48 protein-coding genes, 2 tRNA genes and 1 pseudogene are annotated in these 56,594 nt (G+C 62.2%); 22 read left to right on the top strand and 29 right to left on the bottom strand.

All coding sequences use genetic code 11. The annotated features are described in order from the left end of the window. Window positions 1-398 precede the first annotated feature (398 nt). The 7 genes from G7Y51_RS02210 to hisD form a co-directional block, all read right to left on the bottom strand. Window positions 399-1,772 carry an NAD(P)/FAD-dependent oxidoreductase gene (locus tag G7Y51_RS02210; RefSeq protein WP_165174784.1) on the bottom strand — a complete coding sequence of 458 codons (1,374 nt, stop codon included), beginning with the start codon at window positions 1,770-1,772 and terminating at the stop codon, window positions 399-401. A gap of 492 nt (window positions 1,773-2,264) precedes the next feature. Then, window positions 2,265-2,432 (bottom strand): Arm DNA-binding domain-containing protein, encoded by a 168-nt coding sequence (locus tag G7Y51_RS02205; RefSeq protein ID WP_165174783.1) that lies wholly within the window; start codon window positions 2,430-2,432, stop codon window positions 2,265-2,267. 160 nt (window positions 2,433-2,592) lie between these two features. Next, a tRNA-Ser gene (locus tag G7Y51_RS02200) sits at window positions 2,593-2,684 on the bottom strand. A 296-nt stretch (window positions 2,685-2,980) separates the two neighbouring features. Then, window positions 2,981-3,115 carry a hypothetical protein gene (locus tag G7Y51_RS13865; protein ID WP_277424314.1) on the bottom strand — a complete coding sequence of 45 codons (135 nt, stop codon included), beginning with the start codon at window positions 3,113-3,115 and terminating at the stop codon, window positions 2,981-2,983. A 222-nt stretch (window positions 3,116-3,337) separates the two neighbouring features. After that, on the bottom strand, window positions 3,338-4,102 hold the full coding sequence (locus G7Y51_RS02195) for an enoyl-ACP reductase (protein WP_165174782.1): 765 nt from the start codon (window positions 4,100-4,102) through the stop codon (window positions 3,338-3,340). 72 nt (window positions 4,103-4,174) lie between these two features. Beyond that, entirely contained in the window at window positions 4,175-5,062 is an 888-nt protein-coding gene (locus G7Y51_RS02190) for a phosphoribosylaminoimidazolesuccinocarboxamide synthase (protein WP_165174781.1), read from the bottom strand. Between the two features lie 31 nt (window positions 5,063-5,093). Next, a complete protein-coding gene (hisD, locus tag G7Y51_RS02185) occupies window positions 5,094-6,398 on the bottom strand; it encodes a histidinol dehydrogenase (RefSeq protein WP_165174780.1) in 1,305 nt (434 codons plus the stop codon). 368 nt (window positions 6,399-6,766) lie between these two features. Here hisD and G7Y51_RS02180 point away from each other — a divergent pair, with 368 nt between their 5' ends. Then, window positions 6,767-7,369, top strand: a complete 603-nt coding sequence (locus G7Y51_RS02180) for a nucleotide exchange factor GrpE (protein ID WP_165174779.1) — start codon at window positions 6,767-6,769, stop codon at window positions 7,367-7,369. A gap of 87 nt (window positions 7,370-7,456) precedes the next feature. Here G7Y51_RS02180 and G7Y51_RS02175 read toward each other — a convergent pair whose 3' ends face one another. The 4 genes from G7Y51_RS02175 to G7Y51_RS02160 form a co-directional block, all read right to left on the bottom strand. Next, complete coding sequence (locus G7Y51_RS02175; RefSeq protein ID WP_165174778.1) at window positions 7,457-8,053, bottom strand: PqiC family protein; 597 nt, start codon at window positions 8,051-8,053, stop codon at window positions 7,457-7,459. Continuing rightward, window positions 8,053-9,021: an MlaD family protein gene (locus G7Y51_RS02170; RefSeq protein WP_165174777.1), complete on the bottom strand. Its 969-nt coding sequence runs from the start codon at window positions 9,019-9,021 to the stop codon at window positions 8,053-8,055. The genes G7Y51_RS02175 and G7Y51_RS02170 overlap by 1 nt, the downstream gene beginning before the upstream one ends. Continuing rightward, window positions 9,018-9,782 (bottom strand): ATP-binding cassette domain-containing protein, encoded by a 765-nt coding sequence (locus G7Y51_RS02165; protein ID WP_241160101.1) that lies wholly within the window; start codon window positions 9,780-9,782, stop codon window positions 9,018-9,020. Before G7Y51_RS02165 ends, G7Y51_RS02170 begins: the two co-directional genes overlap by 4 nt. Window positions 9,783-9,912: 130 nt before the next feature. Next, window positions 9,913-10,995, bottom strand: a complete 1,083-nt coding sequence (locus tag G7Y51_RS02160; RefSeq protein ID WP_346773691.1) for an ABC transporter permease — start codon at window positions 10,993-10,995, stop codon at window positions 9,913-9,915. A 112-nt stretch (window positions 10,996-11,107) separates the two neighbouring features. Here G7Y51_RS02160 and polA point away from each other — a divergent pair, with 112 nt between their 5' ends. Continuing rightward, window positions 11,108-13,852, top strand: coding sequence for a DNA polymerase I (gene polA, locus G7Y51_RS02155; protein WP_165174774.1), 2,745 nt, complete (start codon window positions 11,108-11,110; stop codon window positions 13,850-13,852). 66 nt (window positions 13,853-13,918) lie between these two features. On the opposite strand, the gene G7Y51_RS02150 is transcribed toward polA, so the two are convergent. Both G7Y51_RS02150 and G7Y51_RS02145 read right to left on the bottom strand, forming a co-directional pair. Next, complete coding sequence (locus G7Y51_RS02150) at window positions 13,919-14,653, bottom strand: translation initiation factor 2 (protein WP_165174773.1); 735 nt, start codon at window positions 14,651-14,653, stop codon at window positions 13,919-13,921. A gap of 58 nt (window positions 14,654-14,711) precedes the next feature. Beyond that, entirely contained in the window at window positions 14,712-15,950 is a 1,239-nt protein-coding gene (locus G7Y51_RS02145) for an HD domain-containing protein (RefSeq protein WP_165174772.1), read from the bottom strand. A 276-nt stretch (window positions 15,951-16,226) separates the two neighbouring features. Here G7Y51_RS02145 and rplM point away from each other — a divergent pair, with 276 nt between their 5' ends. Together rplM and rpsI are read left to right on the top strand one after the other, a co-directional pair. Further along, window positions 16,227-16,661, top strand: a complete 435-nt coding sequence (gene rplM / locus G7Y51_RS02140) for a 50S ribosomal protein L13 (protein WP_165174771.1) — start codon at window positions 16,227-16,229, stop codon at window positions 16,659-16,661. 13 nt (window positions 16,662-16,674) lie between these two features. Further along, window positions 16,675-17,067, top strand: a complete 393-nt coding sequence (gene rpsI, locus G7Y51_RS02135) for a 30S ribosomal protein S9 (protein ID WP_165072915.1) — start codon at window positions 16,675-16,677, stop codon at window positions 17,065-17,067. A gap of 136 nt (window positions 17,068-17,203) precedes the next feature. On the opposite strand, the gene G7Y51_RS02130 is transcribed toward rpsI, so the two are convergent. The 4 genes from G7Y51_RS02130 to G7Y51_RS02115 form a co-directional block, all read right to left on the bottom strand. Then, window positions 17,204-19,102 (bottom strand): hypothetical protein, encoded by a 1,899-nt coding sequence (locus G7Y51_RS02130; RefSeq protein WP_165174770.1) that lies wholly within the window; start codon window positions 19,100-19,102, stop codon window positions 17,204-17,206. 139 nt (window positions 19,103-19,241) lie between these two features. Then, a complete protein-coding gene (locus G7Y51_RS02125; RefSeq protein ID WP_206214227.1) occupies window positions 19,242-21,440 on the bottom strand; it encodes a hypothetical protein in 2,199 nt (732 codons plus the stop codon). A gap of 14 nt (window positions 21,441-21,454) precedes the next feature. Then, the gene (mazG, locus tag G7Y51_RS02120; RefSeq protein WP_165174769.1) at window positions 21,455-22,258 is read right to left on the bottom strand and encodes a nucleoside triphosphate pyrophosphohydrolase; all 804 of its coding nucleotides are present in this window, start codon (window positions 22,256-22,258) and stop codon (window positions 21,455-21,457) included. 31 nt (window positions 22,259-22,289) lie between these two features. Continuing rightward, on the bottom strand, window positions 22,290-22,778 hold the full coding sequence (locus G7Y51_RS02115) for a CvpA family protein (protein WP_165174841.1): 489 nt from the start codon (window positions 22,776-22,778) through the stop codon (window positions 22,290-22,292). A 107-nt stretch (window positions 22,779-22,885) separates the two neighbouring features. Between G7Y51_RS02115 and G7Y51_RS02110 the strand changes: the two genes are divergently transcribed. The 9 genes and pseudogenes from G7Y51_RS02110 (at window position 22,886) to G7Y51_RS02070 (ending at window position 29,084) form a co-directional block, all read left to right on the top strand. Next, window positions 22,886-23,599 carry a 50S ribosomal protein L11 methyltransferase gene (locus tag G7Y51_RS02110; protein WP_165174840.1) on the top strand — a complete coding sequence of 238 codons (714 nt, stop codon included), beginning with the start codon at window positions 22,886-22,888 and terminating at the stop codon, window positions 23,597-23,599. 44 nt (window positions 23,600-23,643) lie between these two features. Next, window positions 23,644-24,063, top strand: a complete 420-nt coding sequence (nikR, locus tag G7Y51_RS02105; RefSeq protein WP_165066720.1) for a nickel-responsive transcriptional regulator NikR — start codon at window positions 23,644-23,646, stop codon at window positions 24,061-24,063. Next, window positions 24,063-24,836, top strand: a pseudogene (gene folE2 / locus G7Y51_RS02100) (GTP cyclohydrolase FolE2); the annotation flags it as partial. The gene nikR and the pseudogene folE2, both read left to right, overlap by 1 nt. Before the next feature lie 303 nt (window positions 24,837-25,139). Further along, window positions 25,140-25,553 (top strand): flagellar basal body rod C-terminal domain-containing protein, encoded by a 414-nt coding sequence (locus G7Y51_RS02095; RefSeq protein ID WP_165174768.1) that lies wholly within the window; start codon window positions 25,140-25,142, stop codon window positions 25,551-25,553. A 153-nt stretch (window positions 25,554-25,706) separates the two neighbouring features. Beyond that, window positions 25,707-26,654 carry a C40 family peptidase gene (locus G7Y51_RS02090; RefSeq protein ID WP_241160098.1) on the top strand — a complete coding sequence of 316 codons (948 nt, stop codon included), beginning with the start codon at window positions 25,707-25,709 and terminating at the stop codon, window positions 26,652-26,654. A 9-nt stretch (window positions 26,655-26,663) separates the two neighbouring features. After that, window positions 26,664-27,176 (top strand): rhodanese family protein, encoded by a 513-nt coding sequence (locus G7Y51_RS02085; RefSeq protein WP_165174767.1) that lies wholly within the window; start codon window positions 26,664-26,666, stop codon window positions 27,174-27,176. 3 nt (window positions 27,177-27,179) lie between these two features. Further along, window positions 27,180-28,157: a tRNA glutamyl-Q(34) synthetase GluQRS gene (gene gluQRS, locus G7Y51_RS02080; RefSeq protein ID WP_165174766.1), complete on the top strand. Its 978-nt coding sequence runs from the start codon at window positions 27,180-27,182 to the stop codon at window positions 28,155-28,157. Between the two features lie 130 nt (window positions 28,158-28,287). Next, window positions 28,288-28,668 (top strand): hypothetical protein, encoded by a 381-nt coding sequence (locus G7Y51_RS02075; protein WP_165174765.1) that lies wholly within the window; start codon window positions 28,288-28,290, stop codon window positions 28,666-28,668. 340 nt (window positions 28,669-29,008) lie between these two features. Beyond that, window positions 29,009-29,084: transfer RNA gene (locus tag G7Y51_RS02070), tRNA-Thr, on the top strand. A 124-nt stretch (window positions 29,085-29,208) separates the two neighbouring features. Here G7Y51_RS02070 and katE read toward each other — a convergent pair. After that, window positions 29,209-31,458 (bottom strand): catalase HPII, encoded by a 2,250-nt coding sequence (katE, locus tag G7Y51_RS02065; protein ID WP_165174764.1) that lies wholly within the window; start codon window positions 31,456-31,458, stop codon window positions 29,209-29,211. 300 nt (window positions 31,459-31,758) lie between these two features. Then, the gene (locus G7Y51_RS02060) at window positions 31,759-32,982 is read right to left on the bottom strand and encodes a GGDEF domain-containing protein (RefSeq protein WP_165174763.1); all 1,224 of its coding nucleotides are present in this window, start codon (window positions 32,980-32,982) and stop codon (window positions 31,759-31,761) included. 540 nt (window positions 32,983-33,522) lie between these two features. Between G7Y51_RS02060 and G7Y51_RS02055 the strand changes: the two genes are divergently transcribed. Next, window positions 33,523-34,905 carry a sigma 54-interacting transcriptional regulator gene (locus tag G7Y51_RS02055; RefSeq protein ID WP_165174762.1) on the top strand — a complete coding sequence of 461 codons (1,383 nt, stop codon included), beginning with the start codon at window positions 33,523-33,525 and terminating at the stop codon, window positions 34,903-34,905. A 90-nt stretch (window positions 34,906-34,995) separates the two neighbouring features. Here G7Y51_RS02055 and phnX read toward each other — a convergent pair whose 3' ends face one another. The 5 genes from phnX to modA all read right to left on the bottom strand — a co-directional run bounded on the left by phnX (window position 34,996) and on the right by modA (window position 40,349). After that, a complete protein-coding gene (gene phnX, locus G7Y51_RS02050) occupies window positions 34,996-35,829 on the bottom strand; it encodes a phosphonoacetaldehyde hydrolase (protein WP_165174761.1) in 834 nt (277 codons plus the stop codon). Between the two features lie 126 nt (window positions 35,830-35,955). Further along, window positions 35,956-37,695, bottom strand: a complete 1,740-nt coding sequence (gene xsc / locus G7Y51_RS02045) for a sulfoacetaldehyde acetyltransferase (RefSeq protein ID WP_165174760.1) — start codon at window positions 37,693-37,695, stop codon at window positions 35,956-35,958. A gap of 392 nt (window positions 37,696-38,087) precedes the next feature. Beyond that, entirely contained in the window at window positions 38,088-38,873 is a 786-nt protein-coding gene (locus tag G7Y51_RS02040; protein ID WP_165174759.1) for an ATP-binding cassette domain-containing protein, read from the bottom strand. After that, window positions 38,870-39,550 (bottom strand): molybdate ABC transporter permease subunit, encoded by a 681-nt coding sequence (gene modB, locus G7Y51_RS02035; RefSeq protein WP_165174758.1) that lies wholly within the window; start codon window positions 39,548-39,550, stop codon window positions 38,870-38,872. Before modB ends, G7Y51_RS02040 begins: the two co-directional genes overlap by 4 nt. A gap of 46 nt (window positions 39,551-39,596) precedes the next feature. Continuing rightward, entirely contained in the window at window positions 39,597-40,349 is a 753-nt protein-coding gene (gene modA, locus G7Y51_RS02030) for a molybdate ABC transporter substrate-binding protein (RefSeq protein ID WP_165174837.1), read from the bottom strand. A gap of 158 nt (window positions 40,350-40,507) precedes the next feature. Here modA and G7Y51_RS02025 point away from each other — a divergent pair, with 158 nt between their 5' ends. Next, a complete protein-coding gene (locus G7Y51_RS02025) occupies window positions 40,508-41,638 on the top strand; it encodes a TOBE domain-containing protein (RefSeq protein WP_165174757.1) in 1,131 nt (376 codons plus the stop codon). A 39-nt stretch (window positions 41,639-41,677) separates the two neighbouring features. Here G7Y51_RS02025 and pstA read toward each other — a convergent pair whose 3' ends face one another. The 3 genes from pstA to G7Y51_RS02010 form a co-directional block, all read right to left on the bottom strand. Beyond that, a complete protein-coding gene (gene pstA / locus G7Y51_RS02020; RefSeq protein ID WP_165174836.1) occupies window positions 41,678-42,496 on the bottom strand; it encodes a phosphate ABC transporter permease PstA in 819 nt (272 codons plus the stop codon). 399 nt (window positions 42,497-42,895) lie between these two features. After that, the gene (gene pstC, locus G7Y51_RS02015; protein WP_165174835.1) at window positions 42,896-43,789 is read right to left on the bottom strand and encodes a phosphate ABC transporter permease subunit PstC; all 894 of its coding nucleotides are present in this window, start codon (window positions 43,787-43,789) and stop codon (window positions 42,896-42,898) included. A 296-nt stretch (window positions 43,790-44,085) separates the two neighbouring features. Further along, window positions 44,086-44,904, bottom strand: a complete 819-nt coding sequence (locus G7Y51_RS02010) for a phosphate ABC transporter substrate-binding protein (protein ID WP_165174756.1) — start codon at window positions 44,902-44,904, stop codon at window positions 44,086-44,088. A 333-nt stretch (window positions 44,905-45,237) separates the two neighbouring features. Here G7Y51_RS02010 and G7Y51_RS02005 point away from each other — a divergent pair, with 333 nt between their 5' ends. The 6 genes from G7Y51_RS02005 to G7Y51_RS01980 all read left to right on the top strand — a co-directional run bounded on the left by G7Y51_RS02005 (window position 45,238) and on the right by G7Y51_RS01980 (window position 50,878). Further along, window positions 45,238-45,918, top strand: coding sequence for a response regulator (locus G7Y51_RS02005; RefSeq protein ID WP_165174755.1), 681 nt, complete (start codon window positions 45,238-45,240; stop codon window positions 45,916-45,918). Window positions 45,919-46,071: 153 nt separating this feature from the next. Then, window positions 46,072-47,904 (top strand): ATP-binding protein, encoded by a 1,833-nt coding sequence (locus G7Y51_RS02000; protein ID WP_165174754.1) that lies wholly within the window; start codon window positions 46,072-46,074, stop codon window positions 47,902-47,904. After that, window positions 47,904-48,659 carry a phosphate ABC transporter ATP-binding protein PstB gene (gene pstB / locus G7Y51_RS01995; RefSeq protein ID WP_165174753.1) on the top strand — a complete coding sequence of 252 codons (756 nt, stop codon included), beginning with the start codon at window positions 47,904-47,906 and terminating at the stop codon, window positions 48,657-48,659. Before G7Y51_RS02000 ends, pstB begins: the two co-directional genes overlap by 1 nt. Before the next feature lie 106 nt (window positions 48,660-48,765). Continuing rightward, complete coding sequence (gene phoU, locus G7Y51_RS01990; protein ID WP_165174752.1) at window positions 48,766-49,494, top strand: phosphate signaling complex protein PhoU; 729 nt, start codon at window positions 48,766-48,768, stop codon at window positions 49,492-49,494. 464 nt (window positions 49,495-49,958) lie between these two features. Next, window positions 49,959-50,462 carry a rubrerythrin family protein gene (locus G7Y51_RS01985; protein ID WP_165174751.1) on the top strand — a complete coding sequence of 168 codons (504 nt, stop codon included), beginning with the start codon at window positions 49,959-49,961 and terminating at the stop codon, window positions 50,460-50,462. Window positions 50,463-50,644: 182 nt separating this feature from the next. Beyond that, on the top strand, window positions 50,645-50,878 hold the full coding sequence (locus G7Y51_RS01980; RefSeq protein WP_165174750.1) for a molecular chaperone DnaJ: 234 nt from the start codon (window positions 50,645-50,647) through the stop codon (window positions 50,876-50,878). 281 nt (window positions 50,879-51,159) lie between these two features. Here the strand turns inward: G7Y51_RS01980 and G7Y51_RS01975 are convergent, their stop codons facing one another. Together G7Y51_RS01975 and G7Y51_RS01970 are read right to left on the bottom strand one after the other, a co-directional pair. Then, a complete protein-coding gene (locus G7Y51_RS01975; RefSeq protein ID WP_165174749.1) occupies window positions 51,160-52,185 on the bottom strand; it encodes an FUSC family protein in 1,026 nt (341 codons plus the stop codon). A 197-nt stretch (window positions 52,186-52,382) separates the two neighbouring features. Further along, window positions 52,383-52,988, bottom strand: coding sequence for a potassium channel family protein (locus G7Y51_RS01970; protein WP_241160097.1), 606 nt, complete (start codon window positions 52,986-52,988; stop codon window positions 52,383-52,385). 757 nt (window positions 52,989-53,745) lie between these two features. Here G7Y51_RS01970 and cas3 point away from each other — a divergent pair. Further along, a complete protein-coding gene (gene cas3, locus G7Y51_RS01965) occupies window positions 53,746-56,292 on the top strand; it encodes a CRISPR-associated helicase Cas3' (RefSeq protein WP_165174747.1) in 2,547 nt (848 codons plus the stop codon). Window positions 56,293-56,594 lie beyond the last annotated feature (302 nt).

Here is a 56,594-nt window from a genome sequence, read left to right as displayed (position 1 = left end):
TTTTATCCAAGTTCCCGCTTTCTGACAAGCTGTTTCGGGCAACGCGCGGACCATGGACGGAACATGGGCCGTCAGCGTTGCCGCGGCAAGAACCTCAAAGCGGCACGGCCGCAGGGGCGTCCGATACTGCCCCCTGGGCCGTGCCGTTTTGTCGGGAAGTTGCGGGAAATAGCGCGATCTTAGAGCAGATTACCTTTGACTTTTTATGAAAGTCAAAGGTGGCATTCAGGCGAAAAACGCAGTTTTCGCCTGAATGTACGCCGCGTTGCGGCGGCTGCCGCTTTCGCGTCAGCAGAGCATTTTTAAAGTGAAAATGCTCTATTCCAACCTTCTCGTGACCCACATACCGCGCCGGGAGCACGACCTGCTGCAAACAGCGCGCCCGCGCGACGTGTTTTTCAGGCTGCCGGCTCTCGCGGAGCCTGGATGGCCACGGCCAGAGCTTCGTCCAATGTGGGATGGGCAAACATGAATTGGTGCAGTTTTTCGTCGCTGTAGTGTCCGAGCAAAAGCAACTGGGCAGCTGTAACAAGGTGCGAAACGCCGTGCCCCAGAGCCGCGATGCCAACCATGCGATTTTTTTGCCAGACCACTTTCACAAAACCGGAAGCATCGCCGCCGGCCTGGGCAATGGCATTGCCCGTGAGCAACGCGCGTGAAACCGCAACACCGTCGCCTTCTGCCTGAGCTTCTTTGGCGGTTTTGCCCACGCGCATGACCTCCAGCGCGCCGTAAATGCAGGATGGCACGGGGCCCGGCTCGTAGGCTCCCTCAGCAGCGCCCAGGATTTGCCGGGCCACATACGCCCCCTGATGCTCGGCGGCATGCGCCAGAAGGGTTTTGCCGTTCACGTCGCCGATGGCGTACACCGTCGGCGAGGCCCGCAAGCGCTCATCCACTGTGACAAAGCCGCGTTTATCCAATGCGCAGCCTGCCTTATCAACGTCAAGCCCGCTTGTATTCGGCGCGCGGCCGACGGCAACCAAGGCTTTATCCGCCGTCAGTTCCCGGCCGTCTTCCAGCCGCAAAACGGCCTTGCCCTCTCTGGTCAACAGCGAAGAAGCCTTGACGCCGGTCAGGCACACGCGCCCGGCTTTGCCGAGAAGTTTTTGCAATTCCCGGGCAATGTCCGCATCTTCAGTGGGAGCCAGTTGCGGCGCGGCTTCAACCAGTGTGACTGTGCAGCCCATGGCGCTGAAAAAATCAGCCATTTCAAGCCCGATGGCTCCCGCCCCCACAATAATCAGACTTTCCGGCACAGCCGGAATGGCCAGCAAGTCGGTGCTGTCCAGAATGGCGTCATGATCCGGAGCAAGTCCGGGAAAAGAGGCTGAACGGGAGCCGCAGGCAAGAATAATGGCGGTCGCGCTCAAAAACGCGGTTTCGCTGCCGTCAGGCCCCAGCACCCGGACGCTGTGAGGGTCGGCGCAAACCCCGCGGCCGTTGAACAGGGTCACGCCCGCGTCTTCCAGACCTTTGGCCAGAGTCTGGCTGGCGGCTCTCGTATAGCGTTGGATTCTTTTCTGCAAAGCCTCATACTCCACGCCAACGACGCCTTTGGCCACGCGTTGGCGTTCCAGGCCCCGCAGCAGGGCTTTGGGAGCCGTGGCGCCCAGAAGCATTTTCGTGGGTATGCAGCCGCAATTAAGGCAAACTCCGCCCCAATGCGCATTTTCCACCAGGGCCACGCTTTTGCCCCCCACGGCCAGAGTCCGGGCCGCTTTGGCCCCGCCGGGTCCGCCCCCGATGATGATCGCGTCAAATCGCTCCATATGCCACCTCCCGCTTATGCAAAATGTTATAGGCCCGCCGTGGCGCATTGCGCGTGCCGGGGTCAACCCTCATTACATTGTTTGCCGCAAAGCAGCCGCTTTCCGCGCGGCGGCGTTGCAAAGCGAAAACTGCCCTCGCGGCGGTTCAATACAGCTTCGCCCAATTTCCGTTTTGCGCCTTGCTGCGCAAAAAATTCAGCTTTTCGCGGGCGGCATGTTACTAAGGGACATCCGGCATATAATTTGCTTACGTAAGCTTTCTTAGAGCATTTTTTGATTGAACATATTCATTTTCAATCACTTTGCCGCCGTCATTTCGCGTCCAGGCTTCACCTAGGCAATGGCATACTGGCAAATCAGGGAACAGATGCCCCGTACCCGATGGGCCTGGTCAACAGCGCCGCGAATTTCAATTTTGCGAAGGACTGCCAGCAATTCAGGGGGGGGATTTCTGCAATGGGGCGATTGCCAAGGTAGGGGAAAATATTTTTGTCAATGCGCTCCATCGCGTCCTTGGCGTAATTTGCTGTCCAGACAAAAATCTGGTTGGCGTGCCATTCCCGTGCACAGCCTCAAAGGAAAGAGGCCATTGCCGTCAAAAAGTTTTTGCGGCTTCTCAAGGGGCTTAACCGCACGAATGGCGGTATCGGTAAGGGACATAGGGGTATTCTCCTGGCAAGGGATTTGTATACCCCTTGAAATACCCCTAAACTGGTGGATGTCTATGGCGTTTACTCCTCTCGGCCGGACAGTCCAACTCGTCTAATCTCTTGCCAGAAAAGACTTTTTGGACTGTACCGAACCAAGATGGAGTGAAATCTGGCGGAGAGGGGGAGATTCGAACTCCCGGTGCGCTGTTAACGCACACACGATTTCCAATCGTGCTCCTTAGACCAGCTCGGACACCTCTCCGGATGCGAACGCCGTACGCGCCGCTGAAAGTCGGACTTGTATATGCCAAAACCTCGGCCTCTGCAAGCAAAAAATACGCGCGATGCCGTTTACCACAAATTATCCGGCGGCTTGCCGCCCGGGGGCGTATCGCTTTTTTCCCTCCACCGGAGGTGCTCAATATGCGGCGCTCACGGGGCATGATTGCTGAACGGAGTGCCTTCGCAGCCTTTTTTGAGCAGCCGGGCCAGGGCCAGGACGATCAGAATGGTCAGAATGCTCCAGATCACAGGCGCGCCTTTTCAAAAATATGGGGCTCAGGATTCGGGTTTGTCGTCATCTTTTTTGCCGGGCGGGCGTTTTTTGGCGCTCGTGGCCGCGTGGTAAAACGCCCAGAGTCCGAATCCGGCCAGCAGAAGAATGCCGAGCGCATTAAGCGTCATATAGTCCATGCGTTTGATCCTGCACAGAGCCGGGCTGAATGTTTACAACCGCGCTTGCTCCCGCCGGCTCCGGCTCTGGAACGCGATCCTGCCGGGAGGCAGTGGCCGCCGGGCGATCTCTCGATCCGGCTCTGCGGCGGCGCGGCGCGGCCGTGGGCAGCGCCGCTTGCCTTTTCCAGCCGCCGCTGGACCTCGCGGCCACTGCAAGCGGCATGTTTCGAGCGCCGGCCTTTAAATCCCCAACTGACTGAAGCCGCTGTCCACATAGATCACTTCGCCGGTGACCGCATGCGCCAGCTCCGAAGCCAGAAAGACCGCCGCGCCGCCCACATCCGTGGTGCTGACGTTGCGGCGCAATGGCGCGTGATTTTCCACATGGTTGAAAATGTCCTTGAGGCTGGAGACGGCCGAAGCCGCCAGGGTTTTGATGGGCCCGGCGCTGATGGCGTTGACGCGCACCCCCTTGGGGCCCAGATCATAGGCCAGGTAGCGCACGGAAGCCTCCAGCGCGGCTTTGGCCACGCCCATGACGTTGTAGCCGGGAATTATTTTGGTAGAGCCGTGATAGGTCATGCTGATCACGGAGGCCCCATCCTGCAGCAAGGGCTCAAAGGCCCGGCAAACGCCGGTGAGCGAATAGGCGGAAACTTCCAGGGCCAGTCTGAAGCCCTCACGCGAGGTATCCACAAAGCGGCCGCAGAGATCCTCGCGATTGGCAAAAGCCACGGAATGCACCAGCACGTCCACGTTGCCCCATTTTTCTTTGACCAGATCCGCGGCGGCGGCAATCTGCGCGTCGTCGCAGACGTCGCATTGAAAGGTGAATTCGCCGCCGAGTTCCGCGCTCAGGGGCTCCACCCGCTTTTTGATGGCTTCGCCCACATAGTTGAAGGCCAGACGGGCCCCGTGGGCCTTGAGACATGAGGCAATGCCGTAGGCGATGCTTCTATTGTTGGCGAGACCCATGATCACGGCTTTTTTTCCTTGCAACAGCATGGCTTCTCCTTGAAAAATGCGCCGGTTTCCCGGTTGGCGGTTGACGGTAAGCAGGCGGAAGCGTTTTTTGCGTCAAATTCTGCTGGTCAGAATTTCATAGGCTTCCTGATAGCGTTCAGCAGTGGCCTTGATTACCTCTTCAGGCAGATGCGGCGGAGGCGGTTGCATGTTCCAGGGCTGTTTTTTCAGCCAGTCACGCAGATATTGCTTGTCAAAGCTGGGTTGGCTTTGGCCGGGCGTATACCGGGCCGCGTGCCAGAAGCGCGAGGAATCCGGCGTGAGCACTTCGTCGATAAGGTGCAGGCGGCCGTCGATAAAGCCGAATTCAAACTTGGTGTCGGCCACGATGATGCCGCGCCCGGCGGCATAGGCGCGCGCGGCCTCGTAAATCTCCAGGGCGGTCCGGGCAACCTGCCGGGCCGTGGCCTCGCCGATCAGGGCTTCGGCGTCGGCCACGCTGATGTTTTCGTCGTGTTTGCCGAGTTCGGCTTTGGTGGAGGGGGTAAACAGGGCGGGCTCAAGTTTGTCCGACTCCCGCAGGCCGGCAGGCAGATCGTAGCCGCAGAGCGTGCCCGTGGTCTGGTAATCCTTCCAGCCGGAGCCTGTGATATACCCGCGCACAATGCATTCCACCGGCAGGGGCCTGGCCTTGCGGGCCAGCACGGCGCGGCCCTCCAGCTCGTCCCGCCAGGGGGCGAGCGCCGCGGGAAAACGGTCCACATCGCTTTCCAGCAGATGATTGGGAATAATGTCCTTGAACCTGTTCATCCAGAAGAGGGTGAGCTTGTTGAGGATCACGCCTTTGTAAGGAATGGGCTCGCTCATGATCACGTCAAAGGCCGACATGCGGTCTGTCGTGACAATCAGGAGCGTGTTTTCATCCACGTCGTAAATATCGCGGACTTTGCCGCGCGAGAGCAGGGGATAGGCTGTAATGTCCGTTTTGACGACAACTTTCATGATGGCTCCTGAGTATGCCCGTTGGGCCGGGTCACTTGTTTTCGCGCGCTTCCACGGAGCGGGCATGGGCCTCAAGGCCCTCCAGGCGCGCCAGACCGGCAATGGCCTGGAGGTTTTGCCGCAGAAATTCCGGCGAGGCGGCCACGATGCTGGTCTTTTTGCAGAAGGTCTGCACGGAAAGCGCCGAGGAGAAACGCGCCGTGCCCAAGGTGGGGAGGACGTGATTGGGCCCGGCGTAATAATCCCCTGCGGCTTCGGGGCTGTGCTGCCCGAGAAAAACAGCGCCCGCGTGGCGGATATGCGGCAGCACGCTCCAGGGATCGCGGGTGCAGATTTCCAGATGTTCCGGCGCGACCCGGTTGGCCACGCCCACAGCTGTGGCGAGATTGGGCGTCACCACGATGGCGCCCCAATCCATGAGCGAACGGGCCGCGGTCTGGGCACGGGGCAGGGCTACGCACTGGCTTTCCAATTCCCGTTGCAGGCTTTCGGCCAGACGGGCGTCGTCCGTGACGCAGATGGCCGAAGCCAAAGGGTCGTGTTCGGCCTGTGAAAGCATATCCGCGGCCAGCCAGGCGGGATTGGCCGAAGCGTCGGCCAGAATCAGCACTTCGCTGGGCCCGGCGATCATGTCGATGCCCACCGTGCCCTGTACCAGCCGTTTGGCTGTGGTCACATAAATATTGCCCGGTCCGGCGATGACGTCCACAGGGCCGATGCTCTGTGTGCCGCAGGCCAGGGCTCCCACAGCCCAGGCCCCGCCCACGCGGTAAACCTCGTCGATGTCCAGCAGGTGCGCGGCGGCCAGAATATGAGGGCTGACGCTGCCGTCCTTGCGCGGCGGGGTGCAGACGGCCAGCCTGGGCACCCCGGCCACCTGAGCCGGGATGGCATTCATCAACAGACTTGAAACCAGGGGCGTATTGCCGCCCTGGCCGCCCGGCACATAGAGGCCTACGCTGTCCACAGGCAAGACCCTTTGCCCAAGGATGCTGCCGTCCGCCCGTGTCAGAAACCAGGATTTTTCAAGCTGGGCTTCATGGAAGGCACGGATATTGGCCGCGGCTCCGCTGATGTGCTCCCGGCTTTCAATGGAAACCGAAGCCGCGGCGCGGGCAATGTCCTGTTCGCTCACGCGCAGCGGCGGGGCAAACTCCGGGCAGTCAAAGCGCCGCGTATAGTCAACGAGCGCTTCATCGCCCTTGCTGCGCACCGCCGCGAGGATTTCGCGCACGGCGCTTTCAACCCCATCGCCGGGATCGCGGCGGCCTTGCAGCCACTGGGAGGCTTTGGGCCAGTCCTGCTCGCTTTGCAGGGTCAGGATTCTGCATGTCATAGGCATTTCCCTCACGTCAATCGTGGTAATATACCGAAGCGGCGCAGGAATGTCGAGGCTGGACGCTGGCATGGGCAGGGCTGACGCATAAGATGCGTCTGTCCTGGCCTTTTTGCTCCCCCGTCTTGACAGCCGGGCGCGGCGATCTTACTCCATAAAGATGTAGAGGCTGCCTTATAGAGCCTTGGCAGAGCGCAAAAAGGCCTTACCGGAGCAAACGGCCGCCCGGCTTGCACTATGAGCGGATTTCAGGCGCGGCCGTTGGCAAGGCGAAAGGCTGTACGCTCTTGTCTGCGGTTTTGCGGCCGGGACAGGCAGCGCCGCCCCGGTTTGCGCGGCTCCGGGGCGGCATATTTTCAGGAGGAAGCATGCAGCGTCACAAGATGCATTCATATAAGCGGGCGGCTCAGGCCGGCGAGGAGTTTGAGGACGGGGCCGAAGCGCAGACCCCAGAGGGCGAGCAAGCCCCTGAAAACGAAGCCTTGCGCGACGATGCGCGGCCGGCGGAAAATTTGGCGGAAAATCCCAAAGAGGATCCTGCGGAGCGCTGCCGGGCTGAATTGGAAGAAGTGCGCCTGCGCGCGGCCGCCGAAATGGATAATTTCAAAAAGCGCCTCAGCCGCGAGCATGAAGAGCAACTGCGGTATGCCGCTGAAAAAGTGCTGCGTGATCTGCTGCCCACCCTGGACAACCTGGATCTGGCCCTGCAATACGGCAGCAAGAATGAGGCGTGCCGCGACATGCTTCAGGGCGTGGCCATGACGCACAAGCTTTTGCTGGAGGCCGTGACCAGGCACGGCTTGACACGCCTGGGCGAGGAGGGTGAGCCGTTCACCCCGGAAACGCAGGAAGCCGTGGGCTTTGAAGCGCGGCCGGATCTTGCGCCCGGCGTGGTGTCGCGCGTGTTGCAGCGCGGATACAAGCTCGGAGATCGCCTGTTGCGCCCGGCCAAGGTGATGATCAACCAGTAAGCGGCTTGCGCGTTTGCGCAGAGCCCGGCACAAGACGGCCGTCCACAATCAGCACGCGGCTTCGCGTTGGAGCAGCGTGCGCCGCGCTCATAATCGGCTCTTGATCAGCGGTGGCAACTTCTCGCTCAGATGCTCGGCCATGCGGCGCACCAGGCGACTTTCCGCATCGACCAGCTGCGTATAGGTCTTGCCCTGCACCATTTCCTCGGCTGCGTAAATGCCGCGGCCGAGAATCGCATCCCCCGCGCCCGTGAGAGTCCAGCGGGCCTCCAGCACGGCCTTGGCGTCGAAATTGGCGTCCAGACGCTGCACGTCCAGCAGCAGGGTATAGTCGCCGCGCGTGTCATCGCCTTCAGGCAGCACAGTGACGCCCGCTGCGAGCAGGGGCGGGGTGAGCGTCTCCCGCGTGACGCGGCGCACGCCCTGGCTCAGCGGTTCGGCCCAGAGATGGAATTCGGCCACAATGATTCTGCTTTCTCCCTGCACCCGGCTGACGATGCCGTTGCGATCCAGATACTCGGGCACATTGACCTGAGCCACCCGCAGGCTTTTGCCCGGCAGGGACTGGGCCTCAAGCGGGGGCTGCCCGCTCTCCAGAAGGTAATAATTGCTGGGCGTGCTGCGACCGCAGGCCGCAAGCAGGGCCAGCAGCGCGACAGCCAGGTAAAGAAGTGGGCGTGACATCAGCGTGTTCCTTTTTTGCCCCGCAGCAGGGCTTCGGGATTGCGTTCCAGCATGGTGGCCAGCTCGCGCAGGGAGCGCGCCGTCGCGATGCTCTCCTTGAGCAGCCGCCGCACGTCGTTCATGGTTGGCGAGTCGCGTCTCAGAACATTCTGGGCCGAAGTCGTGGCCAGGCGCAGTTGCTCGGCCGCCAGCCCCATATTTTGCATGGCCGTGCGGAAAGATGCAAGCGTGCCGGGCAGTTCGGTCTGTACGGCAGCGGCCGCGCTATCGATCCGTTTCAGCACGTTGTCCGCCGTGTCTCGCATTTCGGCGGCGTTCAGCAATATGTCGCGGGCTGCCTCAAAGGTTTCGTCAAAGGCGGCCAGGCCGCGTTCCAGCTTGCCGTCGCCCAGGGCCTTGGACACGCTTTCCAGAATGGTGCCCAGGGAATGCACCATCTGCTCCAGGGGCAGCCGCGCCAGGGTCCGTTGGATGGTGTCAATGGGCGAAGGAATGGTGGGGATTTCCCGATCCGGCGTGGAAGAGCGGAAATTGGCCGGCGTACCCGGATGAAAATCGAGCACCACGCGGTATTGCCCGGTGATCAGGCTTTGCAGCTGGAGCTGCGCGCGCAGGCCGCGCTGGACCATGCGCCGGATGATTTCCTGTTGCAAAGCTTCGGAAGGATTGCCGCCGTTGGCGCGCACAATGCTTTTCTCATCTATGCGGATAAGCACGGGGATGGTCACGTTGGAATCACGCGCATTGGCCACCAGACTGATCCGCGTGACGCTGCCCAGGGGCACGCCGCGAAAGACCACGGGCGCGCCGATGGAAAGACCGCTCACCGAGCCGTCGAAATAGAGCACATACTCAATGTCGCTGTTGAACAGGCGGCCGCCGCCGAGCACGATGATGCCCAGGGCAAGGAGGGCAAGCCCCCCCAGCACAAAGGCGCCCACCGTGGTTTTGTGTGCTTGCAGGTTCATAATGCCAAGTCCTTGTGCGCATCGTTTTGCCCGTCCGGCGCATGGCTGCGCGCGTCGTCTTTTCCGTCGCGGGGGCTGCCCCTGGTGAGGAAAAGCCGGGCGTGCTCTTCCGTATGCGGATCGCGGGCAAGCTCGCCGGGATTTCCCCGAGCCGTGACCGAACGGCTTTGGGCGTCCAGAAATATGCTGTTGTCGGCAATGGCGAAAATGCTGGCCAGATCGTGCGAGACAATCACAAAGGTGGTCTGCAGCGTTTGCTGCAATTCCAGAATCAGATCATCCAGCAGCCGCCCGCTCACCGGGTCAAGCCCGGCCGAGGGCTCGTCCAGAAAGAGTATCTGGGGATCCAGAGCCAGAGCGCGGGCCAGACCGGCCCGCTTGCGCATGCCGCCGCTGATCTCGGAGGGGTAATAGTCTTCAAAGCCCGCCAGCCCGGCCAGGGCCAGCTTGAGGGAGGCCTGCTCGCGAATTTCCCCGGCGTCCAGATCCGTGTATTGCTGCAGGGGCAGCCCCACGTTTTCAGCCAGAGTCATGGAACTCCACAGAGCCCCGCCCTGAAACAGCACCCCCGCATGACGCATGACCCGGCGGCGGGTCTGCTCGTCGCCGCCCCAGAAATCCGTCTCGCCGTAAAAGATCTGCCCGGCCTGGGGCGACTTGAGCCCCATAAGCACGCGCAACAGCGTGCTTTTGCCCGAACCAGATCCGCCCATGATCAAAAAGACCTCTCCGGCGCGCACGTCAAAGCTGACGTTGCGCATCAGCACAAATGAGCCGTAGCCCACAGTCAGATCCCGCACGCTGATCCGGATTTCGCGCGTATCGTCAGGCCTGGCGGCGGGCTTTTCTTCCGGCAGAGGGGTGCTGGTATGTTTTTCAACGCCGCTCATCTCACACTCCCAGCACGTTGCAGATCACGGTAATGACGGCAGTGGCCACAATGATCCCCACAATGGCGTGCACGACGGCCGTGGTGGTGGCAAGACCCACGGCCTGCGCGCTGCGGCCGCAGCGCATGCCTTGGTAGCAGCCGGCCACGGCAATGATCACCCCGAAGACCGTACCGTAAACCAGACCGATGATCACATGGTGGAAGGGCACCATGCGGGTAGTGGCGTTGAGGTATTCCAGGGGGTTCAGATCCAGCATCAGGGTGCCCACCAGATAGCCGCCCAGAACGCCCATGAGATCGGCGTAGAGAGTGAGCAGCGGCACCATCAGCGTGAGCGCCAGCACGCGCGGCAGCACCAGAAAGTCAACGGGCGATATGCCCAGGGTGGAAAGGGCATCCACCTCCTCATTGACCTGCATGGTGCCGATCAGGGCGGCGTATGCCGCGCCCACCCGGCCGGACATGACTACGCCCACCATGACCGCGCCCATGACCCGCAGCATGCCGATGCCCACCAGACCCGCCACATAGATTTGCGCGCCGAACTGGGTCAACTGCACCGCGCCCACAAAAGCCAGGATCAAACCGAAAAGCAGGCTGGTGACTGAAATGATCGGCAGGGCCTGCACGCCGCTTTCATACATGGCCGCCACAAAGTCCTGGCTGCGCATCTTGGCCCGCCCCAGGAAAAGATGCCAGACAGCGAGCGTGATCTCTCCGAGAAAGCTGAGAAAATCCGCCAACTTGGGCGGCAGTTTCAGCACGCTTTCGCCCAGGTTCGATAAAAATGAAGTTGTTGCGTCCTTGCGCGCGGCGCCTTCCTGCGGGGGCACGGCGAAAGCAAGTTGCAACAGACGGGCCAGGCCGTCGGGCAGGTCCGCGTGTACCGGCACTTTGCGGGAACGAGCCGCCGTGACGATCTGCACAAGAAAAACCAGCAGACTGGTGTCCCACGGGCCGAGATCCGCAGCTGCCAGGCGCACTTCGCGCACGCGTTGATCCGCAATGTCCGCCAGGGCGTCGTCGGCTTCCTCAGGCCAGGGGGTCTCCATGCGCCATTGGCCGCCCACGCTGATCTGCAAGAGCGATCCCTGGACTGAAGCTGTTACTTGCGGACTTGTTTCCATCACTATACTATACCCGCAGCCTGTCCACTGTGCAAGCCTGCCGCGCACCCTTAACCCCTCTGCAGCCATGTCACTGAAAGAACGCCTGCGCCTTGACACTGACCCCATATTTTTGATGGATGGTTCCGCCTTCATTTACCGGGGTTTTTTCGCCAACAAAAACATGCAGCGCACCGACGGTTTCCCGACCAATGCCCTGGTGGTGGTGACCCGCGTGCTGTTGCGTATTCTGCGCGAGGAGCGGCCCCGCTATTTCGCCTTTGTCAAGGACGGCAAAGGCAGGAACTTCCGGCACGAGATCTTCCCGCTCTACAAGGCCAATCGCGAGGCCATGCCCGAAGATCTCGCGCGTCAGATAGAGCCCATTCAGCGCATGGTCCGCGCTCTTGGCCTCAGGCTGGAGGTTTCCGAGGGCTGCGAGGCCGATGACTGCATCGCTTCCCTGGCGGCCCGTTTCTCGCCCGATCATCCGGTGATTATCGTCAGCGGCGACAAGGATCTGAAACAATGCCTGGGCCCCAATGTCTACATCTGGGATCCTGCGGCGCGCGAGGAAAAGCTGTTCGGCGAAGCCGAGTTCAGGGCCGAAAGCGGCGTCAGCCCTGCCCAGTGGCCGGACGTGCAGGCTCTGGTGGGCGACGCCAGCGACAATATACCGGGGGTGCCCGGCATCGGTCCCAAGACCGCGCGCCAGATATTCGAGATCTGCCCGAACCTGGAAGATATCCGGGAACATTTCGCTTTGCTGCCGCCCAAAATTCAGGACAAGCTGCGCGACCATCTGGAAGCCATGTTCGTGTGGCGAAAGCTGACCACGCTTTGGCGCAAGGCCTGCGAGAGCCTGACGCTGGAGGATCTGGCGGTGGGGCCCCTTGACGCGCCGGAGTGCGCGGCTCTGGCTGAAGAGTTTGAACTCCATGCCGTGCGCAGGGAAATGGCGGCCCTCGTGCGCCGTCAGAGCGAAACCGCGCCCCTGGCGGGCTCTGCGGCAGGGGACGGCGGCGCAGGCGATTCTGCAACGCAGGCCGCACCCGCGCCGCAGTCGGGCCGGGCCGTCGCGGGCCCTGCGCCAGCCCGGCCTGGCGCGGCGTCGCGGCCGTCCGCGCGCGCGGGGGAGCAGATGAGCCTTTTGGAAAGCCCGCAGGCGCCTGCGGCCCCTGAGCTGCGGGATCGCGAAGCCCTGCCGGACTGCGCGGGCCGCGCAGCGGCCCTGATCTGGCCGCAGGGAATGTCCCGGCCCCCGCATCTGGCCGTGGAAGGCGGTGAGGAATATCTCTGGGCCGGGAGCCCGGATGCCCTCTGTGCCTGGCTGGAGCCCGCGCGTCATCTGGTGACGGCCGATCTCAAGGGGCTCATCAGGTCGGGCCACTGCCGGAAGGATCTGCCGTTGGGCAAGACGCCGCCGCGCTGTTTTGATCTCGGTCTGGCCGCCTATCTGATTAATCCGGAGGAAAGCGATTACGGTTGGCCCCGACTGGCCGCGCGCTGGGGCGGGGCGCTGAAGATCGAAGGCCAGGGCCCGGCCCGTCAGGCTCTGGTCATGGCCCGTGCCCTGGAAGCCCGGATGGCGCAGGACGGGCTTCTGGAGCTTTACAATACGCTGGAACTTCCTCTGACGCCGGTGCTGGCCGATATGGAGGAGCGCGGCGTGGCCATTGACGCCGCTGCCTTTGAAGCCTTTCTTTCCGATGTGCAGGGCGAGCTGGACAGGCTCACGGCCGAAGTTTACGCGGCCGCGGGCACGACTTTCAATATTCGCTCCGCGCAGCAGCTCGGAGACGTGCTTTTCAACATTCTGCGCCTTCCCTCGCCGCGCAGGACAAAAGGCGGCCAGGCTTCCACCAGCCAGCAGACCCTGGAAAAACTGGCAGGACGCCACGCAGTGGTGGACAGTATTCTGCACTACCGCAAACTGGAAAAAATGCGTTCCACCTATCTGGATCCCCTGCCGCGTCTGGTGGACGCGCAGGGCCGCATCCACACCACCTTTAATCAAAAGGCCACGGCCACGGGCCGGCTTTCCTCCAGCAATCCCAATCTGCAGAATATCCCGGTGCGCGGCCCGCTGGGCAAACGCATGCGGGCCTGTTTCATTGCCGGGCCGGGCCAATGCCTGGTTTCCGCGGATTATTCGCAGGTGGAGTTGCGCGTGCTGGCGCATATATCCCAGGATGCGGCTCTGCTGGACGCCTTCCGCCAGGGGGAGGATATTCACGCCCGCACGGCTGCCCTGATTTTTGATCTGCCGCCCGAACAGGTCAGCCCGGATCAGCGCCGCAACGCCAAGACCATCAATTTTGGCCTGATCTACGGCATGGGCGCGCAAAAACTGGCCCAGGAACTCAAGATCAGCACTGCCGAGGCCAAGGATTTCATTGGCCGCTACTTTGCGCGGCTCACGGGCCTGAAGGCTTTTTACGAAGATGTGGAAGCCGCGGCAAAACGACAGGGTTTTGTGACCACCCTGGGCGGCCGCCGCCGTCTTTTGCCGGAGATCCTCTCAGCCAACGGCCAGGCCTTTGCCCTGGCGCGCCGTCAGGCCATAAACACGGTTATTCAGGGTTCTGCCGCGGACATCATCAAACTGGCCATGCTGGCCGTGGCGCATGATCCCCAGTTGCGCGAGATGAACGCGCGTTTGCTCTTGCAGGTGCACGACGAATTGCTGCTGGAGGCCCCGGAAGACACGGCCAGAGCCGCGGGCGCGCGCGTGGCCGAACTGATGAGCGCGGTGGCCCCGGGCGGCGAGCGGCTTTCCGTGCCTTTGGCCGTGGACTGGGGCATCGGGCATGACTGGGGCACGGCCCATTAGAGCGTTGAGTTGATTTCATTAGAGCATTTTGCTTTTGAAATTGAATAATTTCAAAAGCAAAATGCTCTATTGCTGCTGCCGGAGAATAAGACGCAGGGTTTCGGCTTCCGGGCCGGAAAGATTTTTGAGAGCCTGCTCCAGGCGCGCGCGCACCGCCCGGTGACGCGGCGCCAGCTCATAGAGAGAGGCGGCGGCAGAAGCGCAGACCGGAAAACCGGCTTCGTTCTGGCGGCCTCCGGCCTTGAGCCGGGCATAGCGCAGGGCCGCGTTGATGATCGCGTCCAGGTAGGCAGTGTCGCCAAAAGCCAGAAAAGCCGCCCAATACATTTGCAGGACGGTTTTTTCGGCATATATGTCCCAGCGCAGCAGCGGCGCGGGGCTGCTGCGGATCTGGCGCAGCAGGACAGCGTCCTCCGGGCCGAGGAGAGCTGCCAGCAGGGCGGCTTCGTCGCCCAATTGGGCCAGATGCGCCACCCAGGCCAGGGTGCGCCTGCCGTCGCGGCTCAAGGTCTTTGAAGGCGGCAGGATGCGTTGCCGGGCCGCGGGATCGCGCCGCAGCACCTCGGCCAGAAAGGCAGCCGCCATGAGCCGTTTCTCGCCCTGCGCCAGCGCGCCCTGGGCGTCGAAAGAGCGCAGAAGGCCGGGCAGCACGTCCGGATTCTTGTTTTGATAATAAAATTCCATGTCCCGCGCATACAGCGATACGGACTTGGAGATGTCCAGCGCGCCTGCCTGACGCGGCTCAAGGCAGCAAAGCCCGGCCAAAAGCAGGATCGGAATCCAAACAAGCGTCTTTGCCATGCGGCATCCTTAAAGCATTTTTTGATGCGGGCTCCGGCGTGTCCGGGGCAAGCCGGTCTCAGTCAAAATCGGCCAGCAACGCGCCGAGTTTCAGACATTCCAGGGGGCTTTCGCACAGCGTGGCCTTGAGCCGGGCCTGGGCCTCCTGCAAATGCGGCGAGGAAACCCCGTTGCGGATGGAACTGTGCGCTTCGAGAAAGGCGGCCAGCCAATCGCAGACCTTGATCATCTGTCCGTCCTTGGGATCCAGGGCGTCTGCATTGCAACTCTGCTGCAAGGCCTCAAATCCTGCCACTTTGACGATGTTCTCGCCGTCGCGGCGGCATTCCTGAAATTCCGAACCCACGCTCAGGCCCAGATAATAAGAAATACGCTCCACCAGCGCGGCAAAACCCTCTTCGCGCAGAGGGCGGAAAATACGCCGCTCCAGCTCGGCTTCCTCGTACTCCTTGAGAATCCCGGGCAGGCTGGCCACGGATTGCTTGACCGGCGAAATGATGTCCCGGGTCAAAAGTTCGGGCAGATCGTGGAACAGGCCGCAGAAAAAATTGTTATTGGCCCTGGCCGTGCAGGCATCTACCGAAAGGCTGAAAAAATAGGCGAAGGCCGCCACAATGAACATATGCCCGAGCACCGAGGTGGCCGGGATGCGCGGGGCCTGGGTCCAGCGGATCTGGAAGCGCAACTGCCCGCAGAGATTGGCCAGGCGGGCCAGCGCCGTATTGGGCGTGAGCATGGCCTCCATGCCCGCCAGCGAGCGGAAAGCGTCGAGACGTTCCGCAAAGGAGCGGGCAATGTCATCCATTTCATCGTCAAAGCCGTTCAAGGGCTTGAGAAGATGAAATTCCCACTGGGAAGCGAAAAGGTGGGCTGCGGTCAGAATACGCCGGACCAGGCCGCTTTCATCCGTGCTCCGGTGCCAGGCGCGCATGCGATCCCAAAACGGGCCCAGAGGGGAAAGCACAGGCTCAAGCCTGGCAAGCACATGTTCGGTAAGTTGGCGGTAATGATCCGGGTTTTCCTTGATCTTGTAAAAAACCGGCGGCTTGATGTCCGTGATGATCAGCCGGTAAAAATAGTCGAACAGGCCGCCCTCAATAATGTCGCGCGCCAGGGCCAAACGCTCCGCCGCGGGCAGATGCCGGGCATTCTCGTGCCAGAGCACGCAGGCCAGGAGCATTTTATGGGCCTGCTTGTCGATTTCCAGCAGTTCCACGGGGCGCAGTTTGTCGTTCCAGCGCAATAAATAGGCGCCGGAAAAAATCAGTTGCAGCAGGCTCTTGCGGATGACAGGCATGGAACGTCCTTGGGAAAGGGCAGAAAAACGAGGGAAGAAGCAGGGACAGGAAGGCCGCAGATCTTAACAGAACTCTGGCAAACATATATGTCAGCGGGCTGAAAAGTTCAAGTCTCTCTGTCGTTACGGTCTCTTGCTTGACACTCCCGGCCCTTTGGCGTATTTAAACCGCCTTTGCTGCGATATGCGCCGTCACCCCCGTTAGACCGCGCGTCGCCGACGAATTTTTTTCAGCCTGACGGCTGCCGCATATTTGCCTGCGAGGAGTTCAGTTTCATGAAGACGTTCAGCCCTACCCCCAAAGACATCAACCGCCAGTGGTTTGTGGTTGACGCTCAGGATCAGGTTCTCGGCCGTCTGGCCAGCCAGATTGCCCATCGCCTGCGCGGCAAGCACAAGCCCGAGTTCGCTCCCCATATGGATAATGGGGACTTTATCGTGGTGATCAACTGCGAAAAGGTCAAAGTGACCGGCACCAAGATGACCGACAAAAAATATTACCGGCACTCCGGCTGGGTGGGCGGCCTCAAAACCACCACCCTGGGCGACGTGCTGGCCGACAAGCCCTCGCGCGTGCTCATGTCCGCGGTGCGCGGCATGCTGCCCAAGAATCGTCTGGGCCGCGCCATGTTGAAAAAGCTCAAGATTTATGCCGGGGCCGAGCATCCGCACGCGGCCCAGAACCCGCAGCCGCTGAGCCTGCCTCACTAAGGAGCCATGAGCCATGAGCGAGAAATTTGAATACGGCACCGGCCGCCGCAAGACCGCCACGGCCCGTACCCGCGTTTACGCCGGGGCGGGAGGCATCACGATCAACGGGCGCTCCTTTGAGGAGTATTTCCCCCGCAAGACCCTCCAGATGATCATCCGTCAGCCCCTGGTGCTGGCGAAGCTGGCCGAAAAACTGGACGTGCGCGTCAATGTGTCCGGCGGCGGCGTCGCCGGGCAGGCCGAGGCCGTGCGCCACGGGATTTCCCGCGCGCTTTTGCTGGTGGATCCGGGCCTGCGCGCGGTACTCAAAAAAGCCGGTTTTCTGACCCGCGACGCCCGCAAGAAGGAACGTAAAAAATACGGCCTGCGCGCCGCTCGCGCCCGGTACCAGTACTCCAAGCGTTAATCTCTTGCCTTTTGCGAACCTCTTTGCAACAAGGGGTTTGTCATCGCGGGGCGAGTCGCGGCAGCGGCTCGCCCCTGCTTGTTATATGAAGAAAACCTCCCGCTAGAGCGGTTGCCGCTTTCAACAGCAAACCGCTCTAGTACAAGGGCTCACGTTCATCGTGCGGCGCTCTTGGGGACGGCTCTGTCGGCAAGGGCTGCGAAGGCTCCGCAGGCACGCCCTTTGCTTCGGGTTCTGAAACCTTTGGCCTGGCCTGGTTCAGCAGGGGCTCTTCTTTCTGTTGTCCGGGGACCACAGCAGGTTGCGCCGGGGCCGTTTGCTCTCTAGCGTCATCTGGGCGCGGTTCCGTAAGCTCCTCAGTATTGTTCGGTTCGGTCGGCGCAGCGGGTTGCGCCGGGGCGGGCTGGGGCGCGGCTTGCTGCGCAGGCGGCACGGCCGGGATGGTCAGGGCCTCGTCAGCCCGCGCGGGTCCGGCTTTCACAATATCACCGGCGCGGCGCAAATGGGACTGAGGCGCGGCAGCCAGTTCGGGCGTGAGGAGCAGGGCCGCCGGCTGGGCCAGAACGGCCGCAAACAACGCGCAGACCATAAGCGCGCCGCCCGGCTGATCGCGCCGGGTGAAGCGGGTCAGGGCAAGGGCCGCGACAAGGCAGATGGCCCCCAGAATCGGCAGGGCAGTGAGCCCCAGGATCATCTCGCGTTGCTCAGGCGTGAGGGGATGGGAGAAAAAGCGCGCCAGCCAGTCCAGGCTGGGGCCAAAGCCCGCGGCTGCCAGGGCCATGCCCGCGTGCAGCAGGCAAAGAGCCGCGAACAGATAAAAGATACGGCTGCCCAGCCTGGAGAGCCGCAACAGCGCCCTGCCCAGAAGCGGCGCGGCCAGACAGACCAAGGCCACAACCGAACCGGGCAGATCCGGCGTGATCAGGCTCAACAGGCAGCCCGAAACCAGGGCGATCCAGAGAAAAGCACTGCCCCCGTTGTGCGAACGTCTGTTTTTGCAGTAGCTCCAGGCTTCAGGCAGGGCGCGTTTCCAGGACACGCACAGCACAATGGCGAGCCAGGGAATCAGCCCGGCCGCGGCTGCGGCCAGGGGCAGCCACCAGCGCGCGTCGCTGGCCCAGGGGTTGAAAAAGAAGTGTGCGCTCAAATGCCGGAGATAGCCTTCGGCCTGGACCAGAAGGATCACGCTGCCGAGCCAGCCTGCCAGCATCAGCAGCATAAGCACAAAGCCCGCCAGCGCATCCGGGCCTTGAGCCCGGCGCAGATTGCCGCGCCAGATCAGAAAGGCGAAACTCGCCAGCAAGGGCAACAGCAGATGGAAAAGGCCGCCTGCCAGGCCTGCCAGGCCCGCCAGCACAAAGCCCGCGGGCAGGCTGAGCCAGGCGCGCTCTTTTTGCCAGCCGAAGCAGAAGCAGGTCAGAGAAAAAAGCAGGAGCGCGGCCGCCAGAGGCTCTGGGCCGGTATACTGCGGCAGCGGCGCGAACAGCGGCGCGCAGAGCAGCAGCAGGCCCGCGGCCAGGGCCGCGGGCGCGTCGAAACCGGCGACACGGCTCAGAGTCCAGACGCCCAGCAGGGCCAGCAATGCGCTCAGAGCCGCCGCGAGAGAAAAGAGCAGGTCCGTCTGCGGCACGGCAAAGAGGTCAAAAGTCTTGGCGATCCCGGCCAGAAAGCAGGAAAAAACCGGCCATTGCGCCAGATCTCCGGCCGCCGGGGCCAGCCATTGCCCGCTCTGGGCGGTCTGGCTGAAGATCAGAATGCTCCGGGCTTCGTGCGGGCAATAGAAATTGTTGCCCAAAAATGCCGGCCAGACCTGGGCTGCCAGCAAGATCAGCAAGAGGAGCGGCCCCATGCGGGCTGCGCCCCGAAAGAAACGCGCGGCCGGGCTGTCGGGCGATCCTCCGGGAGCTGCGCCGGACTTCTGCGCTTCGGGTATTTGCGTCGTATCCCGGGCCTGCGCGTCGAGCGTGGACGATGCCTGTTGCTGCGCGTCGGACTGCTGTGGGGCGAAATGCCCTGCGAACGTGTCGTGGGTCATGCTACGGCCTCCTCGCTAAAATCGTTGTCGCAGAGGCCTGTTTGAGCCGTGCTGCGGTGAAGTTCTCCAGGGTCAGCCCTCAGTACACTGCCGTCTGCTGCAAAGCTGTCTTTTTCCGTGCGGCGGCGTTGCAACGTGGTTAACCGTCGCCGCCGCGCGCCGGGCCCGCAAGCAGCACATGTCTGGCCTCGCGGGCGTCAAGTTCGATCTCAAGCGTACGCCCGCTGAGCGTCACGGCTGTGCCGTCGCCCATGTCGCGGGCCGCGCGCGCCTGAATTCCCGCGGGCAAAGAAAGCGGAACGGCGCGTTTCTGCGCGGAAAAGTTGGCCGCCAGCAGCCACCAGCCACCATCGGGCAGGGAGCTGAGCACAGCCAGGCAGCCCGGCGGCCCGGGCAGCACGGCCAGCAATGTGCCCTGGGCCAGACCTGCCTGATGCCGGGCCCGCAGCAGGCGCGCCGCTTCCTGCAAAAAACTGCGGCTGTCGGTCCATTGTTCTTCCAGCGTGCCGAAGGCCAGGGGCGCTGGCGGTGCGCCCGCCGTGCCGCTGCTCAGGCTCTCGCCCCAGAGCGGCACGCTGCCCGGACCGGTCGGCAGTCCGGCCGGGGGCTGCGGCAGATTGAGCGCGCCGGTCAGCTCCTGCGGGCCGATAAAGGCCAGGCCCGGCAAACCCATGCGCCAGCCGAGCAGCAGCAGGCAGGCCCTGCGCAGCGCCGGCGCGTTTTCCGGCCGGGCTGCCGCAGCGGCATCCAGGCCAAGGCTTGCGGCGGCCAGTGAGGCGGGCGTGATCCGGAGGCGCAGTTCTTCCGGCCGGGCTTTGGCAAGCGTTTGCGCGTTTCGCGCCAGTTCCCGGCCCTGAGGCAGATCCAGCAAAGGCCGCCAATCCACAACCTGCCAGTCATGCAGACCGCGCGCCAGGCGGCTGTGATCCACATGGGCGGCCAGCGAGGCGCGCAGCAGGGCGTTGAGCGGGCCAACATCCCCGCTGAGCAGCGCATAGGCCGTTGCCGGAGCGGTGATCGTGTCGCGCGTGAAATCCACGGCCGTGGCCAGCACGGCCGGAGTGAGCGAGGGCGGCAGCACGTCGTCCTGCATGGCCCAGCCGCCGTAGCGGTGCACTTCGCGCGCGGCGTCGTCCAGGGCTTCCAGGCCGGGCGTCAGGTGGGGGAGCCGGGCTGTCCATAAAGCGTGCAAAGCCGTTTTATCAAAAGCCGTTGGCGCGGATTCCGCAGGTACGGGCGGCACATCCAGGCCCATGAGCGCCTCAAGCCTGAGACCCGCCAGGGTTTGCCGTTGCAGGCCGGTATGCCGGATCACGGCGGCGGAGAAAATGCGCCGGGCCTGGCCCGAAGGATCCTGCCAGAGCAGCACCGGCCGCAACACGCTGCCGTTGTAGCGGTAGACCCAGCGGCGGATCTGCCCGTCCGCGCCGCGCACTTCGCCCGTGGCGGCCCAGCCGCCGGGCGTGGCCCAGGGCAGATTGTCCCTGCTCATGGCCGGGGGCAGAATGCCGCGCTCTGCCAGCGCGTGGGCTGCCTGGGGCCGCAACGGCAGGCATTCCCATTCGTCCGGCGCTTTGGGCAACAGTTCCCAGTCTTTCCGGGGCACGGCAATCATGGCGTACAGGCCGTCAAAACGTGAGGCCCGCCGGGCCTGGAGAAAGAAGTCCGGCCCCAGGCCGGTGGCTGCCGGAGGCAGCTCGCCGCCCAGCTGGATTTGCGCCTGCTCCAGCCGCCCGGCCAATTTCTCAAAATCCGCGTCATCTCCCAGGGCCGGATCAAAATTCAGGGAAGTGACGTTTTCCCCTCTGGCAGAGGGCGGAGTGTTCCTGATCCAGATGTCGCCGCGCTCTCCGGTGGGGGCCAGAAAGAGGCCGTTCAGACCCGCCTGGTTCAGAAATTCCGTGAAATGTCGCGCGTCCAGGGCCCGGAACATGGGCTGCGCGGCGTTCACCAGATGGGGATTGACGGCCAGCCAGTTGGGCGCGGCCCGCAGCAGCAGCGGCATTCGCCGGGCCGCGGCGCTGTTGCGCCAGATTCGTTCCGTGCCGGAAACTTGGGCAGTGAATCCGGGCGCCGCGCCCAGCATGGATTGCCGTTCAAGCCATTGCAGATAGCCGGGGTCGGCCCTGGGCAATGCGCTGCCCGTCCCGGCGTTTGCGTGCTCTTCCGTCTGCACATGCTGGCCTGCCTGTCCGGAAAGAGAACCTTGTTGCGTTGCCCGGCGCGCTGAGGCGCAGCCCGTGAACAGACACAAGGCGAGCAGAAGGACGAGCAGGGCGAAGGGCGGTCTGCGCAGGAGCGCAAGGCCGCGCTTGCGTCGCAGTGCGTGGGGCGGCATGGGCGTTATCTCCGTCAGACGGTGGAGGCGGGCTTTTCCTCCGCCTTGGCCAGATTCCACAGCTCATCTTTTTCATCCAGGGAAAGGGCCGTAAAATCCCGTCCCTGCTCGCGGGCCAGTTCCTCCATGCGTGCAAAACGGCGCAAAAACCGCCGGGCGGCAAGGTCCAGGGCCTCGCTGGCCTTGATGCCCTTGCGGCGACCCAGCTCCGTGATGCTGAAGAGCAGATCGCCCAGTTCGTGTTTCTGGGCCTCCGGATCGCCGTTGGCCGAGGCGTCGAGCCATTCCAGCCACTCGGCCTCCACCTGTTGTTCCACTTCCTCGTCCTCAGGCCAGGTAAAGCCGACCCGCGCGGCCTTGGAATGGATGCGGTAGGCCTTGAGCAGCGACGGCAGGCTGGCAGGCAGGCTGTCATAGAGACCGCGCGGCGCATCCGGCCCCCCGGCGTGCTCCGCGCGCTTGATCTGCTCCCAGGTTTGGAGTTGCTCGTCCAGATTCTTGAAGACCGTGTCCCCGAAAACGTGCGGATGACGGCGAATCATCTTGGCCCGGTTCCGGTTCAAGGCGTCGTCAAAACTGAAATTGCCGCGTTTTTGGTACAAACGGGCGACAAAGAGCAGCAAAAACGCCACATCGCCCAGTTCTTCACAGATTTCGGCCACGTTGCCGGAGCGGATGGCGCTGACCAGCTCGTGACTTTCCTCAATAATATAGTCGGCCAGGCTTTCCGGCGTCTGCTCCTTGTCCCAGGGGCAGCCGTCAGGGGCTGTAAGCGTGTCGATAACGTTCTGCAGTTCCTCAAGGGCGGTTTTTTCCATGATCAAGCTTTCCTGTGCTGATGTTCCGTGATTACAAGCCAAGCCGGGCGAGCAGATCCGGCGGCAGCCAGCCGCGCACCTGCTGGATCAGGGCGTTGAAATAAGGCAGGGTGCGGGAGTTCTGCATGAACGGCGCAGCGTGAAAGAACTTTTGCAGAATCAACAGCACCAGGGCGCAGAGCAACACGCCTTTGGCCAGGCCCAGCAGGCCGCCCGCCAGCCTGTCCGCCCAGGAGACAAAGGAAAAAGAGAGAATTTTTTGCAGCAGGCGGGCCAGCACGGCCACCCCGAGGATCACTGCCAGAAAAATGAGCACATAGGCGGCAATGGTCCGCCAGGCGGGATCGGCGATAGCCGTGAGATGCGGGGAGAGCAGAGGGTGATAGGCGCGCGCGGCCCAGAATCCTCCCACCAGGGAGACAATGCCGGCCACCTCGCCCACAAATCCGTGAATAAAGCCCCGCCCCGCGAAATAGACCAGCGCCAGAATGATGATCAGATCGAAAATATCCTGCCCCATGCGCTCTCCCTGCCGTGGAATGCGTCCCACCATAGCAGAAGCCATGCCGCGAGACAATCCGGCCGCTGCTGTACAGCCCGCGGGCATTGGTCTATATTCCGGGCGTGATGCGCACGCTCCCGGATCAAAAAAACAGTGCCGGAGGTTCCGGCCTCGACGCGTATGCGCCGCGCATTTGCGTGCGCGCCTGCGGGCGATCCTGGGAATTGGCGCGGGCCGCGGATCTGGAACAGTTGTGGGACGCCATGACCGACGACCCCCGCAATTTTGAAGATGAGCGCCTGCCCTACTGGACGGAACTCTGGCCCTCCAGCGTGGCCCTGGCCGAATGGCTTGCCCTGCGGCGGGAGGAAATTGCGGGCCGCGCCTGCCTTGACTTGGGCTGCGGCCTGGGCCTTACCGCCCTGGTGGGCCAGTGGCTCGGGGCGCGGGTCACGGCCGTGGATTATGAGGAAGCGGCCCTGGGCTTTGCCCGGCAGAATGCCCGGCTCAATCAGGTGCCGCAGCCGCTCTGGACGCTCATGGATTGGCGCCGGCCCGCGGTCAGGGCCGGGAGCATGGCCAGGATCTGGGGCGGCGACATCATGTATGAAACGCGTTTCGTGACGCCGGTGCTGCGTTTTTTGCAGCACGCTCTGGCCCCGGACGGCGCGGCCTGGGTGGCCGAACCGGGCCGCGCGGTGTACGAGGCTTTTCTGCATGCCCTGCACCACGGCGGCTGGCAGGGGCGTCGTGTTCATGCCGCGCAGGTGGAGCCTCTCTATGCCCAGCCTGTGCCTGTGACCGTGCAGGTCTGGGAAATCCGGCGTCGGGTCCGTTGAGTCCCGGCGCGGGCCGACTTTTTTTAACTGCCAAGGGCTGTGTTATGGGCAAACTGGCGCGCTTCGGCGTCTCTCTGGATGAGGCATTGCTTGAGCCGTTCGATAAACTCTGCAAATCCAAAGGCTACTCCAATCGTTCGGAAGCCATCCGGGATCTGATCCGCAAGGCTCTGGTGCAGGAGGCATGGCAGACGTCAGAGGGGCAGGGCGCGGGCACGCTGACCCTGGTCTACGATCACCACAAAAACGATCTGGCCCGGCGGCTGATGCGCATGCAGCATGACGACCACGAGATTATTGTGACCACCCTGCATGTGCATCTGGATCATTACAACTGCCTGGAAGTGCTGGTGCTCAAGGGCGAGGCCGCGCGCGTGCGCGCCCTGGCCGAAAGGCTGATCTCCTGCCGGGGGGTCAAGCACGGCACGTTCAGCGTGACCACTACCGGACAGGATCTGGCATGATGGAAGACGTACAAAGCCATGCCCCCACCGTGCCCCTGAGCATTGACAGGGTCGGCGTGCGCGAGCTCAAGCTCCCGCTGCTGGTGCGGGATCGTTCCCAGGGCGGCCAGCACACCGTGGCCACGGTGGATTTGGGCGTGGATCTGCCTTCGTCCTTCAAAGGCACGCATATGAGCCGCTTTGTGGAGGCCCTTGAAGGGTGGAATGAGGAACTCGGCTATCAGTCCGTGCGGCGCTTTCTGGAAAACCTCAAGTCGCGCCTGGGCGCGCGGCGGGCCTGGGCGCGCTTTTGTTTTCCCTATTTCATGCGCAAAGCGGCCCCGGCTTCCGGCAGCAAAAGCGCGGTGGCCTATGAGTGCCGCATTACCGGCGAGCTGGACGAGCACGGCCAATCCTTCCTGCTGGATGTGGATGTGCCGGTGATGACGGTTTGCCCCTGCTCCAAGGCCATCAGCAAAGAAGGCGCGCACAGCCAGCGCGCCATTGTGCGCATGAGCGTGCGGATGACCGATTTCGCCTGGCTTGAGGAATTTATCGAGATAGCCGAGGAATCCGGCTCCTCGGCCGTATTTACCCTGCTCAAGCGCGAGGACGAGAAGCTTGTCACCGAACATGCCTTCGCCCATCCTGCCTTTGTGGAGGACGTGGTGCGCACTGTGGCCCAGAAACTTTCCGGCCACGAGCATGTGGAGTGGTTCCGCGTGGAAGTGGAAAGCATGGAATCCATTCACAACCACAATGCCTTTGCCCGCATTGAGCGCCGCTTGAAAGAGGCGCGGCAGCCCTCTGCACGGCAAGCCTCGTCCTGTCCGCCGGGTCGCAGACGCAACCCGCAGCGCGGACAGCCGAAGCAGAACTCATAGCACGCCTTTTTGAAGAGATTCCGGTGCGGGCCGGAGTAAATTTTTTTGCCGCAGCGTCTTTTTTTCTTGCAGAGAATGCTCTGTCACAGGGGCCGGGCAAAGCGTTGCAGTACATGAAAAGCCTGTCCGCAGTGTAGTGCCGGGCAAGGAGCGCAAAAAAAGCGTTTTGCACTCAGGTTTTTTTATGCTACAAACGCCCCCAAGGTATATGCGATGAGCAGCATTTCCGCAGGCATGAACATCGCCGCGTCGGCCATGAATGCCCATTCCCGGGGCATGGCCGTGACGGCGCATAATGTGGCCAACGTGAATACAGCGGGCTTTGAGCCCCAACGCGCGGCGTACGCCACCGGCCCGCAAGGCCGGGGCGTGCAGTTGGATGCTGTTTTTCAAGGCTCCGGGCTTGCCGGGGCGGTTGAGGGCCCGGATGCGCTGGGCCTTACGGATTCGGCATCACTGCGGGGCGCGGCTCTTGGCCTGTTGCCCGAAGCCGTGCAGCCGAGCGGAACGGATTTGGCTCGCGAAATGACGCAGATGATCGCCACGCAGCGGACCTATGAGGCCAATGCCCAGGTCATGCGCAGCGGGGACGCCATGCTGGGAACGCTTTTGGATATGAAAGCCTGACGCGGCTTTTCAGACTGATGGGCTGCTTTGCCCGTCTTTTGTTTGCCGGGACTTTGGTCCGGAATCCGGATGAAGCGGGAGCTCCGTCGCCCCCACGCGGCGCGGCGGCGTCACAAACGGAGCAGGGCGGGCCGGAGCGTGAAGGCAGCGATATTGATCTTTTCCTGCCTGCGCCGTCAGGGCGGTCAGGCAGTCACCACCAGGGATGGAGTGCGGATGGGCACGCGTTTGAAATTGTGCGCGTTGATTATAGGGTGCGGGCTGGCTTTCGGATGCGCGGCCAGGCAGAGTTCAACGGATGAAAGCCTGCGCGTCGAGCGCTTCCGCCACTCTTACGAGGTCGCGCTTGAAAAAGAGCAGGCCCGGGCCGGGCAGCAAGTGCTCAGCAAGGCCAGATCGGCCATCGGCACTCCGTATGTGCGCGGCGGCTCAGGTCCGGGCGGCTTTGACTGCTCTGGTTTTGTGAGCTGGGCGTACAAAAGTGTGGGCGTAACGTTGCCGCGCACCGCGCGCGAGCAGTCTGTGGTAGGAGAGCGCATCAATAAGGTGGAAGAGATGCGCGCGGGCGACATTGTGGCTTTTCGCCATCCCCGGCGCGGCTATCACACCGGCATTTATGTGGGCGAGGGCAAATTTATCCACAGCCCGCGCCGTCGCAGCTCGGTGAAGATCAGTTCCCTGGACGATCCCTATTTCAGCAAGACCTTTCTGAGCGCGCGCCGCGTCAAGCTTGAAGCCGACGAAAATCTTCTGGCCCAGGCCGAAAGCCGCCTCACCGATTATGCTGAGGAAAAGGCCGTGCGCGAGTTGTCCGTGCAGAAAAAAGCGGGCAAAACGCGGCGCAGCGTCACGACCCGCCGCGCCTCGCGCAGCAAGACCGTGCAGGTGGCCGGCAAGGAAAGGTCCCGGCGCGGCACGGCAGTCGTGAGCGGCAAGGCCGCTGTTTCCAAAACGGGCCAGACAAAAGCCGTGGCTGCTGCCAAGGGCAAAAAAGCCAAAGTTTCCGCCTCACGCAAAAGCACATCACGCAAAGTGGCAGCGCATACGGCCGGCAAAAGCAAAAAAAGTTCCGGCTCCAAAAGCCGGGCCAAAAGATCGTAGGTGCAGGCCATGCTGCCTCTTCTCAGTCCGGCTGACGCTTTTCAAAAGCTGCGGGAAGGAAAAATCCGCCTGGTGGACATCCGCGAGCCCGATGAAGTGATCTCCGTGCGCGTGCCCGGCGCGGAAGTGGTCCCGCTCTCGGTGATCAAATGGGCGCCCCTGCCGCCTGCCGATGAAAAGCTGCCCATTGTCTTCACCTGCCATTCCGGCAAGCGCACGAGCGCACAGAGCGATCAACTGGAAAAACTGGCCGCGGGCCCGGCGTGGCAACTGGACGGCGGGGTCAGCGCCTGGGCCAGGGCCGGTCTGCCCGTGGAACGGGGGCATCAAGCCATGCCCATCTTCCGCCAGATCCAGATCGGCGCGGGATCTCTGGTGCTCCTGGGCCTTGCGGGCGTGTTTTTCTGGCCGCCCATGATCTGGCTCACGGCTTTGGTCGGCGCGGGGCTGGTCTTTGCGGGCCTGACCGGCTTTTGCGGGTTTGGCCTGTTGCTTTCGGCCATGCCCTGGAATAAAAAATAGCCCATGTGCCTGCCCGTCCGGATCTGCGGGCGGCTGGCGCCGAGCCCCACAGGCTACCTGCATCTCGGCAATGCCTGGGCCTTTCTGCTGGCCTGGCTGGCTGCGCGCGCCCAAAACGGCCTGCTGATTCTGCGTCAGGAGGACATCGATCCCCAGCGTTCCCGGCCGGAATATGCTTCCGCCATTCTGGAAGACCTGCGCTGGCTGGGCCTGGACTGGGATCAGGGTCCGGATCTGGGGGGGCCTGCCGGGCCGTACGAGCAGAGCCGACGCGGTGATTTCTATACGCAGGCCCTGGCCCGGCTGCAAGCCGCCGGACTGACCTACCCCTGTTTCTGCACCCGCAAGGAATTGCGTCTGCTGGCCGCCGCGCCGCATCCCGGAGATGCGGGCGCGCCCTATCCCGGCACCTGCCGCGATTTGAGCCCGGAACAGCGGGCCGCGGCCTTGCGATCCGGCCGCAAAGCCGCGTTGCGCCTGCGTTGCCCGGATCAGGCCATCGTCTTTGAAGACGGGCTGCAAGGGCCGCAAAATTTCCGATTGGCGGACTGCGGCGGCGATTTCGCGCTGTGTCGTTCCGACGGGGTGGTGGCCTATCAATTGGCCGTGGCTGTGGACGATGCGCTGATGGGCGTGACCCAGGTGGTGCGCGGGCGCGATATTCTGCCTTCCACGCCTCGCCAGATTGCCCTTTTGCGGCTGTTGGGCTATGCTCCACCTTCCTATCTGCATGTTCCCCTGCTGCTGGACAGCGGGGGAGAGCGGTTGGCCAAACGTCACCACAGCCTTGCTCTGCGGGCCTTGCGGGAAAAGGGCGCAGATCCGCGGCAGGTCACCGGTCTGCTCGGCAGACTGGCCGGGCTCAACCCGGCGGGGCGACCCATGTCCCCGGCTGAGTTGCTGCCGCTCTTCAGCCCCGCGCGTCTGCCCAGGCAGGATCTGCGCCTGGAAGAGCATGACCTGCGCGGCCTGATCCCCTGAGATCGGCTGCCCGCGCTCTCCGGAAGCCGGGTGGTCTGCCGGGGCCTTACGGCAGATCGGGCGCGGGCCGCCCTTGCAGATGCTCTATGCGAAAATGCCGTGCAGGCGCGAATCCTCATTGGGAGTTGTTATGTCTTCGCAACCGCTTGATCAGGCCTTTCTGGACGAAATTTTTCCGACCGAGCGCACTGATGCTTTTTTCGACGCCTTGTTCGGCGGCGCTGAAGAAGGCGCGTACGACATCCGGCTGGTCAGCCGCGAGATCTCGCCCACGCGCGCCTTGCTGGCTTTTGAACTGCGGCAGCGGCCCGGCAAATGCCTGGCCTGCAATCTGACCTATGGTCTGCCCGATGTATTTCAGCGCCATCCCGTGCTCAACGTGGCGGGCGTGGCCAAAGCCGTGGCCACGCGCCTGGGCTGGCCTGAGAGCGATATGCGCTGGAGTCTCGGGCCCACTGAGGAAATCAGCCGGGAACTGCACGCCATACCGCTGATTCTGGAGCGGAGTTGAACCCGGCAGCTTGACAGCGCGGGACTTTTTTGGCAATAGAAACCGGGTGTTGGCTTACCTTGTTCAGGCAAAGCAGCCGATGCGTACTTATAAGCCCTTGGAGTGAGGAGAGGGAGTAAAGTAAAATACTCCGCATGTTGCCGAGCAAATGGCAAATACGGTTTTCGCCTTTCGCTCCTTGGTTCTAGAGCAGATTACCTTTGACTTTTTATGAAAGTCAAAGGTGGCATTCAGGCGAAAAACGCGGTTTTCGCCTGAATGTACGCCGCGTTGCGGCGGCTGCCGCTTTCGCGTCAGCAGAGCATTTTCACTTTGAAAATGCTCTAAAAAGTTTTTCCATGCCGCCTTGGCTCAGCTGGTAGAGCGGCTGATTCGTAATCAGCAGATCGTCAGTTCAAATCTGACAGGCGGCTCCACAAATTCAAGAACCTGTGTGCTGAAAAAGCGCACAGGTTCTTTTTGTTCAGCATTGTGCGGCAAAGACTGGGAAATGGAGCCGCTTTTCCAGCCGTGATGCTCAGTGCGCGAGCTTGCGCGAGGTCAAGCCGCAAAGTCTCCCAATGCGGCTTCACGGGCCCAAATCCGATGCTTGCTCATGCCTTTCAGGAAGGCCTGCATAAGATCCTGAGCCTTGCCCGCGGTTACGACGCCTTCATCCTGCCTGTTTTCAAGGCCCGCGGCTTTAAGCATGTTTCCGGCCTTGCCGTGCAAGCCGATAACCTTGAGGTGCTTGAAGGACTGGCGCAGATAATGCAGGGCAAGGCCATCGCGCATAAGCATCTGCACGCTTGCATCACCGTCGGGCACGAGAACCGCGTCCACCAGCACAGAAGGGTGGGTTTGAAAAGTGCCCGCGGCCTGGATCACTTTTCCTTCGGCAGTCTTGATCATGCCCATGCGCGGGGCGCAGAATTGCGGGTGGACGCCTTCCTTTTGCAGCGCCGCGCAAATGGCTTCAACCGATTTGCCGCTCACGCCGTCGGCGATCAGCAGGGCCACGATCCGGGATCTGAGCACTTGCTTGCCCCGCGCGTACAGGCTCAAGGCCGGATCGCTTGTAATGCCGTTGACCGGCTTGGGCAGTTCGCGGCTCAACTGTTCTTTGGTCAGCTCAATGCCGAGATTTTTGGCCACACCCGATGCCAGATCCGGGTCGATGCGCGTGAGCAGATCCACGACCCGCTCGCGGATGTACGGCCGCATGACCTTGCTCAGCTCAAAGCTGAAAGCGTCGATGATATGCATCTGCTCCGGCCTGGTCTGGCTCAGCCAGAAAAGGCGCGGCTGGGCATAGTATTCGCCGAAGGATTCGCTGCGCTGACGGACTTTTTTGCCCTCCACCTGTTCGGGACAGGTTTTGAAGCCGCCGCCGGCCGGAGCATCGGGCACTTCACGCGGCCAGTTGCCGCTGATCGAGTTGGGCTCGTAATTGGCGCCTGGCTCGATCTTCATCCGGTGAAAGCCGTCGCGATGGTGATTTCTCACCGGGCACAGCGGGCGGTTGATGGGCAGCTCGTTGAAGTTGGGGCCGCCCAGGCGGTGTTGCTGGGTATCCACATAGGCGAAAATGCGGCCCTGGAGCAGGGGATCGTCCGAGAACTCAATGCCCGGAACAATGTTCGCCGGGCAGAAGGCCGACTGCTCGACTTCCGCGAAAAAGTTGTCCGGGTTGCGGTTCAGGGTCATCTTGCCCACGAGTTGCACGGGAACCAGGGCTTCGGGAATCAATTTGGTGGGGTCCAGGATGTCGAAGTCAAAGGTGTCCACGTCTTCTTCAGGGATAATTTGCAGACCCAGCTCCCATTCCGGATAGTCGCCCGCTTCAATGGCCTGCCATAAATCCTTGCGGTGGAAATCCGGATCGCGGCCCATGATCAGTTGGGCTTCATCCCAGATCAGGGAGGCGGCGCCGCAGAGCGGCTTCCAGTGGAAGCGCACAAAGCAGCTCTGGCCGTCTTCATTGACCATGCGGAAGCTGTGGATGCCGAAGCCTTCAATCATGCGGTAACTGCGCGGTATGCCCCGGTCGGACATGTTCCACATGGTATTGTGCAGGGTTTCCGGCTGCAGCGAGATATAGTCCCAGAAGGTATCGTGCGCGCTTTGCCCCTGGGGCACCTCATTGTGCGGTTCCGGCTTCAGGGCATGGACGAAATCGGGAAACTTTATGGGATCCTGAATGAAGAAGACCGGCGTGTCGTTGCCGACCAGATCCAGGTTGCCTTCCCTGGTGTAGAATTTGACGGCAAAGCCGCGGATGTCGCGCACCGTATCCGCAACGCCCCGGAATCCCTGCACCTCGGAAAAGCGCACAAAGACCGGCGTTTTCTCCTCAGGGTGATTCAGGAAGTGCGCTTTGCAAATTTTGGACAGGGGCTTGTATACCTGAAAATAGCCGTGCGCGCCCGTACCCCGGGCATGCACCACGCGTTCGGGAATGCGCTCGCGGCCGAAATGCGCGAGCTTTTCGGTATACATGAAATCCTCAAAAAGTTTGGGGCCGCGCGTGCCGACGCCCAACATGCTTTGATTGTTGGAGATTTTCGTACCCCTCTCCGTGGTCATGTCCATGCCTTCGGCAGTGACGCGGAACAGGTCCAGATCTTTGGTCTTTGCCGTGACGTTGTCGGGGGTTTTCATGCTGCCTGCGTTCATGGGCTCTTTATTGGGCGGCGTTGGCGCGGGATCCGTCATAATGACGTTTTTATCAATTATATCGTCATAGTGCGGTTCAGCGGCCGTGGGATCCGTAAACGGCGCGGAATGCGGATCTTTTTTGGAATGGGACATGCGGTTCTCCTTGGTATAGTAAAATAGAATTACATATAACTATAGACAATATGATTAAAATAGCAAGGAGATCGTGTGCTTTTTTTTGCAACAGACGGAATTCGGCTCAGCTCTTGCCGTCACAGGGACATGCCCTGAGAGTCGCAGGCGCGTAAAGGTTGCCTTGCACTGTGGCAGACAGCCGGAAAAGAAGAGAAACAGAGCCGGTAAAGCCCTTGTGAAATGCCGGGCCGCAGCAAGTGCGCTGCCCTGCGCGCGGCCGCGCGGGCTCATGCTGCGCGGGTCAGGAATGCGTTGTGGTCAAAGGTTGTGCTGCGTGGTGACTGCCGCGGCTCCGCCGCGCGCTTCCCGGTCCGTGGGCTCTGCCTCGGCGCGCGCACGTTGCTGAGCCCGCTTGAGTGCATACATGCGCGAGTCGGCCCTGGTCAGAGTGCTGTGCAGATCTGTATCGCGCGTGGGATCAAAGACGGCAAGGCCGTACGCGAAGAGCAGGGGGAAGCTCTCCACCAGCGTGGCGCTGCCGATCGCCCGCAGGTCGCGCATTTCATCATCCAGGGCCTGCCTGTCCTCATGCGGCAGGAGCGTGGCGAATTCGTCGCCGCCGATGCGGTAGGTCTCCCCCCGATCTTTGAAACGCTCGGTCAGCAGGCGGGCCAGGGCGCAGATATAGGCATCCCCGGCGGCATGGCCGCGCAGATCGTTGACTTTTTTCAGCATGTCCAGATCGCAGGCCAGCACGATCATGCCGTCCTGGCCGCCGTGCTCGCGCATCCGCTTCACATCCAGCTCAAACGCGTTGCGGTTGTTGATGCCGGTCAACAGATCTGTATAGGCCAGCTTGCGGTAAAAGGGCACGGAAAGGCGGCGCAGCAGCCAGGCGGTGGCAAAGATGAACAGCAAAACCAGCGCGCAGGAAACGAGCAGGCTGTAGGACAGGGCGTTGCGAATGCTCCCGGCGATCAGCGAGGCATCGAACTCCATGACCACTGCGCCCACGGTCTTGCCGTTGATTTTGACGGGCGTGCAGGCGGGCAGAATATCGCCCCAGTCCGTGCGCAGAACCTTGTCCGCGTGCGCGGGCTTGCCGCCCAGGCAGATACGCAGTTGAGGAAGGACCTCGGGCTCGATCAGATCGCCGATGTGGCGGAAATCCTCGGCGTCTTCCTCCAGGCCGTCCACCACATAGACGGGCTTGCCCTGGGCGTTGAGCTTGGTCGTATAGAGATAGCGCACAGACGTGAGATCGCGCACGCTTTTGAGCAGATCCTGAACTTCTCTGTACAGCGGCTGCCGGTTGTCCTCCGGCTTGTTAAGAAGAAGCAGGCTTTCGGCCGGGAGACGGCGCACCACATAGGAAAAAAGGGCGTCGGAGCTCTCCAGCGCGGTGCGGCTCACGCCATTGCTCACATAGTGATAAAAAAGCCAGAAAATGGAGACCGCAGTCGCCAGGATGGCCACTGTGACAATCAGGAGGATTCTTCTTTCCGCGCCGGAAAGCGGGGCGCTGTGGGAAGTGGTCTTCATGTCGGATCCTGTTATCTGCTGCAAGAACCTCCGCCGGGTCCGGAAAAAATACACTGCTGCCGTACCATACGCGGAAAAGGCATAAAACCGTATACACCAAGGCGCAAGGCTACTCAATAAAAACCTCAGGGCAGACGCATCTAGAGCATTTTGCTTTTGAAATTATTCAATTTCAAAAGCGGCGCTGCCATCATTTCGCGTCCAGAACGCGGTCTGGACGCTCATTCGGCGCGGGCGCCAGCTAACGCTGTCGCCAGAGCGTTTAGCTCATTTCATGAGCAAAACGCTCTAAGATAGTGCGTGCAATAATTTGTCATGCTATCATAAACGCGGGTAAGAGCCGCTTCGGCGGCGGAGCCGCATTTCGCTTCCATGAAGCCTGCGGCTTCGGGCGATGCTGTCGCATCGCCGCCAGGGCTGCCGCATACGCTGCGTCAGCCCTGGCCCACGGCGGCAAAGCTGTTGCCTCACGCCGCGCCCGACGATATACTTGCCGGCGGAGGAGCGACGTTTTCCGCAATATGTGCAGGAGGAGCCTTTATGTCCCGGGTCATAAAAAGCAGCGAGGTCACCTCCCTGATTCTGGACAGCCTGCCCATGGGCGTGCTGTTCTGCGACACGGATTACGTCATCCGTTTTGTGAACAGGGCCTATGCCGATCTGCTGGGGCAGCGGCCCGATGATTTGCTGGGCCAGGACATCACAAAGGTCATCCCCCATTCACGCGCGGCCATTGTGCTGCGCGACGGGCGGCCTGAAATGGGCGAGCTCTGCCAGATCGCGCCGGGCAATGCCGTGCCGCTGGTCGTCAACCGCATCCCCGTGCGCGACGGCCAGGGCCGCTTGATCGGCATGGTCTCTCAGGCGATTTTTAATGATCCCGAAGAGTTGAAAAAACTTTCCGCCAAAATCGAGCATCTCGGGCATAAGCTCAACCAGTATAAAAGGCGCTTCAAGGCCAGCCTTTCCCCGCAATATACGCTGGCCAGCATTCTGGGCGACAGCGCGCCCATGCGCCGCCTCAAGCAACAGGTGGTCAGCTACGCGCGCCTGGATGCCCCGGTGCTGATTCTGGGGGCCACGGGCGCGGGCAAGGAGCTCTTCGCCCATGCCCTGCACGCCGCAAGCCCGCGAACCGAAGGCCCTCTGGTCAGCATCAACTGCGCGGCCATTCCCAAGGATCTTTTTGAATCCGAGCTCTTCGGCTATGCGCGCGGGGCATTTTCCGGCGCGCATCAGGACGGCAAGATCGGCCAGATCGAACTGGCTGACAAGGGCACGCTCTTTCTGGACGAAATCGGCGAAATGCCGCCGCAGATCCAGGCCAAGCTCCTGCGCGTGCTGGAAACCCGCAGCATCTGCCGGGTGGGCTCGGTCAACGCCAAAAGCGTGGATTTTCGCCTGGTGGCGGCCACAAACCGCAACATCACGGCCATGCTGCGCGCGGGCTCCTTCCGCGAGGATCTCTACTACCGCATCAATACCTTTGTGCTGGAAATACCGCCGCTCAAGGACCGGGCCGACGACATCCTGCCCATTGCCCGCTATTTTCTTTCGCGCATGGGGCTGGAGCATGTGCTTTTCAGCCCGGCGGCCGAGGCCGCCATGCGCGCATTTTCCTGGCCGGGCAATGTGCGCCAGCTGCACAATGCCGTGGTGCATGCGGCCACCGTGCGCCAGGGCGAGGTCATTGAGGTGGAGGACTTTCCGCCGGACACTCTGCCCAGCGCCGATCTGCCCCTGCGCGCCGTGGGTTCGGCCAGCGATCTCGGCGGGATCATGGCCGACGCCGAGGCCGTGGTCATCAAAAAAAGCCTGGCCGAGCACAAGGGCAATGTGACCCGCACGGCCAAAGCCCTGCATATCGCGCGCGCCACCCTGTACGAGAAGTTGCGCAAATACGGCATCAGCCGCCACGCATGAGCCGCAAGCCTCCCGGCGCGGGCGATCCGCGCGTCGGGGGGGGGCTGGAGCGGATTGGCCGTGAAACGCGCGTTTTACGGTGAAGATCCCTTACGGCCGTTCCCCGCGCGCCAGGCGCGCATTGACCTGATCCACAAGGCCCGGCAAATCCGCGATGCTTGAGAGTACATAGTGCGCGCCCGCGTCCAGAAAGGCGCGGCCCAGTTCTTGCTCGCGGCGGCAAAGTTCCTCCACGGGCAGGGCCGCGGCTTCTTGCGCGGTCAGGCCCAGAGCGTTGCTGGTGCGCGTCACGCCCACGCTCCACATGCCCGCGTTGATGCCTTCCTCAATATCCGCAATGGTGTCGCCCGCCTTGATCACGGCTTCCGGCGGATGCACGCCCAGGCGCTGGCAGTTGAGATAGCACATCCACGGCCAGGGGCGGCCCTGGGGCACCTCGTCCGCAGTGACCAGGGCGTCGGGCTTGTACCCGGCCGCCTCGGCGCGCGGCAGGAGGCGCGCCATCATATCCCGGCTGTAGCCGGTGCAGGAGCCGATTTTAAGCCCTTGGGCGCGCAGGGCGGCAATGGCCTGCACGCAACCCGGCACCGGCGCGGCATAGTCGGCCAGGGTTTCGGGCATCAGTTCCTGCACTGCGGCGAAAACGGCATTTGTGGCCGCATCGTCGGGCGCGGAATGTTGCGCCGCGCGCCAAAGCCCGGCCAGGCGGGGCATGGCCAGCATGGCCTGCACATGTTCGCGCTTTTCCCGGCCCATGGGCGCGCGCACTTCGGCCACTTCCGGCGTAATGCCGTAGCGCTCAAAGGCGCGGGAGAACACGGCCACCGGCCCCCGGCAACCGTGATCCACGGCCGTGCCCGCCCAATCCAGAATCACGGCCTGCACCGGTCCCGTATATGCTGTGCGACGCAAAAAAGGCTTCATGGCATATCCTTTATCCTTAGAGCATTTTCCGCTGCCGGGGCAGGCGGCAATGTCTGGATCGCGCGCCGGAAAAAGAATGCAATACGGCCCCGCCAGAATGTTTGACGGGGCCGTACGATCTCTTACTTATTTAGGGAAGTACTTCTTGTCCAGCTTTTCGTACTTGGGCAGGAAGCGGGTGGGCAGGGCCAGAGCGTCGCGGCGGAAGGGCGGCGCAAGGCGGGTGCCGTCGGTCATGATTTCAATGACAGCCGGGCGGCGGTTGTTTTTGGCCGTTTCCAGGGCATTGGCCAAGTCGGCCTGGGTGTTGACGGTGTAGCCGTCCGCGCCCATGGATTCGGCGATCTTGGCGTAGGACTTGGACCAGATGTCCGCGCCCACGAAACGGTTGTTATAGAAGTCCACCTGGTTTTTCTTTTCCGCGCACCAGGCGCCGTTGTTGTACACCGTGGCAATGACCGGCAGGTTGAACTGGCAGGCCGTGGGCACTTCAAAGAGGCTCATGCCCCAGGCGCCGTCGCCGGCAATGGAGACCACCGGCTTGTCCGGGCAGGCGAGCTGCGCGCCCAGGGCGGCCTGGTAGGCAAAGCCGGTATTGCCGAAGGTCAGGGTGGCGATGTCGCGTTTGGGATTGCGGAAGCGCAGATAGCTGTTGGCCGTGGAGGAGGTGTTGCCGATGTCCGTGGTGGCAATGGCGTCATTGTCATAAATGAACTTGCCCACCACTTCCAGAGCCTTGCGGGGATGCATGCGGCCTTCCATCACCGGCTCGTTGGCGATCGCGTCGATTTCCTTGTGCCACTTGTCCAGTTCTTCCTTGACCATATTGGCCGCTTCGGTGATGTCGCGCTTGGGCATGGCCTCGCGCAACTGCTTGTACAGCTCCTGGGAAGCGTCCTTGGCGTCCGCGCACAGGCCCACGGTGATCGGGTGGGTCTTGGCGATATGCAGGGGATTGATGTCGATCTGGACGATTTTGGCCGTCTTGGGGAAGTAGTTGATGCCGTCCTGGGGCAGGGTGCCGAAATAGGACAGGCGGCTGCCGATGGCCAGGATCACGTCGGCCTTTTCCATGATGCGCATGGCGGCATGGGAGCCCATGTAGCCGATGGGGCCGCACCACAGCGGATGATCCGCCGGGAAGGCGTCATTGTGCAGGTAGCTGCAGGCCACGGGCGCGGCAATATGCTCGGCCAGGGCCTTGACCACGTCCACGCAGTCCGCGTCCACAGCGCCGCGACCGGAGACGATCACCGGGCGCTTGGCGGATTTGAGCACTTCAACGGCATGCTTGAACTGCTCCGGATTGCCGATGCCGCCGGGGGCCACGCGGTATTGGGAGGGCTTCAGGATTTCTTCATCCAGCTCGCCGTAGAAGTAGTCGCGGGGGATGTCGACCAGCACCGGGCCGCGCAGGGCGTAGGCCGTGCGGAAGCCGGTGCGCAGCACGTCGGCCGCGCGTTTGGGATGCGGAATGCGCAGGGAAGCCTTGGTGATCGGCTTGAACAGGTTCCATGTGTCACATTCCTGAAAGCCGTCCCAGCCCACGGACGCGGAACCCGCGCTGGGGGAGATGATGATCATCGGGGTGTGGGCCATGTTGGCGGTGGCCACGGCGGTCGCATAGTTGGTGATGCCGGGACCGTTCTGGCCGATGACCACGCCGCAGCGGCCGGTCATGCGGGTGAAGGCGTCTTCCATGTGACCGGCGGTCTGCTCGTGACGCACGGAGATGAAATCAATGCCCGCGGCGGGGAAGAGGTCAAGCAGATCCATGTACGCGGATCCGAGAATGCCGCTGACATGTTTGACGCCTTCTTCCACGAGGACTTCGGCCATGGCCTCGCTGGGGGTCATTTTAGGCATAGTTGCTCCTTTGCTTGCGCGCTGTTGGGTGATGATTGTCCCGCGGTCGCCCCGCCTTCAGCCGGCCCGCGCCGTCACGGCGCTCAAGGCGGCAAAGGGCAGTGGGGCAGCCCGCGGAGCCTCCATGAAGCATGTGAAAATTACTAGACTATTTGCAAAGTATATGCCGGCGCAAAATGTTTCATATCTTATTGAATTTTATACTTCTTTTAGAAAATCGCTGTCAAGCGGAGCCGGGCAGATCGTAAAAATGTCTTGTTTTTCATACAGTGTCTGTCCAATCTGTCCTGTTTGCCGGACAGATGGCCTGCGTCTTCCTTTGAACGGGTCTCATTTGCCAAGTGGGCAGCTCCGACGGAGTCGCAGCGCCGGGGCTGCCCCCTCGAACCGGTTCAGCCCATGCGGGCCGGCCGGGCCGGATCTGTGCGCTCCGGCGGGCAATGCTCCTGCAGATGCAAGAGGCAGTGCCCGGCCGTGGCAAAACCGGCCCGCAGGCCGGGGTAATCCCGGATCACTGCGGCCCGGCCCTGCTCATAGAGAATCAGCACGCCCGCAAAGGCATCCACATCATCGGGATCGTGGGTAATGATCACCGTCGGGATGGTCAGATCCCGGAGCAGCTCCAGAAGTTCCTGCCGCAGACGGTGGCGCAGCAGCGGGTCCAGGGCGGAAAAAGGCTCGTCCAGCAAGAGGAGTTGGGGGGCGGCGTTGAGCGCGCGGGCCAGAGCCACGCGCTGGCGCTGCCCGCCGGAAAGCTGCGCCGGCAGATGCCGGGCCAGATGCCCGATGCCGAAGCGATCCAGCATGGCCTGCGCCTTGTGGCGCTCCCGGGCGCAAAGCCGCCAGGGCCAGCAGCCGGTGCGCGCATAGGCCACATTCTGCAGCACGCTCAAATGCGGAAAGAGGGCATAATCCTGAAACATATAGCCGATGCGCCGCCGCCGGGCCGGAACAAAAACCTTTGTGGCGTCGTCATACAGGGTCCGGCCGTTCAGCCGGATGTATCCCGCGTCGGGCCGCATCAGCCCGGCCAGGCACTGCATGGTCAGGCTCTTGCCCGAACCGGACGGCCCGAACAGGACCGCGGTTTTGCCGCGCCCGCCGATCTCGTATTCCACGTCCAGGCAGAAGGGCAGGGCCGTATTCCTGAATTTCTTGTGCAGACGCAGCGCGATCACCAGGGCCGCCTTTTCAGTTTCAGCAGGAGTTCCGCGGCCATCAGCAGAATGACGCAGGCCAGAGAGGTGATGATCACCAGCCAGGCGGCCTGCAGATCATTGCCCGCCTGAAAGGCGTCGTAGATGGCCAGGGCCAGGGTCTGGGTCTTGCCGGGGATGTTGCCCGCAATCATCAGCGTGGCGCCGAATTCGCCCATGCCGCGCGCAAAAGCCAGCATCAGCCCGGCGAAAATGCCTTTCCAGGCCAGCGGCAGGGAAATGCTCACAAAAACGCGCCATTCCGGGGCGCCCAGGGTGCGGGCCGCGTCCTCCAGATGCGGGTCCACCTGTTCCAGGGCGGCGCGCGCGGATTTGTAGATCAGCGGAAAGACCACCACCGTGGCCGCCACCACGGCCCCCTGCCAGGAAAAAATCAGGTTGATGCCCAGATCCGCCAGCCACTGCCCCAAAAGCCCGCGCCGCCCCACCAGCAGAATCAGGTAATAGCCCAGGACCGTGGGCGGCAGCACCAGCGGCAGGGTGCAAACAGCGTCCACCAGCGCGGGCATGCTTCCCTTTTTGCGGGCCAGAAGCCAGGCCGTGAGCGTGCCCGTCACAAAGGAAAAGAGGGTCGCCAGGCCCGCCACCCTGAGGGAAAGCTCCAGCGGCCTGAGAATGTCAAGCTGATCAAAGTTCATGCGCCGGTAGCCTTCTCCGCTGAAAAAGCAAAGCGAGGAGTTTTGCTTACGGTTTAGAGAAACCGTATCTGGCAAGGATGGCCTGGCCTTGCGGCGAAAGCAGAAAGTCCAGAAAAGCGCGGCCCATTTGGGGATTTTTGCCGGTCAGGGCCACGGCCACAGGATAGAGCACGGGCCTGTGCCCCGGAACCGTCATGACCACATCCACCTTGCCCGCCTGCTGCCTGGCGTCCGTGGCGTAGACAAAGCCCGCGTCCACTTCGCCGCGCGCCACATACTCCAGCACCTGGCGCACGCTGGCGCCCTGGATCAGTTGCGGCTGCAACACATCCCACAGCCCGGCCGTGGTCAGGGCCTCGCGGGTGTAGCGCCCGGCAGGCACGGATCCGGGATTGCCCGCGGCAATGCGCCTGAATGTTTTGAGCTCAGCCAGATCCGCAGGCTTTTTGCCGCCCGCGGGCACGATCAGCACCAGCTCGTTGCGCGCGAAATCCTTGCGTGTTGAAGGGTCCACCACCCTGGAGGCCACGGCTTTATCCATAGTGGCTTGATCCGCGGAGGCGAAAACGTCCACCGGCGCGCCTTCCTGGATCTGTTTGAGCAGGGGATTGGAGGCCGCGAAGTTGACATGCGCCGTCAGGCCGGGATGCTCTTTCTCAAACAGCCCCTTGAGCTCAGTAAAGGCGTTGGTCAGACTGGCGGCGCCGGAAATGGTCATTTCCGAGGCTTTGGCCGGAAGGGCCAGCAGAGCCGTACAGACCAGGGCCAGGGCAATCCGGGTAATGAGCGGGGTTTTCATGAGCTTCTTCTCCTTGCGCGCAGTTGGGGTGGTCATGTCACGGCATCCTATCCCAGTCCGGGCAGCGTGCAAGCTGCTCACGTTTTGCGCTGAAAGCGTGCAGGCTGTACAAAACAGGGGCACTGCCTGTATGATGAGGGCAAACCGGCGGAAAAAGCATGGAGAAAAGCGACACCCGTGAACAACTGGCCGCGCTGCTGCGCACGCTCTCCCCGGCGGATCGGGCCTGGTTGCGCCAGCGCCTTTTGCGCCGCGATTCGGCGGCCCTGATGCAGGACAACGGACGGCTCAGCCCGCAGGAATTGCTGGCCGTGGAGACGTGGCTGTGGGAGCGGGCAGTGGCGGCGCGCGGCCCGCGCGAAAAGCGGCCACGTTTGCGCATCTGGCTGATCTTCATGCTTTTGCGCTATGGGGCCCTGCGTCTGGTGGAGATTTTCGCTCTGCGCATGCATGATCTGGATCTGGAAAACGGCCTGCTGCGCCTGGGCGGCCAATTCCAGCGCGAAGTGCCGCTGCCCCTGGCTGTAAGCCGCCGCTTGCGCCGGATACTGGAAGATCCGGCCCTGTTTCCCGCTGACCGGGAACTGATGCGCTGTGACGCCAGCTATGTGCGCCGCTGCCTGCAACAGTGCGGCGAAGCCTGCGGACTGCCCAAGGGCCTGCTCAGCGCGCGGGCGCTGCGCCACAGCAGGGCTCTGGAGCTGGCGCGTCAGGGCCTGCCGCTGCCGGTGGTGGACATTTTTCTGGGGCGCGGAACAGGCCCTGCCCAGGGCGGCATCGTGCGCTGCGATCCGCGCGAGGCGCAACGTCTTTTGCGCGAACAACTGCAAAGGGAGCGGCCCATGAAAACCAGCGCCAGAAACGTCTTTCAGGGGCGCATTGTTTCTCTGCGCCGTTCCGGCCTGCTGGTCGAAGTGGTGCTGAGCACGGCCGGGGGCTTGCGCATCACGGCTCTGATCACGGATGAAAGCTGCCGCAGCCTCGCGCTTTGCGACGGCAAGCTGGTCAACGCCAGCGTCAAGGCCCCCTGGGTCATGGTCCAACAGGATCCGCCCACGCCCGATCGCCGGGGCAGCGGGTGCGCCGCCGCCGCGGAAAACAGTTTCCCCGCTCTGGTGGAGCGGGTGCGCGAAGACGGGATGGTGGCGGAGATTCTGGCCGCCCTGCCGGAGGGCAGCCAGGTCTGCGCCCTGCAAAGCGCGCAGCCGGGCAGCGGCGTGCGCCTGCGCGCCGGAGACAGGGTACAGGTCGCGTTCAAGGCCTTTTCGGTCATTCTCAGTCTGGAGTGAGTCGGGCCGCCGCCTCAAGGCATCCGGCAGGCAACATGCCTACCGCCGCCGTTGCAGGCGATCCCGGAGGATCACGGCGGCCAGGTTCATGCCCAGTACCAGCAGGACCAGCACAAGGCCCGTACCGTATTGCAACGGCCGGGTCGTTTCTATTTCCGTGCCTGCCGTGGCCAGCACATACATGTGATAGGGCAGGGCCATGACCGCGCTGAAAATAGAATCCGGGTTCTTGGGCGTGTAGAAGACCGCCGCGGTGAACATGATGGCCGCTGTTTCGCCCGCGGCGCGGGCCACGCCCAAAATGGCCCCGGTAAGCATGCCGGGCAGGGCGCAGGGCAGAACCACGCGGGCGATGGTCTGGGATTTGGTGGCCCCCAGGGCCAGGGAAGCCTCCCGGTAGGTGTCGGGCACGGAGCGCAGGGCTTCCTCGGCTGTGCCGATGATCACCGGCAGGGTCAGCACGGCCAGGGTCAGCACGCCGGAAAGGATGCTGACCCCGAAGCCGCAGAAAGTGACAAAGAAAGACAGGCCGAACAGACCGAAAACCACGGACGGCACGCCGGCCAGATTGTTCACGCCCAGCCGGATGAAGCGGGCAAAGCCATTGCGCCCGGCATACTCGTGCAGGTAGACGGCCGAAGCCACGCCCAGAGGAAAGGCCAGGGCCAGGGACCCCAGCGACAAGATGGCCGTGCCCACAATGCAGGGCCAGATGCCGCCCTCGGTCATCATTTTGCGCGGCGGCTCGGTAAGCAATTCCCAACTCAGGGCCGGAAGGCCGTTGTGCAGCAGAAAGGCGCAGACGCCCAGCAGGGCCAGCACGTTGCAGGCCGCGATCACACGCAGCGCGACGAACATGACTGCCTGTTGCACGCCACGGCCTTTGGACGACGTTAAAACATGCATGTGCGGCTCCCTTGCGGTCTAGATCATATTGCTTTTGAAACGCTCGCTCCGGAGCGTAACGGCGAAAGTAAATTTCGCCTGCGCCTAGAGCATTTTGCTTTTGAAATTATTCAATTTCAAAAGCGGCGCTGCCATCATTTCGCGTCCAGGCTTCAGCCGTTGCGACGAAGGAAGCTACGGATGAAGACAGCAACTGGTTACTGCGGCAGCCAGCCAACGCAACCGCTGTCGCTATCCGTAAGCAAGCAAAGCTTGCTAACGGCTACCGCAACGCGGTCTGGACGCTCATTCGGCGCGGGCGTCCGCTCCCGCGGCCGCCAGAGCGGTTGCCGCTTTCAACAGCAAACCGCTCTAAAGGCTGGAGGATCCTGCCTGGCGGTGCTTTTCGGCAATATGCCCGGCCAGCAGGTTAAATGCCAGGGTCAGAAAGAAAAGCACAATGCCGATGGCGAACAGCGCATGGTAATGATCGCTGCGGAAGGGCGCTTCGGCCATTTCAGCGGCAATGGACGCGGGCATGGGCCGCACCGGGTCCAGCAGGGACGTGGGAATCAGCGCCGCGCCCCCGGCCGCCATCAGCACAACCATGGTTTCCCCGATGGCTCTGGACATGCCGAGCATCACGGCTGTGCCGATGCCGGAAAGCGCCGCCGGGATCACCACGCGCAGGGTCGTCTGCCAGCGGGTTGCGCCCAAAGCCAGGGATGCTTCGCGCAGTTCGCGCGGCACGCTGTACAGCGCGTCTTCCGAGATGGAGCAAATGGTGGGCACGCTCATCAGGGCCAGCACCAGCGAGGCGTTGAGCAGATTCAGGCCCGTGGGGGCATTGAAGACTTCCTGAATCCAGGGGGCCAGGATCACCATGCCCAGAAAGCCCAGCACCACAGAGGGCAGGGCCGCCAGCAGCTCCACAAAGGGTTTGATGAACCGCCGCGTTGTCGGGTGCGCGATTTCCGTAAGGTACACTGCCGTAAGCACGCCCAAGGGCACGGCCAGCAGAGAGGAGAGCGCGGTCACCGCCAGTGAGGCCAGAAGCAGCGGAAAGATGCCGAACAGGCCCGGATCTTCCGTGGGATACCAGAGCCGCCCGAAAAGAAAATCAAACACGGAATAATGCGCGAAAAGCGGCAGACCTTCCATGAACAGAAAGATCACAATGCCCGCCAGAGCCAGGAGGGAGCTGCCGGCCACGCCGGTCAACGCGTAGCGGATGATTTTTTCCCTGAGATCCGATCCTGAGCGCATGGGCATGACCCCCTTGAGAAACGTATTTTCTTTGTGCCTGGCCTGCCGCCTGGCCGGTGAGCCATGCCCTGGAGCAGCTTGCTTTTGCTCCGGCGCTTGGCGGCGAAAGTACATTTCGCCTGCGTTTGCTGGCGGGCATGTTCACCGGCGCGGCGGCCGCCTCAATCTGAGCGTGGGCCGTTGCCGACAGCGGACCGGATGCCCTTGCCCCTGTGTCGGCGGCATGTCTTGCCGCCACGGCACAGGCAGCCGTCCGCATATCCGGCCCGCGCTCCAACCGTTTCCGATGGTCAGCCCTAGCGGGAGATGGGCACATAGCCCACTTCCCTGACATTCTTCTGGCCCTTGCCGGGATCCAGCAGATAGTCCACCAGCTTTTTCACGTCACCGGCAGGCTCGCCGTCCGTGAAGATGTACAGCTCGCGCGCTATGGGCCACTGCTTGGAAATCGCGGTTTCGGCGCTGGCTTCCACGCCGTCCACCTTCAGGGCCTTGGTGGATTTGCCCAGATAGCCCAGGCCGATGTAGCCCACGGCGTTTTTATTGTTGGACACGGCCTGAACCACAGCGCCGTTGGAGGCCTGCATCAGGGCCGCCGGGGTGACGCGCTGCTTGTTCATGACCAGCTCTTCCCAGGATTCAAAGGTGCCGGAGGAGGTGTCACGCGAGATGGGCACGATTCTGGCGTCCTGGCCGCCCAGCTCCTTCCAGTTGGTGATTTTCCCGGCAAAAATGTCCCTGAGCTGGCTGGTGCTGAGTGCGCTGACCGGGTTGGAGAGGTGCACCACCGGCACGATGGCGTCCACGGCAATGGCCGTACGCACGGGCTTGACGCTGTTTTTCGCGGCCGCGGCAGCTTCCTTTTCTTTAATGTCGCGCGAGCTCATGGCCACGTTGCATTGTTTTTCGATCAGCGCCTTGATCCCGTTGCCCGAACCGCCGCCGGAAATGCTCAAGCTCACGCCGGGATGCGAGGCCATGAAGGCTTCCCCGGCTTTCTGCACCACGGGCAGCACCGTGGTGGAGCCGTTGATCACAATATCCTGCGCCGCCAGGGCCGGGGCGCTGAGCCCCAGGACGGTCAGAGCCGTTGCCAGCAATTTGCCGAAAGTCATGGTGAATCTCCTTTTTTCGAGCATGGATACTTGAAAAATGCTCTGCCAGGCAGCCGTGCAAACGCGGAGCGTGCCCCGTGCGGCTTTTCAAAAGTACTCTGCTCCGGACTTGCGGCAGGGGGAATCCCTTCCGCGCATTCCCCTTTTGACCGGGCTTTGTTACAGATTGGCGACGAAAAGGCGAAGAGTGCGTGAAGCCTGGCGAAATGCTCCCCAGGGGCGACGGAGCCGGACTTTGCGCCAGTCCGGGCCTGTCGCGAAATTGTAACATTGTGACCATTGTTTTGCCGCAAAAGCCTGTTTTACTGCCCGGCGTGACAAGGGAAGAAATGTATGAGCGCACAATCCGTTCTTGTGGTTGAAGATGAGGCCGACATCCGCGAGCTTTTGCGTTTCAATCTGGAGCGCGAGGGCTTCGGCGTGCTGGAGGCTGAAGACGGGCCCGGCGGCCTTGCTCTGGCCCGGCAGAAGCTGCCGTCTCTGATCCTTCTGGACGTGATGCTGCCCGGTCTGGACGGCTTTGAAGTCTGCCGTCAGCTCAGCGCCCAGGCGGAAACGGCGGATATCCCCATACTGATGCTCACGGCGCGCGGCGAGGAAGTGGATCGCGTTGTGGGCCTGACGCTGGGGGCCGACGACTATGTGGTCAAACCCTTCAGCGTGCGGGAGCTGATGCTGCGGATCAAGGCCGTCCTGCGCCGGGGCCACCGCGCCGCGGACAGCGGCAGACTTGCGCGCCACGGCATTGTGCTCAATCCCGAGGCGCACGCGGCGACCGTGGACGGCGCGGAACTGGCTCTCACGGCCACCGAGTTCCGGCTGCTGGAGGATCTCTTGCGCCATGCGGGTTCGGTGCGCACCCGCGAGCAGTTGCTGAACAATGTCTGGGGCTATTCTTTTGAAGGCTACGCCCGCACGGTGGATACGCATGTGCGCCGCCTGCGCTCCAAGCTGGGCACGGCCGCGGCCACGCTGGAGACAGTGCGCGGCGTGGGGTACCGGATCAAGGCCTAGATCCTCCTCCGCATTGCCTCCTTTGCCGGGCGGCCAGTGCGGACGCATCCGAAAAAAACAGTAACGTAGAACGCAGTCAGTATGTACAGCAGGTAGACTTGTCGGCGCGTCGCGAAGCGTTGCGCGTTCCTGCAGCAGCAAACCGGGGAAGCCATGTTTTCCTTTCGCACCCGTATTTTTTTCAGTGTTCTGCTTGTGTCCCTGCTCTCCATCGGCATTGCCGTTATTTACGGCAAGGCCTGGCTTGAGCGCAGCCAATTGCAGGCCGCGCGGGAGCGCCTGGTCTACGAAACGCGCCTGGCCGGGGTCATTCTGGACAAACTGGGCCCGCAAGCGGCCAACCTGCCGGAACTGGCGCGCATTCTGAATATGCCGAATGAGCGACTTTCCCTTCTGGATGCCCGGGGCACTGTGCTGGGCGACACGGCCAGCGAGGCCCAGCCTGTGACTCGCCTGGACAATCATGCGGATCGCCCTGAAATTCAGCAGGCTCTGGCCACAGGGCAGGGCTTTGCGATCCGGCCCAGCGGGACCCTTGATCTGGATCTGGCGTACGCCGCCACCCGCCTTGAGGATGGCCGTCTGCTGCGCCTCTCCGTCCCCCTGGAAAACTTGCGGCGACTGATTGAAAGCCGGCTGAGCGTGTTCAGCCAGATCGGCCTGTTCACGGCCGCGCTTTCCCTTTTGCTGGCCGTCCTGCTCTCCGGCGCGCTGCGCCGTTCCCTGAACCGGATGATTGCCGTGGTGGAGGGCATTTCTCTGGGCAACTTCCAGCGCCGTCTGCGGCGCATACCGGGCAGCGAGTTTGCGCCTCTGGCCGAGGCGGTCAACCGCATGGCCGAAAATATCGAGCAGCACATGCGCGCCGCCGCGGATCAGACTGCCCAGCTGGAAAGCATTCTGGACACCATGAGCGACGGCGTGCTGGTGCTCGGCCCGCGCGGCCGCATCCGCCGCTGCAACCGGGCCCTGGCGCGCAATTTTCCGGAAGCGGCCGCTGCGCGGGGCGCGCAGGTGGTGGAGGTCATTCCCTCGCCCGCCCTGCAAGAGGCTGTGGACGACATGCTGGCCGCGCCGGAAGGCGAGTACGCCGACGCCCACGGCAAACCTTGCGACCAGGGCGAAAAGGTGCAGCGGCATTTGCATCTGGATCTGCCCTCCGGGCAGGTCATGTCCGTCTGCCTTTCGCGGCCTGCCGGGCCGGACAGACATCTGGGAGCCGTGGCCGTGTTTCACGACATCACGGAACTGGTGCGGCTGGAGCGCGTGCGCCGGGATTTTGCGGCCAATGTCTCGCATGAGCTGCGCACCCCGCTCACGGCCATCCAGGGCTATGCCGAAACATTGATCAGCCTGGACGCCTCGCCAGAGTGCCGCCGTTTTGGCGAAATCATTCTCAAGAACGGAGCCTGTCTCACGCGCATGGTTGAAGATTTGCTCTCTCTGGCCCGCCTGGAGGGCAAAAACGGCAGCCTTGAGCTCGCGCCCACAGACCCGCGCGAAGCCGTGGCCCAGGCCCGCGGCATGTGCCGGGAAGCCCTGGAAAGGCGCGACCTGCGGCTGGAAGAAGATATACCTTCGGATTGCCGCGTCATGGCCAGCCTGCCGCATCTGACGCAGGTCTTTCGCAACCTGCTCGAAAACGCCTGCCGTTACGCGCCGGAAGGCAGTGCCGTGCGGATTGGCGCGCGCAGGAGCGGGAGCGGGGAGCAGGCGGAAGTGGTCTTTCGCGTTACGGATCACGGGCCGGGCATCCCTGCTGAAGATCTTGAGCGGGTCTTCGAGCGTTTTTACCAGGTGGAGCGGCACCGCGGCCAGGCTTCCACCGGCCTGGGGCTGGCTATCTGCAAGCATATCGTGGAACGGCACAACGGCCGGATACGCGCCGAGAGCCCGGCGCAGGACGGCAGCACGGCCATTGTTTTCTCCCTTGCACCGGCAGAAGTGGATCACGACGAAAAAAATCCCGATGGAGCGGCAACGTAATGAAGAAAAATCTGCTGGCCCAAAACGTCAGTGTCTTTTATGGTCAGAACAAGGCCCTGCACGATGTGAGTCTGAGTTTTGCGCCGCAAAAAGCCACGGCCTTGATCGGCCCTTCCGGCTGCGGCAAGTCCACCTTTTTGCGCTGCCTGAACCGGATGAACGATCTGGTGCCGGGCGCGCGCGTGGAAGGAGAAATTCTGCTGGACGGCGAAGACGTCAACAGCCCCAAAACCGATGTGGTTTCCCTGCGTCAACGGGTGGGCATGGTCTTTCAAAAGCCCAATCCCTTTCCCAAGAGCATCTATGAAAACGTGGCCTATGGCTTGCGCGTCAACGGCGTGAGGGATGAAACGCTGATCGCCGAGAAAGTGGAGGCTTCACTGCGCCGGGCCGCTCTTTTCGATGAGGTCAGGGATCGGCTCAACGCCTCGGCCCTGGGGCTTTCCGGCGGGCAGCAGCAACGCTTGTGCATTGCGCGCACCCTGGCCGTGGAGCCGGAAGTGCTGCTGATGGACGAGCCCGCCAGCGCCCTGGATCCCATCGCCACGCAGAAAATCGAAGAGAGCATTCACGAGCTCAAATCCTCGTTGACCATTATCATTGTCACCCATAACATGCAGCAGGCCGCGCGCGTCTCGGACTACACGGCCTTTTTCTACATGGGACGGCTCATAGAGCACGACGCCACGGACGTGATATTCACCCGGCCCGGCAAAAAGCAGACCGAAGATTACATTACCGGCAGATTCGGTTAACGGTTGTCTTGAGCGCGTGTTCCTTCCGCCGCTGTTTTGGCGAGGCGCGCTGCCTTTCATTGAGAACGCATCTTTGAGAACGCATTTTTATCCAGGAGAAAGCCCCATGAACCGGCAGGAAAATCAGTTGCAGCAAATGCTTGTGACCTTGCGCACCCGGCTTCTGGTTATGTGCGCCAGCGTGGGCATTGCCCTGGAAGAGGCGGGCAAGGCCCTGGCCGCCAACGACCCTGGCCGCGCGGCCGCAGTCATTGAAAGCGACGCGGCCATTGATGAGCTGGAAAACGAGATCGACGCCATGACCTTGCGACTGTTGGCGCGCACCCAGCCCGTTGCAGGCGATCTGCGTTTTGTGGTCAGCTCCCTGCGCATGGTGGTGGATCTGGAGCGCATTGGCGACGAAGCCGTGAGCATGGCCGAGCAGGCTATTCTGATGCAGGATATGCCCGGCTACGGGGTCATACCCCATGTGCGCGAGATGTTCGACAAAGCCCGTCAGGCCTTTGAGCAGGCCATGACTATTTTTCGCGCCAATGACGCCGAAGCCGCTCTGGCCATGAGTCTGGGAGAAGACGAGGCCGTGCAGTGCGAGGTGCGGATCATCCAGCGCATCATGGAACGGCTTTCCGGGCCAAAGGCGGATCTGGAGCCGCATCTGGCCATGCACATCATTCTGGTCACCCGTTCGCTGACGCGAATCTGGCGGCGCTCCATCAATATTGCCGAGCATGTGTATTTCATCAATCAGGGGCTGACCCTCAAGCATCACGGCGAAATGAGCGACGGGCCGCAGGCCGCGCAGTTCGCGCCGGAGAAAGAGGACGGGCGGGAGTAAAGGGGCTTTCGCGGCTTCGGGATCTCGATGGAGGCGCATCTTGAAGGATAGAGCGGTTTGCTGTTGAAAACGGCAACCGCTCTGGCGGCCGCGGGAGCGGACGCCCGCGCCGAATGAGCCTGAAAACCACGCTTTTCAGGCGAAATGATGGCAGCGCCGCTTTTGAAATTGAATAATTTCAAAAGCAAAATGCTCTAGGGCGTGTTCACACTTATCAGAAAAAGTCTTGTTGTTTCGGAACACTGCCTCGTAATTCTGCCGGGAAAGGATTTTCGTTGAACTCTTTAAAATAGTTAAGAATGCGCAGAATAGTGCTAACACGCCCTAGAAGCCGAGAACAGCGGGATCCTTCTCTGCGCGCATAAAAAATCGTCGAAAACACTTTACAATGCCCGCAGCTTTCGATAAACAGGAATTGTTCTTAATAAATAACATGCCAACAATCATATGAGAAGGAGAATGTAATGAGCAAAACGCAGGAAAACCTCATGGCTGCCTTTGCCGGCGAATCCCAGGCCAACCGCAAATACCTCGCTTTTGCCCAGGTGGCCGAAAAGGAAGGCCTGCCCCAGGTGGCCAAACTTTTTCGCGCGGCTGCCGCCGCTGAAACCATCCATGCCCATGCCCACCTCAAAAATGCGGGCAAGATCGGCGACACTGCCGCCAATCTTCAGGCTGCCCTGGAAGGGGAAACCTACGAATTCACCAAGATGTATCCTGAAATGATCAAGGACGCCCAGGCCGAAGGCCAGACCGCGGTTGCCAAGTATTTCGACTTTGTCAACAAAGTGGAAGAAGTGCACGCCAATCTGTACAAGAAAGCCATTGCCAATCCTTCGGGCCTGCCCAAGACCGATTACTATGTCTGCAAAATCTGCGGCTACACGCATGAAGGTCCGTGTGATTCCTGCCCGGTGTGCGGCGCGGGCGCGGCGGCGTTCTTCAAGGTTGAAGAGGGCTGCAACTAGAGCCTTCCGCGTTTGGACGCGCATAGGGATTATGATGGGTAGAGGAGCCGCCGCAAGGCGGTTCCTTCCGTTATACTTGGTATTCTGGGTAGATAGGATATTGCGCCCGGTCTGTTCCCTGTTGCCCGCGGCCGCAGGCGGCGGGTGTGTCCCTCTTCATTTTCCTATTTCGGAGTGAGCAGATGCAACTGTGCAACAAATGTGACGGCAGCGGCAGAATTTCCTGCGGCGCGTGTTGGAACGGCCAGCGCAAGCCGCTTTGTCCCGATTGCAGCGGCAAGGGCGTCGCGCGCACGGAGTATGGCGATCAGCCGTGCCCGCGCTGCCGGGGCAACGGCCGGGTGACGCCCGTGAGTTGCCCGCATTGCGGCAACAGCACGCCTTGTCCGGTCTGCAAGGGCAGCGGGCGGGTCTAGAGCATTTTCTCTTTGAAAATGCTCTGCTGACGCGAAAGCGGCAGCCGCCGCAACGCGGCGTACATTCAGGCGAAAACCGCGTTTTTCGCCTGAATGCCACCTTTGACTTTCATAAAAAGTCAAAGGTAATCTGCTCTAGAGTCAGCCCTCAGTAACCATGCAAAGCCGCCTTTTTACGTCCGGCGGCGGGAGCGCTGCTTCCCCACAGGCAGACCGCGTTCAGCCGCAGCGCGCCGGGTCTGAAAGCTTGCCTGCGCGCCCAAGGCATGGGCATGCTCTGTTCAGGCTTTCGGGGCCGGGGCAGGCTCCTTGCGGTGCCGCAGCCAACGGATCAGACGCAGCGTGAGGTTGGAAGCCAGGACCCAGGCGCAGGCGATCACCGTGTCGATGAGCCGCCAGCGCAGCAGGGGAAAATCCCCGCCCCTCTGGAACATGGAAATGTCAATGAGCAGGAGCACCGCGCAGGTAATCACAAAGCTGAACAGAATGTAGTGATCTTTGACGACAAAGGGTATGGCAAAAGCGAACAGGCCGATGCCCAGGCCAATCAGCAGGGGATTGCCCACCGTGTAGAGAATCACGCCAGAGACCAGCACCCCGGCCAGCGTGCCCAGGGTCCGGGCCCACACGCGGAACAGCTCGGTAGCGCCGTCGCTGTGCATGACGAAAAGCACGGTCAGGCCGACCCAGGCCGGGTCGCTGAAGGAAAAATACCGCGCCGCCAGGGTGGAGGCCAGCACCGTCACCGGCACGGCCACCCCGAACAGGCGGCCGTTGGTGGCCCCGTGCATAAAGGCTTTGAATTCGTCCAAAGGTTCGGGTTCCGGGCTGTCCGTCTCAAAGGCCATGCCCACAAGGCTCAGGCAGATGCCCAGGGCAATGCCGCCAAGAAAGGCCAGGGCCATGACCAGGCTTGCGGAAATGCCGAAGGAAGTCAAAAGCACGGAGCAGGCCACATACTTGACGATCAGGCCGAGATAGGCCTGATCGGGCCGGGGCAGGGCCGCCAGCCAACTGAGCAGGAAAAGCAGCACGAGCACAAGGTTGTGCCTCCCGTGCAGGGCTACGCCCAGCGCGGCGGCCAGAACCACCAGCAAGCCGCCGATGCCGATGCCCGCAATGCGGGCCGTGATCCCGTGCCTGGGCGCGATCAGCAGGGCGAACATGGCCCCGAACGAAGCCGTGGAAACAAGGGAAAAAGCCTGAAAAAACACGCCCAGCAGCACGGGCAGCACCAGGGCCACGGCAAACAGAAGGCCTCTGACCGCGGTTTCGGCGGTTTTTTTTTCAGTGGGCGCATGCCTCATATATCCTCCGGCCGCGCGCGGCCTTGTTTGAAGACAGTCATGTTCAGGGATGCCTCTTTTCATACTTCATTCAGAAGAAAAAATGCGTGCCCGCGCCCAGTCCGGGCCGCGCGGCTGCGTGCCCGTCCGGCCGCATCCGTGGGCCGGGCCTCTGCGAAGCATGGCGCAACGCGGCCTGGAAAAAGGCGGCAAACATTTTATGATTTCCGCTCCGTCGCAGCTACGCTTTTTTTCCTGACATGCACGGCCTCGCCCACAATAGTGGCAATGACCACCAGCGAGTAGATGTAGGCCGTCAAGGCCACCAGCACGGTGGCGTTTTTGGCGATCCAGGTGTGCGGGGTGATGTCGCCGTAGCCCACTGTGAGGATGGTTATATAGCTGAAATAAAAGAGATCATTCATGGCCTGCACGCCGGGACCGAGATTATTGAAGGAGCCCGGCTCATGAAATTCGATGGTCAGAAAGATGTAAAAGCCGCAGTAGCCGAGCAACAGCAGGCCGCACACCGCCGCAATAACGATCTTGGTGGTGACCATGTCGGCGTGGTAGATCTGTCGAAAGACCTCCAGCGTCACACTGCCGAAAAAGCAGATATAGAGCAGCAAAAGCTCGTTCTGGATGTTCCTGGTGAAAAAGAGATCCAAGGCCCGGCAGCCCACCAGCAGCACGCCGAAGAGCAGCACCAGCCATAAAATGCTTTTCTTGGATTCAAAAAGCACTGTGGCGGCCAGAAGCTGAAAAGGGAGATACACGGCCTGAGCCATGCCGCCGTAAATATTGTCCGGAAAAAAGATGTTCAAGACAAAAACGCAGAGCAACGAAGTCAGGAGCAATTCAAAACGGTATGTATAAAGTCTTTTTCTGAATGCCGAAATTTTTTGATTCATGATTCACCTCACAAATATGTCTGCTGATACTATAGAGCTCGGCAGAAAGCGGCAAGTTTTTTGTAGGATCTTCCGCGCTCTTGCTGGCGATTTTGCAAAAAAAAGCGCGCCGCCACTGCAAAGAGAAGCAGCGCGAGCCAACCGCACGGGCGTGAGGCTTATAAAACTACCCGGAAAAGCGGCCCGGATATGCTCTTCTGCCCAGCCGCGCAGACAGTGGAGCTGTCCATTGATTCGCTGTGGCGTGGTATACTTGAGCACCCGTCCGGTCGAAAGTTTGCCGTTGCGGCTGTTTCTCGCTTGGCTGACGGGACAATCGGCTGGTGGAATGCCAGCTAGAGCATTTTGCTTTTGAAATTGAATAAGTTCAAAAGCAATATGCTCTAGTTGCGCTTGTTTTTAGCCGCTTTTTTTACTATACTGACCAGTATCGAAAATCATACTGTGCCTCATGCTTCGTCATGCCCCAGCAGCCAGCGGCAGGATTGGCGTTCAAAGAGCCTGGACGGGCTCGCGCCGCATGCCAACGCTCTTTGCGCGGGCTGGCGCGCGGGTGGCGGTGCGTCTGTGCGGCCCCTTTCTGCCGCCCGGCACAGTCTGAAATCCGCGCCTGCCTGAGCGCCGGTGCGGCAAATCTTTGCTTGCAGCAGTTTCCAAAAGGCGGCGTCGCATGGAAGAACTGCGTTTCTGGGCAAAAACCGCGGCTGACGGGCAGCCGGGCATTTGTGTGGCCGAGCATCTGCGCAATGTGGCCCTGGTGGCGGCGGTGCTGGCCCAACGCTATGCCTGTGTGCTGGCGCGCCTGGGGCTGACGGCGGATCAGGCCGCCTTTCTGGCGGCGTGTCATGATGTGGGCAAGATCAGCCGGGATTTTCAAAGCAAATGCCGTCCCTGGCTGGCGGAGCAGGGCTGGCTGGAACTGGCCGCGGCCGGAGACTGGGCACGCCGTACCCGCGCGCACGGCGAGCTGACCAACGAGAGCCTGGCGCGCTTCCTGACGGAACGGGCCGTTTGCGGGGATCAGGGCGCGTCTTCCTGGGCCGCGGCCATCGGCTCGCACCACGGAAGAACGGTGCGCCCCACTGAGCCCGGTTTGCCCCCGCCGCCGGAAAAATCCGATCCCGCCACGCAGGTGGATTGGGAAGCCGCCCGCCGCTGTGCGCTGGAAGAGGCCTGGCAGGCCTGGCAATGCCCGCGTCTGCCGGATGCCGATCCGGCCTGGCCCGGACTCTGGTTTCTGGCCGGGCTGGTCAGCCTGGCGGACTGGCTGGGCTCGGACGAGCGTTTTTTCCCTCCTGATTGCTCTTTGCCTCAGGCTGAGGCCGCCTGCCGGGCCCGGCAGGCCGTGGGCGGGCTGGGCCTGGGGCCTCTGTCCGTGCGGCGGGGCCTGAGCTTTGAGGATTTATTCGATTGCCCGCCCTATGCCGTGCAGCGTTTGGCAGGGGAGGTCATTACCGGCCCAGGCGTGTATGTGCTGGAAGCGCCTATGGGTCAGGGCAAGACCGAGGCCGCGCTGTACGCGGCCTACAGGCTGCTGGAGCAGGGCCGTTCCACGGGCATATATTTTGCCCTGCCCACCCAGGCCACCAGCAACCGCATGCATGAACGCCTGGAGCAGTTTTGCCGCCGCGCCTGCCCGCAGGAGGCCACGTTGCGGCACAATCCGCAGTTGATCCATGCCTCCTCCTGGCTGCGCGAGGACTGCGCCCAACCCACAGGCGGCGAGGTGGATCGGGACGGCGAGCCGGGCGGCGAGCCGGACGCCAACCGGCGCTGGTTCGCCTCTTCCAAGCGCGCCTTGCTGGCCCCGCTGGGCGTAGGCACCGTGGATCAGGCTCTGCTTTCCGTGGTGGCGGCCAGGCATTTTTTCGTGCGGCGTTTCGCCCTGGCCGGAAAGGTGGTAATTCTGGATGAAGTGCATTCCTATGACGTGTACACCGGCACGCTGATCGAAAATTTGTGCCAAGAGCTGATCCCGCTGGGCTGCACGCTGATCATTCTTTCCGCCACGCTCACCCCCCAGGCGCGCGCCCGCTTGCTCGGCGCCGCGCCGCCGGACGAGGCGGCCTCCGAGCCCTACCCCCTGCTTACCGCCAGGCCCGATGGCGCTGCCGCGCCAGACGCGCATCCCGCGCCGCCGCCCAAGGACAAAACCGTGCGCATAGCCTTTGCGTCGCGCGCGGAACTGCTGCGGCGCGCCCGCGAGGCCGCGGCGCAGGGCGCGGCCGTGCTCTGGGTCTGCGATACGGTGGAGAGCGCCCAGCAAACCCGGCAGGAGCTGGCCGCTGACGCGCCCGCCTTTCCTGTTGGCCTGCTGCATTCCCGCTTTCCGTATTTCAAACGCCAGGAGCTGGAAAAACATTGGCTGGATCGCCTGGGCAGGAGCGGATCCGGGCCTCGCGGCGGCATTCTGGTCTCAACCCAGATTGTGGAGCAGAGCGTGGACATCGACGCGGATCTGCTGATCACCGAGCTCGCGCCCTCGGACATGCTTTTGCAACGCCTGGGCCGTCTGCAGCGGCATGAGCGCGGCCCGCGACGCTGGCCGCCGCGCTGTCTGCTGGTGGAGGAAGCGGCAAGCCTGAATGATCTGCGCGGATTTGATGAACGGAGCATTCTGGCCGCCCTGGGCCCCAAGGCTCATGTCTATGCGCCCTATGCCCTGTTGCGCAGCCTGGAAGTCTGGAGCGCGCTTGACGAGCTGAGCCTGCCGTCGGACATCCGGGACATCCTGGCGCATACCTGGGAGGACAAGGCCTTGCCCTCCGCCTGGGAGCGCCTGCGCGACGAGGCCGACGGCAGGAACTTTGCCGCAAAACAGATGGCCGCCCTGCAGAGCAATATCTGGAATCTCTCGCAGGAGGATCGGGAAGGTCCCCTGACCCGCAACAGCGGGTACGAAACCCGGGTCGTCGCCCTCTGTGCGCGCAGGCAAGGCCAAACCTGCACGCTGCTCAACGGCGAAAGCGTGCGCCTGCCGGAGGGCAAAAGCCGGGCGCGCTTTGATCTGCAGGCGGCGCGCGCTCTGGCGCGCAACAGCCTGCGCTTGCCCGCCTATTGCCTGGATCTTGCTCCCGCGCCGTTTTTGCAGCGCAATCATGTGGATGCCCTGGCTCTGTTGGAGGAAAAGGGCGTGCTGTCCCTGCGGGGTTTGAAATCGGAGTATCGTCTGTTGTGGGATCCCGATCTGGGTGTGCGCCTGTTCAAAAATGACTGAGAGCGTTTTGCTCATGAAATGAGCTAAACGCTCTGGCGGCCGCGGGAGCGGACGCCCGCGCCGAATGAGCCTGAAAACCACGCTTTTCAGGCGAAATGATGGCAGCGCCGCTTTTGAAATTGAATAATTTCAAAAGCAAAATGCTCTAGAGCATTTTAACTTTAATTTTTTACATAAAAAATCTAAACTTGTTCTATGAAGTTCGCTCCTGAAAATATTCGTACTATCGTCGTGAAGGCTTACCTGGCAAAACAGGCCACTAGACAGCAGTTGGCTGATATCTTTGGTTATACGCCTGCAAG

The sequence above is a fragment of the Desulfovibrio sp. ZJ369 genome (assembly GCF_011039085.1).
Lineage (GTDB): Bacteria > Desulfobacterota > Desulfovibrionia > Desulfovibrionales > Desulfovibrionaceae > Desulfovibrio.
The sequence above is the reverse complement of the archived record's forward strand: the minus strand, read 5'-3'. Positions and strand labels throughout refer to the sequence as shown.

Coding starts and splice junctions, on each gene's coding strand:
- G7Y51_RS02075 (WP_165174765.1), top strand. CDS start 28,288: ATGTCTTCGCAACCGCTTGATCAGGCCTTTCTGGACGAAATTTTTCCG.
- G7Y51_RS02000 (WP_165174754.1), top strand. CDS start 46,072: ATGTTTTCCTTTCGCACCCGTATTTTTTTCAGTGTTCTGCTTGTGTCC.
- G7Y51_RS02125 (WP_206214227.1), bottom strand. CDS start 21,440: ATGCCGCCCCACGCACTGCGACGCAAGCGCGGCCTTGCGCTCCTGCGC.
- rplM (WP_165174771.1), top strand. CDS start 16,227: ATGAAGACGTTCAGCCCTACCCCCAAAGACATCAACCGCCAGTGGTTT.
- gluQRS (WP_165174766.1), top strand. CDS start 27,180: ATGTGCCTGCCCGTCCGGATCTGCGGGCGGCTGGCGCCGAGCCCCACA.
- G7Y51_RS01975 (WP_165174749.1), bottom strand. CDS start 52,185: ATGAGGCATGCGCCCACTGAAAAAAAAACCGCCGAAACCGCGGTCAGA.
- phoU (WP_165174752.1), top strand. CDS start 48,766: ATGAACCGGCAGGAAAATCAGTTGCAGCAAATGCTTGTGACCTTGCGC.
- G7Y51_RS02025 (WP_165174757.1), top strand. CDS start 40,508: ATGGAGAAAAGCGACACCCGTGAACAACTGGCCGCGCTGCTGCGCACG.
- mazG (WP_165174769.1), bottom strand. CDS start 22,258: ATGGAAAAAACCGCCCTTGAGGAACTGCAGAACGTTATCGACACGCTT.
- G7Y51_RS02095 (WP_165174768.1), top strand. CDS start 25,140: ATGAGCAGCATTTCCGCAGGCATGAACATCGCCGCGTCGGCCATGAAT.
- G7Y51_RS01985 (WP_165174751.1), top strand. CDS start 49,959: ATGAGCAAAACGCAGGAAAACCTCATGGCTGCCTTTGCCGGCGAATCC.
- xsc (WP_165174760.1), bottom strand. CDS start 37,695: ATGCCTAAAATGACCCCCAGCGAGGCCATGGCCGAAGTCCTCGTGGAA.
- G7Y51_RS02130 (WP_165174770.1), bottom strand. CDS start 19,102: ATGACCCACGACACGTTCGCAGGGCATTTCGCCCCACAGCAGTCCGAC.
- katE (WP_165174764.1), bottom strand. CDS start 31,458: ATGTCCCATTCCAAAAAAGATCCGCATTCCGCGCCGTTTACGGATCCC.
- polA (WP_165174774.1), top strand. CDS start 11,108: ATGTCACTGAAAGAACGCCTGCGCCTTGACACTGACCCCATATTTTTG.
- G7Y51_RS13865 (WP_277424314.1), bottom strand. CDS start 3,115: ATGGACTATATGACGCTTAATGCGCTCGGCATTCTTCTGCTGGCCGGA.
- phnX (WP_165174761.1), bottom strand. CDS start 35,829: ATGAAGCCTTTTTTGCGTCGCACAGCATATACGGGACCGGTGCAGGCC.
- rpsI (WP_165072915.1), top strand. CDS start 16,675: ATGAGCGAGAAATTTGAATACGGCACCGGCCGCCGCAAGACCGCCACG.
- G7Y51_RS02175 (WP_165174778.1), bottom strand. CDS start 8,053: ATGTCACGCCCACTTCTTTACCTGGCTGTCGCGCTGCTGGCCCTGCTT.
- G7Y51_RS02205 (WP_165174783.1), bottom strand. CDS start 2,432: ATGTCCCTTACCGATACCGCCATTCGTGCGGTTAAGCCCCTTGAGAAG.
- G7Y51_RS02170 (WP_165174777.1), bottom strand. CDS start 9,021: ATGAACCTGCAAGCACACAAAACCACGGTGGGCGCCTTTGTGCTGGGG.
- nikR (WP_165066720.1), top strand. CDS start 23,644: ATGGGCAAACTGGCGCGCTTCGGCGTCTCTCTGGATGAGGCATTGCTT.
- G7Y51_RS02190 (WP_165174781.1), bottom strand. CDS start 5,062: ATGAAAGTTGTCGTCAAAACGGACATTACAGCCTATCCCCTGCTCTCG.
- hisD (WP_165174780.1), bottom strand. CDS start 6,398: ATGACATGCAGAATCCTGACCCTGCAAAGCGAGCAGGACTGGCCCAAA.
- G7Y51_RS01980 (WP_165174750.1), top strand. CDS start 50,645: ATGCAACTGTGCAACAAATGTGACGGCAGCGGCAGAATTTCCTGCGGC.
- pstA (WP_165174836.1), bottom strand. CDS start 42,496: ATGTTCGTCGCGCTGCGTGTGATCGCGGCCTGCAACGTGCTGGCCCTG.
- G7Y51_RS02110 (WP_165174840.1), top strand. CDS start 22,886: ATGCGCACGCTCCCGGATCAAAAAAACAGTGCCGGAGGTTCCGGCCTC.
- G7Y51_RS02145 (WP_165174772.1), bottom strand. CDS start 15,950: ATGCCTGTCATCCGCAAGAGCCTGCTGCAACTGATTTTTTCCGGCGCC.
- cas3 (WP_165174747.1), top strand. CDS start 53,746: ATGGAAGAACTGCGTTTCTGGGCAAAAACCGCGGCTGACGGGCAGCCG.
- modA (WP_165174837.1), bottom strand. CDS start 40,349: ATGAAAACCCCGCTCATTACCCGGATTGCCCTGGCCCTGGTCTGTACG.
- G7Y51_RS02085 (WP_165174767.1), top strand. CDS start 26,664: ATGCTGCCTCTTCTCAGTCCGGCTGACGCTTTTCAAAAGCTGCGGGAA.
- pstC (WP_165174835.1), bottom strand. CDS start 43,789: ATGCGCTCAGGATCGGATCTCAGGGAAAAAATCATCCGCTACGCGTTG.
- G7Y51_RS02010 (WP_165174756.1), bottom strand. CDS start 44,904: ATGACTTTCGGCAAATTGCTGGCAACGGCTCTGACCGTCCTGGGGCTC.
- G7Y51_RS02210 (WP_165174784.1), bottom strand. CDS start 1,772: ATGGAGCGATTTGACGCGATCATCATCGGGGGCGGACCCGGCGGGGCC.
- G7Y51_RS02115 (WP_165174841.1), bottom strand. CDS start 22,778: ATGGGGCAGGATATTTTCGATCTGATCATCATTCTGGCGCTGGTCTAT.
- G7Y51_RS02180 (WP_165174779.1), top strand. CDS start 6,767: ATGCAGCGTCACAAGATGCATTCATATAAGCGGGCGGCTCAGGCCGGC.
- modB (WP_165174758.1), bottom strand. CDS start 39,550: ATGAACTTTGATCAGCTTGACATTCTCAGGCCGCTGGAGCTTTCCCTC.
- G7Y51_RS02195 (WP_165174782.1), bottom strand. CDS start 4,102: ATGCTGTTGCAAGGAAAAAAAGCCGTGATCATGGGTCTCGCCAACAAT.
- G7Y51_RS02005 (WP_165174755.1), top strand. CDS start 45,238: ATGAGCGCACAATCCGTTCTTGTGGTTGAAGATGAGGCCGACATCCGC.
- G7Y51_RS02055 (WP_165174762.1), top strand. CDS start 33,523: ATGTCCCGGGTCATAAAAAGCAGCGAGGTCACCTCCCTGATTCTGGAC.
- G7Y51_RS02150 (WP_165174773.1), bottom strand. CDS start 14,653: ATGGCAAAGACGCTTGTTTGGATTCCGATCCTGCTTTTGGCCGGGCTT.
- G7Y51_RS02060 (WP_165174763.1), bottom strand. CDS start 32,982: ATGAAGACCACTTCCCACAGCGCCCCGCTTTCCGGCGCGGAAAGAAGA.
- pstB (WP_165174753.1), top strand. CDS start 47,904: ATGAAGAAAAATCTGCTGGCCCAAAACGTCAGTGTCTTTTATGGTCAG.
- G7Y51_RS02165 (WP_241160101.1), bottom strand. CDS start 9,782: ATGCGCAACGTCAGCTTTGACGTGCGCGCCGGAGAGGTCTTTTTGATC.